This window comes from Dyella lipolytica, assembly GCF_030160075.1.
In the GTDB taxonomy this organism is placed as follows: domain Bacteria; phylum Pseudomonadota; class Gammaproteobacteria; order Xanthomonadales; family Rhodanobacteraceae; genus Dyella_B; species Dyella_B lipolytica.
Map to the genome: position 1 here is coordinate 858753 of NZ_BSNQ01000009.1, position 54665 is coordinate 913417.

The 54665-nt window shown below is 61.1% G+C and carries 64 protein-coding genes, 1 tRNA gene and 1 other RNA gene (1 of these 66 only partly in view); 31 read left to right on the plus strand and 35 right to left on the minus strand.

Annotated elements, in window-relative coordinates; genetic code table 11:
- Positions 1 to 62 precede the first annotated feature (62 nt).
- From QQL64_RS16960 to QQL64_RS16970, 3 genes are all read right to left on the minus strand, one after another.
- A non-coding RNA gene (locus tag QQL64_RS16960) (sX9 sRNA) lies at positions 63 to 139 on the minus strand.
- A 61-nt stretch (positions 140 to 200) separates the two neighbouring features.
- The gene (locus QQL64_RS16965) at positions 201 to 1715 is read right to left on the minus strand and encodes a YifB family Mg chelatase-like AAA ATPase (RefSeq protein ID WP_284401758.1); all 1515 of its coding nucleotides are present in this window, start codon (positions 1713 to 1715) and stop codon (positions 201 to 203) included.
- A 143-nt stretch (positions 1716 to 1858) separates the two neighbouring features.
- The gene (locus tag QQL64_RS16970; RefSeq protein ID WP_284401761.1) at positions 1859 to 2116 is read right to left on the minus strand and encodes an accessory factor UbiK family protein; all 258 of its coding nucleotides are present in this window, start codon (positions 2114 to 2116) and stop codon (positions 1859 to 1861) included.
- 183 nt (positions 2117 to 2299) lie between these two features.
- Here QQL64_RS16970 and glnK point away from each other — a divergent pair, with 183 nt between their 5' ends.
- Positions 2300 to 2638, plus strand: a complete 339-nt coding sequence (gene glnK, locus QQL64_RS16975; protein WP_284401762.1) for a P-II family nitrogen regulator — start codon at positions 2300 to 2302, stop codon at positions 2636 to 2638.
- Here glnK and QQL64_RS16980 read toward each other — a convergent pair whose 3' ends face one another.
- Both QQL64_RS16980 and gpmA read right to left on the minus strand, forming a co-directional pair.
- Entirely contained in the window at positions 2639 to 3175 is a 537-nt protein-coding gene (locus tag QQL64_RS16980) for a CcdC protein domain-containing protein (RefSeq protein WP_284401763.1), read from the minus strand.
- 93 nt (positions 3176 to 3268) lie between these two features.
- On the minus strand, positions 3269 to 4012 hold the full coding sequence (gene gpmA / locus QQL64_RS16985; protein ID WP_284401765.1) for a 2,3-diphosphoglycerate-dependent phosphoglycerate mutase: 744 nt from the start codon (positions 4010 to 4012) through the stop codon (positions 3269 to 3271).
- Positions 4013 to 4157: 145 nt separating this feature from the next.
- Here gpmA and QQL64_RS16990 point away from each other — a divergent pair, with 145 nt between their 5' ends.
- Positions 4158 to 4805 carry a DUF4097 family beta strand repeat-containing protein gene (locus tag QQL64_RS16990; protein ID WP_284401767.1) on the plus strand — a complete coding sequence of 216 codons (648 nt, stop codon included), beginning with the start codon at positions 4158 to 4160 and terminating at the stop codon, positions 4803 to 4805.
- A gap of 67 nt (positions 4806 to 4872) precedes the next feature.
- Here the strand turns inward: QQL64_RS16990 and hemF are convergent, their stop codons facing one another.
- Positions 4873 to 5778, minus strand: coding sequence for an oxygen-dependent coproporphyrinogen oxidase (hemF, locus tag QQL64_RS16995; protein WP_284401769.1), 906 nt, complete (start codon positions 5776 to 5778; stop codon positions 4873 to 4875).
- Positions 5779 to 5931: 153 nt separating this feature from the next.
- Here hemF and QQL64_RS17000 point away from each other — a divergent pair, with 153 nt between their 5' ends.
- From QQL64_RS17000 to QQL64_RS17010, 3 genes are read left to right on the plus strand one after another with little or no spacing between them, the layout of a single operon-like run.
- A complete protein-coding gene (locus tag QQL64_RS17000) occupies positions 5932 to 7146 on the plus strand; it encodes a beta-ketoacyl-[acyl-carrier-protein] synthase family protein (RefSeq protein WP_284401770.1) in 1215 nt (404 codons plus the stop codon).
- On the plus strand, positions 7143 to 7934 hold the full coding sequence (locus QQL64_RS17005; RefSeq protein WP_284401772.1) for a beta-ketoacyl synthase chain length factor: 792 nt from the start codon (positions 7143 to 7145) through the stop codon (positions 7932 to 7934). Before QQL64_RS17000 ends, QQL64_RS17005 begins: the two co-directional genes overlap by 4 nt.
- The gene (locus tag QQL64_RS17010) at positions 7931 to 8695 is read left to right on the plus strand and encodes a glycosyltransferase family 2 protein (RefSeq protein ID WP_284401774.1); all 765 of its coding nucleotides are present in this window, start codon (positions 7931 to 7933) and stop codon (positions 8693 to 8695) included. The genes QQL64_RS17005 and QQL64_RS17010 overlap by 4 nt, the downstream gene beginning before the upstream one ends.
- Positions 8696 to 8699: 4 nt before the next feature.
- Here QQL64_RS17010 and QQL64_RS17015 read toward each other — a convergent pair whose 3' ends face one another.
- From QQL64_RS17015 to QQL64_RS17030, 4 genes are all read right to left on the minus strand, one after another.
- A complete protein-coding gene (locus QQL64_RS17015; RefSeq protein WP_284401776.1) occupies positions 8700 to 9134 on the minus strand; it encodes a hotdog family protein in 435 nt (144 codons plus the stop codon).
- A 2-nt stretch (positions 9135 to 9136) separates the two neighbouring features.
- Positions 9137 to 10084, minus strand: coding sequence for a lysophospholipid acyltransferase family protein (locus QQL64_RS17020; protein ID WP_284401778.1), 948 nt, complete (start codon positions 10082 to 10084; stop codon positions 9137 to 9139).
- The gene (locus QQL64_RS17025) at positions 10081 to 10395 is read right to left on the minus strand and encodes an ApeI family dehydratase (RefSeq protein WP_284401780.1); all 315 of its coding nucleotides are present in this window, start codon (positions 10393 to 10395) and stop codon (positions 10081 to 10083) included. Before QQL64_RS17025 ends, QQL64_RS17020 begins: the two co-directional genes overlap by 4 nt.
- A 68-nt stretch (positions 10396 to 10463) precedes the next feature.
- On the minus strand, positions 10464 to 10733 hold the full coding sequence (locus QQL64_RS17030) for a phosphopantetheine-binding protein (RefSeq protein ID WP_284401781.1): 270 nt from the start codon (positions 10731 to 10733) through the stop codon (positions 10464 to 10466).
- Between the two features lie 91 nt (positions 10734 to 10824).
- Between QQL64_RS17030 and QQL64_RS17035 the strand changes: the two genes are divergently transcribed.
- Positions 10825 to 11814 (plus strand): chorismate transformation FkbO/Hyg5 family protein, encoded by a 990-nt coding sequence (locus QQL64_RS17035; protein ID WP_284401782.1) that lies wholly within the window; start codon positions 10825 to 10827, stop codon positions 11812 to 11814.
- Between the two features lie 11 nt (positions 11815 to 11825).
- Here the strand turns inward: QQL64_RS17035 and glmU are convergent, their stop codons facing one another.
- The 16 genes from glmU to tal all read right to left on the minus strand — a co-directional run bounded on the left by glmU (position 11826) and on the right by tal (position 27696).
- Positions 11826 to 13196, minus strand: a complete 1371-nt coding sequence (gene glmU / locus QQL64_RS17040) for a bifunctional UDP-N-acetylglucosamine diphosphorylase/glucosamine-1-phosphate N-acetyltransferase GlmU (protein ID WP_284401784.1) — start codon at positions 13194 to 13196, stop codon at positions 11826 to 11828.
- A 152-nt stretch (positions 13197 to 13348) separates the two neighbouring features.
- Positions 13349 to 13771, minus strand: a complete 423-nt coding sequence (locus tag QQL64_RS17045; RefSeq protein ID WP_284401785.1) for a F0F1 ATP synthase subunit epsilon — start codon at positions 13769 to 13771, stop codon at positions 13349 to 13351.
- A 99-nt stretch (positions 13772 to 13870) separates the two neighbouring features.
- On the minus strand, positions 13871 to 15283 hold the full coding sequence (gene atpD / locus QQL64_RS17050) for a F0F1 ATP synthase subunit beta (RefSeq protein ID WP_284401786.1): 1413 nt from the start codon (positions 15281 to 15283) through the stop codon (positions 13871 to 13873).
- Positions 15284 to 15402: 119 nt separating this feature from the next.
- Entirely contained in the window at positions 15403 to 16335 is a 933-nt protein-coding gene (atpG, locus tag QQL64_RS17055) for a F0F1 ATP synthase subunit gamma (protein ID WP_284401788.1), read from the minus strand.
- 88 nt (positions 16336 to 16423) lie between these two features.
- Entirely contained in the window at positions 16424 to 17974 is a 1551-nt protein-coding gene (atpA, locus tag QQL64_RS17060) for a F0F1 ATP synthase subunit alpha (RefSeq protein WP_284401789.1), read from the minus strand.
- Positions 17975 to 18032: 58 nt separating this feature from the next.
- Positions 18033 to 18569 (minus strand): F0F1 ATP synthase subunit delta, encoded by a 537-nt coding sequence (locus QQL64_RS17065; protein WP_284401791.1) that lies wholly within the window; start codon positions 18567 to 18569, stop codon positions 18033 to 18035.
- A gap of 3 nt (positions 18570 to 18572) precedes the next feature.
- Complete coding sequence (locus QQL64_RS17070) at positions 18573 to 19043, minus strand: F0F1 ATP synthase subunit B (protein ID WP_284401792.1); 471 nt, start codon at positions 19041 to 19043, stop codon at positions 18573 to 18575.
- Positions 19044 to 19127: 84 nt separating this feature from the next.
- Complete coding sequence (atpE, locus tag QQL64_RS17075) at positions 19128 to 19403, minus strand: F0F1 ATP synthase subunit C (protein WP_284401794.1); 276 nt, start codon at positions 19401 to 19403, stop codon at positions 19128 to 19130.
- 52 nt (positions 19404 to 19455) lie between these two features.
- Positions 19456 to 20265 (minus strand): F0F1 ATP synthase subunit A, encoded by an 810-nt coding sequence (gene atpB, locus QQL64_RS17080; RefSeq protein ID WP_284401795.1) that lies wholly within the window; start codon positions 20263 to 20265, stop codon positions 19456 to 19458.
- 3 nt (positions 20266 to 20268) lie between these two features.
- The gene (locus QQL64_RS17085; protein WP_284401797.1) at positions 20269 to 20634 is read right to left on the minus strand and encodes an ATP synthase subunit I; all 366 of its coding nucleotides are present in this window, start codon (positions 20632 to 20634) and stop codon (positions 20269 to 20271) included.
- A 223-nt stretch (positions 20635 to 20857) separates the two neighbouring features.
- Positions 20858 to 21250 (minus strand): phasin family protein, encoded by a 393-nt coding sequence (locus tag QQL64_RS17090; RefSeq protein ID WP_284401798.1) that lies wholly within the window; start codon positions 21248 to 21250, stop codon positions 20858 to 20860.
- Between the two features lie 152 nt (positions 21251 to 21402).
- Positions 21403 to 21765 (minus strand): 6-carboxytetrahydropterin synthase QueD, encoded by a 363-nt coding sequence (gene queD, locus QQL64_RS17095; RefSeq protein WP_284401801.1) that lies wholly within the window; start codon positions 21763 to 21765, stop codon positions 21403 to 21405.
- A 59-nt stretch (positions 21766 to 21824) separates the two neighbouring features.
- A complete protein-coding gene (gene zwf, locus QQL64_RS17100; RefSeq protein ID WP_284401803.1) occupies positions 21825 to 23264 on the minus strand; it encodes a glucose-6-phosphate dehydrogenase in 1440 nt (479 codons plus the stop codon).
- Between the two features lie 3 nt (positions 23265 to 23267).
- The gene (gnd, locus tag QQL64_RS17105) at positions 23268 to 24314 is read right to left on the minus strand and encodes a phosphogluconate dehydrogenase (NAD(+)-dependent, decarboxylating) (RefSeq protein WP_284401805.1); all 1047 of its coding nucleotides are present in this window, start codon (positions 24312 to 24314) and stop codon (positions 23268 to 23270) included.
- The gene (gene pgi / locus QQL64_RS17115; RefSeq protein ID WP_345782661.1) at positions 24311 to 26626 is read right to left on the minus strand and encodes a glucose-6-phosphate isomerase; all 2316 of its coding nucleotides are present in this window, start codon (positions 26624 to 26626) and stop codon (positions 24311 to 24313) included. The genes gnd and pgi overlap by 4 nt, the downstream gene beginning before the upstream one ends.
- On the minus strand, positions 26623 to 27696 hold the full coding sequence (gene tal, locus QQL64_RS17120) for a transaldolase (RefSeq protein WP_284401807.1): 1074 nt from the start codon (positions 27694 to 27696) through the stop codon (positions 26623 to 26625). Before tal ends, pgi begins: the two co-directional genes overlap by 4 nt.
- A 583-nt stretch (positions 27697 to 28279) precedes the next feature.
- Between tal and QQL64_RS17125 the strand changes: the two genes are divergently transcribed.
- A complete protein-coding gene (locus QQL64_RS17125) occupies positions 28280 to 28474 on the plus strand; it encodes a hypothetical protein (protein ID WP_284401809.1) in 195 nt (64 codons plus the stop codon).
- A gap of 111 nt (positions 28475 to 28585) precedes the next feature.
- Here the strand turns inward: QQL64_RS17125 and QQL64_RS17130 are convergent.
- Positions 28586 to 28662: transfer RNA gene (locus QQL64_RS17130), tRNA-Met, on the minus strand.
- Positions 28663 to 28848: 186 nt separating this feature from the next.
- Here QQL64_RS17130 and QQL64_RS17135 point away from each other — a divergent pair.
- From QQL64_RS17135 to QQL64_RS17170, 8 genes are all read left to right on the plus strand, one after another.
- Positions 28849 to 29394, plus strand: a complete 546-nt coding sequence (locus tag QQL64_RS17135) for an RNA pyrophosphohydrolase (protein ID WP_284401810.1) — start codon at positions 28849 to 28851, stop codon at positions 29392 to 29394.
- Between the two features lie 57 nt (positions 29395 to 29451).
- Entirely contained in the window at positions 29452 to 29661 is a 210-nt protein-coding gene (locus QQL64_RS17140) for a (2Fe-2S)-binding protein (RefSeq protein WP_404601053.1), read from the plus strand.
- A gap of 129 nt (positions 29662 to 29790) precedes the next feature.
- Positions 29791 to 30261, plus strand: a complete 471-nt coding sequence (gene bfr, locus QQL64_RS17145; RefSeq protein ID WP_284401814.1) for a bacterioferritin — start codon at positions 29791 to 29793, stop codon at positions 30259 to 30261.
- Between the two features lie 108 nt (positions 30262 to 30369).
- Positions 30370 to 31131: a DUF6776 family protein gene (locus QQL64_RS17150; protein WP_284401816.1), complete on the plus strand. Its 762-nt coding sequence runs from the start codon at positions 30370 to 30372 to the stop codon at positions 31129 to 31131.
- Entirely contained in the window at positions 31118 to 31540 is a 423-nt protein-coding gene (locus QQL64_RS17155) for a bactofilin family protein (protein WP_284401818.1), read from the plus strand. The genes QQL64_RS17150 and QQL64_RS17155 overlap by 14 nt, the downstream gene beginning before the upstream one ends.
- A 91-nt stretch (positions 31541 to 31631) precedes the next feature.
- Positions 31632 to 32000 carry an iron-sulfur cluster insertion protein ErpA gene (erpA, locus tag QQL64_RS17160; protein WP_284401820.1) on the plus strand — a complete coding sequence of 123 codons (369 nt, stop codon included), beginning with the start codon at positions 31632 to 31634 and terminating at the stop codon, positions 31998 to 32000.
- A 16-nt stretch (positions 32001 to 32016) separates the two neighbouring features.
- Positions 32017 to 32979 carry an NAD(+) diphosphatase gene (gene nudC, locus QQL64_RS17165; RefSeq protein WP_284401822.1) on the plus strand — a complete coding sequence of 321 codons (963 nt, stop codon included), beginning with the start codon at positions 32017 to 32019 and terminating at the stop codon, positions 32977 to 32979.
- A gap of 76 nt (positions 32980 to 33055) precedes the next feature.
- The gene (locus QQL64_RS17170) at positions 33056 to 33925 is read left to right on the plus strand and encodes a beta-lactamase induction protein (RefSeq protein WP_284401823.1); all 870 of its coding nucleotides are present in this window, start codon (positions 33056 to 33058) and stop codon (positions 33923 to 33925) included.
- Between the two features lie 14 nt (positions 33926 to 33939).
- Here QQL64_RS17170 and QQL64_RS17175 read toward each other — a convergent pair whose 3' ends face one another.
- Positions 33940 to 35814 (minus strand): MFS transporter, encoded by a 1875-nt coding sequence (locus QQL64_RS17175; protein ID WP_284401824.1) that lies wholly within the window; start codon positions 35812 to 35814, stop codon positions 33940 to 33942.
- A 150-nt stretch (positions 35815 to 35964) separates the two neighbouring features.
- On the opposite strand from QQL64_RS17175, the gene QQL64_RS17180 reads away from it, so the two are divergent.
- The 9 genes from QQL64_RS17180 to QQL64_RS17220 all read left to right on the plus strand — a co-directional run bounded on the left by QQL64_RS17180 (position 35965) and on the right by QQL64_RS17220 (position 40637).
- On the plus strand, positions 35965 to 36441 hold the full coding sequence (locus QQL64_RS17180; RefSeq protein WP_284401826.1) for a pyrimidine dimer DNA glycosylase/endonuclease V: 477 nt from the start codon (positions 35965 to 35967) through the stop codon (positions 36439 to 36441).
- A 296-nt stretch (positions 36442 to 36737) separates the two neighbouring features.
- Complete coding sequence (locus QQL64_RS17185) at positions 36738 to 37214, plus strand: hypothetical protein (RefSeq protein ID WP_284401828.1); 477 nt, start codon at positions 36738 to 36740, stop codon at positions 37212 to 37214.
- A 25-nt stretch (positions 37215 to 37239) separates the two neighbouring features.
- Positions 37240 to 37635 (plus strand): hypothetical protein, encoded by a 396-nt coding sequence (locus QQL64_RS17190; protein ID WP_284401830.1) that lies wholly within the window; start codon positions 37240 to 37242, stop codon positions 37633 to 37635.
- A gap of 358 nt (positions 37636 to 37993) precedes the next feature.
- A complete protein-coding gene (locus QQL64_RS17195; protein WP_284401832.1) occupies positions 37994 to 38422 on the plus strand; it encodes a hypothetical protein in 429 nt (142 codons plus the stop codon).
- 58 nt (positions 38423 to 38480) lie between these two features.
- Positions 38481 to 38771: a hypothetical protein gene (locus QQL64_RS17200; RefSeq protein WP_284401834.1), complete on the plus strand. Its 291-nt coding sequence runs from the start codon at positions 38481 to 38483 to the stop codon at positions 38769 to 38771.
- Positions 38772 to 39190: 419 nt separating this feature from the next.
- Positions 39191 to 39475 carry a hypothetical protein gene (locus QQL64_RS17205; protein WP_284401836.1) on the plus strand — a complete coding sequence of 95 codons (285 nt, stop codon included), beginning with the start codon at positions 39191 to 39193 and terminating at the stop codon, positions 39473 to 39475.
- A gap of 64 nt (positions 39476 to 39539) precedes the next feature.
- Positions 39540 to 39887, plus strand: coding sequence for an antibiotic biosynthesis monooxygenase family protein (locus QQL64_RS17210; RefSeq protein ID WP_284401838.1), 348 nt, complete (start codon positions 39540 to 39542; stop codon positions 39885 to 39887).
- A gap of 81 nt (positions 39888 to 39968) precedes the next feature.
- A complete protein-coding gene (locus QQL64_RS17215; RefSeq protein WP_284401840.1) occupies positions 39969 to 40337 on the plus strand; it encodes a VOC family protein in 369 nt (122 codons plus the stop codon).
- Positions 40338 to 40409: 72 nt separating this feature from the next.
- Positions 40410 to 40637, plus strand: a complete 228-nt coding sequence (locus QQL64_RS17220) for a hypothetical protein (RefSeq protein WP_284401842.1) — start codon at positions 40410 to 40412, stop codon at positions 40635 to 40637.
- Between the two features lie 149 nt (positions 40638 to 40786).
- Here the strand turns inward: QQL64_RS17220 and QQL64_RS17225 are convergent, their stop codons facing one another.
- The gene (locus QQL64_RS17225; RefSeq protein WP_284401844.1) at positions 40787 to 41686 is read right to left on the minus strand and encodes a LysR family transcriptional regulator; all 900 of its coding nucleotides are present in this window, start codon (positions 41684 to 41686) and stop codon (positions 40787 to 40789) included.
- Between QQL64_RS17225 and QQL64_RS17230 the strand changes: the two genes are divergently transcribed.
- The 5 genes from QQL64_RS17230 to QQL64_RS17250 all read left to right on the plus strand — a co-directional run bounded on the left by QQL64_RS17230 (position 41652) and on the right by QQL64_RS17250 (position 45275).
- On the plus strand, positions 41652 to 42707 hold the full coding sequence (locus tag QQL64_RS17230) for an NmrA family NAD(P)-binding protein (RefSeq protein ID WP_284401846.1): 1056 nt from the start codon (positions 41652 to 41654) through the stop codon (positions 42705 to 42707). The genes QQL64_RS17225 and QQL64_RS17230 overlap by 35 nt on opposite strands.
- Before the next feature lie 195 nt (positions 42708 to 42902).
- Positions 42903 to 43289, plus strand: coding sequence for a VOC family protein (locus tag QQL64_RS17235; RefSeq protein WP_284401847.1), 387 nt, complete (start codon positions 42903 to 42905; stop codon positions 43287 to 43289).
- 43 nt (positions 43290 to 43332) lie between these two features.
- Positions 43333 to 43716 (plus strand): cupin domain-containing protein, encoded by a 384-nt coding sequence (locus tag QQL64_RS17240; RefSeq protein WP_284401849.1) that lies wholly within the window; start codon positions 43333 to 43335, stop codon positions 43714 to 43716.
- A gap of 690 nt (positions 43717 to 44406) precedes the next feature.
- Entirely contained in the window at positions 44407 to 44775 is a 369-nt protein-coding gene (locus QQL64_RS17245; protein WP_284401851.1) for a DUF2784 domain-containing protein, read from the plus strand.
- 65 nt (positions 44776 to 44840) lie between these two features.
- Positions 44841 to 45275: a GFA family protein gene (locus tag QQL64_RS17250; protein WP_284401852.1), complete on the plus strand. Its 435-nt coding sequence runs from the start codon at positions 44841 to 44843 to the stop codon at positions 45273 to 45275.
- Between the two features lie 4 nt (positions 45276 to 45279).
- On the opposite strand, the gene purD is transcribed toward QQL64_RS17250, so the two are convergent.
- The 6 genes from purD to QQL64_RS17280 form a co-directional block, all read right to left on the minus strand.
- Positions 45280 to 46563, minus strand: a complete 1284-nt coding sequence (gene purD / locus QQL64_RS17255) for a phosphoribosylamine--glycine ligase (protein ID WP_284401854.1) — start codon at positions 46561 to 46563, stop codon at positions 45280 to 45282.
- Between the two features lie 71 nt (positions 46564 to 46634).
- Entirely contained in the window at positions 46635 to 48017 is a 1383-nt protein-coding gene (locus QQL64_RS17260) for an AMP-binding protein (RefSeq protein WP_284401855.1), read from the minus strand.
- A gap of 155 nt (positions 48018 to 48172) precedes the next feature.
- Positions 48173 to 48745, minus strand: a complete 573-nt coding sequence (gene tsaC, locus QQL64_RS17265) for an L-threonylcarbamoyladenylate synthase type 1 TsaC (RefSeq protein WP_284401856.1) — start codon at positions 48743 to 48745, stop codon at positions 48173 to 48175.
- On the minus strand, positions 48746 to 51241 hold the full coding sequence (locus QQL64_RS17270) for a DNA topoisomerase I (RefSeq protein ID WP_284401858.1): 2496 nt from the start codon (positions 51239 to 51241) through the stop codon (positions 48746 to 48748). It lies immediately after the preceding gene.
- A 258-nt stretch (positions 51242 to 51499) separates the two neighbouring features.
- Positions 51500 to 52645, minus strand: coding sequence for a DNA-processing protein DprA (gene dprA, locus QQL64_RS17275; protein WP_284401859.1), 1146 nt, complete (start codon positions 52643 to 52645; stop codon positions 51500 to 51502).
- Positions 52646 to 52731: 86 nt separating this feature from the next.
- Positions 52732 to 53880, minus strand: a complete 1149-nt coding sequence (locus QQL64_RS17280; protein ID WP_284401861.1) for a LysM peptidoglycan-binding domain-containing protein — start codon at positions 53878 to 53880, stop codon at positions 52732 to 52734.
- A gap of 191 nt (positions 53881 to 54071) precedes the next feature.
- Between QQL64_RS17280 and def the strand changes: the two genes are divergently transcribed.
- Complete coding sequence (def, locus tag QQL64_RS17285) at positions 54072 to 54581, plus strand: peptide deformylase (protein WP_284401862.1); 510 nt, start codon at positions 54072 to 54074, stop codon at positions 54579 to 54581.
- Positions 54578 to 54665, plus strand: the 5' end (the start) of a protein-coding gene (gene fmt / locus QQL64_RS17290; RefSeq protein WP_284401864.1) for a methionyl-tRNA formyltransferase. It continues 845 nt past the right edge of the window; the window shows 88 of its 933 coding nt (coding positions 1–88); its start codon is at positions 54578 to 54580; the stop codon falls past the right edge of the window. Before def ends, fmt begins: the two co-directional genes overlap by 4 nt.

Below are 54665 nucleotides of genomic sequence, written 5' to 3' on the forward strand. Positions count from 1 at the left end.
GACTGACCCACGCCTCCCTCTACTTGCAGAGGGAGGCGTTACGTTGATGCGCAACTTAGAGCCGCTAACAAAACGTAGCGAGCGGCCGCGGGGTGGGTGCGGGCGGCGCGCAGGAACCGGAGTGTACTGGGTCGTACATGAGGATTCCGAGCACCGACCGCGCCCACCCCGCGGCCGCGCAGTAGTTTTGTTAGCGGCTCTTAGTCGGACAAGAGGGACAGGCGTCGGTATTGCAGGGCTTCGGCCAGATGGGTGCGATCGAGTGCTGCGGCACCGTTGTCTATATCGGCAATCGTGCGCGCGACGCGCAAGGTTCGATGGTAAGCGCGTGCGGATAACCCCAGTCGCTCCAGCGCGCCATCGAACCAGCGCCGTTCGGCAGAACCGAGAGCGCAATCGCGTTCCAGTTCGCGAGTACTGATCTCGGCGTTCGGCCGGCCGGCACGCGCAAGCGCATGCTGGCGTGCGCGAATCACCCGCGCGCGAACCGTGGCAGAGTCTTCGTCCTGCGAGGTGCGTGGCGCGCCCAGTTCGGTCAACGGCAGACCCGGCACTTCGACGCATAGATCGATGCGGTCGAGCATCGGACCGGAAATGCGCGAGCGGTAGCGCTGCACCTGATCTGGCGTGCAGCGGCAACGCGGGCGCGCGTCGCCGGCATAACCGCAAGGACAGGGATTCATGGCCGCCACTAGTTGAAACTGAGCGGGGAAGCTCAACTGACGCGCTGCACGCGAAATAAGAATGGTGCCGGACTCCATCGGCTCGCGCAGCACTTCCAACACATGCCGGCTGAACTCCGGAAATTCGTCCAGAAACAGCACGCCGTTATGGGCCAGCGAAATCTCACCGGGCCTAGGTTGCGACCCACCGCCCACCAAGGCAACGGCCGACGCAGTGTGGTGGGGCGCGCGAAAGGTGCGGCGACGCCAGTGCGCGGGATCGACGGTTAGGCCGGCCACCGACATCACGGCGCAGGTTTCCAGCGCCTCCGATTCGGTCATCGGCGGCAGGATGCCCGGCAGGCGTTCGGCCAGCATGGTTTTGCCGGTGCCGGGCGGCCCCATCAGCAGCAAGTGGTGGCCGCCGACTGCCGCAATCTCCAGCGCTCGGCGCGCTTGCAGCTGACCGCGTACATCGATGAGATCCGGACCCGCATCGTCGTTGCTCAGCACGAGCGACGATGTCGGCGGCATCAACTCCTGCGCACCGCGTAGCCAGCTGCAGACATCGGTGAGCGTATCGGCCACGCGCACATCGACTTCGGAAATCAGCGCCGCTTCCTCAGCGTTGGCGCGCGGCACCACCACGCGACGTCCGCGCGCCCGTGCGCGAAGCAGCGCGGGCAATACGCCAGATACCGGCCGCAGCTGGCCGGAAAGCGCCAGTTCGCCCAGGAATTCGCAATCGTCGAGCTTTTCACGCGGAACCTGATGTCCCGCGGCCAGAATGCCCAGTGCGATAGCCAGATCGAAGCGGCCGCCGTCCTTGGGCAACTCGGCCGGCGCCAGATTCACGGTAACTTTGCGGTTGGGGTATTCGAAGGCGGCGTTTTGGATGGCCACACGTACACGGTCGCGTGCCTCGCGCACGGCCGCTTCGGGTAAACCGACAATATTGGTGCTAGGCAGACCACCAGAGAGATGCACTTCCACCATCACCTGCGGTGCGGAGACCCCCTCCTGGGCACGGCTTAGCGTGACGGCCAGGCTCATGGGGCACGGTGACGGCTAACGGCAGCGGAGTCGCTGATTGATCGGTCCATCGAGCGACTCCATCCATCGAGGTGCGGAGAAAAATGGCCGCCCCCGACTCCTTGGGGTGATGGTGACGAATCGGGGGCGGCTACCGGAACTGGCTATGCACCGCGAGGTGACACGCCGGCTTCCAGCTCCGCCACGCGCCGCTCGAGTTCCTCGACCCGAGCGCGCGTACGCGCCAATACCTGGGTCTGAACGTCGAATTCCTCTCGGGTAACCAGCTCGAGATGGCGCAATCCCTGCGCCAGGATATCGCGAAAATTGGCGCGCAGATCCTTGTGCGCGTCTGCCAGCCCTGGCGGTACCAACGACACAAGTCGTGTGGCAATTTGATCGATATCCTGCCTGCCCGTCATGGTAGGCACCTCGAACTCGTCGGAGATGAGTCTAGGGAGAAGTTCAAACACGGCGCCATCGGCTTGCTCCATCAAAGTTTGTAGGCATTTTCCTACATTGCGGGACAGCCTGCCTTCGGAAAGGCAGAATGTATGCTTCGCAACGCGTGATCCGGCCAACCCCTGGCCCGATGAGGAAATTCCATGAAATTGGTAGTGGCAGTCATCAAGCCGTTCAAGCTGGACGATGTCCGTGAGGCGTTGGCCGAGGTCGGCGTGCAGGGCATCACCGTTACCGAGGTCAAGGGCTTCGGTCGCCAGAAAGGCCATACCGAGCTATATCGCGGCGCCGAATACGTGGTCGATTTTCTGCCCAAGATCAAGCTCGAAGTGGCGGTGCCGGATGACCAGCTGGAACGCGTAGTCGAAGCCATCACGCAGTCGGCGCGAACCGGAAAGATCGGCGACGGCAAGATCTTCGTCAGCAGCCTGGAACAGGTGGTCCGCATCCGCACCGGCGAACTGGATCACGACGCGCTCTAATCATTCCAATCCGGGGCGTTCGCGCACGATGCGCTGGTGATGAATCAGCAGCCCCGTGAAGTAGCAGATGTAGTAGCCCACGAACACGCCGAACAGGGCCAGCGTCAGCGGGCTCTGACCAAACTCGGGACCGTGCACGGGCGGCGTGGCGCCGGTCGGATCCTGCAGCTGCGGGGAAAGCATCGCGAAGCGCCAGAACAAGCGCCCCAGAAACAATACCGTGACCAACCCGCCGATATACGCATTGGGTACGTAGCAGTCGCCCTTCACCGGATCGAGCTGAAAGCGACTGAGGCGCAAGCCCAGCAGCCCTAATCCTGCTCCAGCAATCAGACCGCCGCCCAGCCCTGTCAAAAGGCGCATATCGTGCATGCTGGCAAAGGCGATGACGCCACCCAGCACGGCAAAAATGGCGATACGGGCGATCATTTTGTTTCGCCGGATCGGCTGCGGCCCGAACTGGCTGCGCACGCGCCGCCATACGGCGAAAGCCAATACCGGAATCAGGACCAGCGGCATGGTGAAATGGGGGGCCATCGCTTTATCCCTGTGCGTTGAGGAAGTGCGGGCAGCCTAGCAAGCGGACGCATGGCAGGCGACTGACGTCTGTCATGCCTTGCACCGCACGGTTTATTTGGCCTTGCCCTGGTTTGCCACAGCGGCCATCTTCGCAGCGATGGCATCCGCATCGCCCAGGTAATAGTGCCGCAGCGGCTTGAGCTTATCGTCGAATTCGTACACGAGCGGCACGCCATTGGGGATGTTCAAGTCGACGATCGCTTCGTCGGATATGCCGTCGAGATACTTCACCAGCGCACGAATCGAATTTCCGTGGGCCACCAGCAGTACGCGTTGGCCGGCACGAATCGCCGGCGCGAGGACATCGTCCCAGTACGGAATCACGCGCTCGACGGTGTCTTTCAGACACTCGGTGTCGGGGATCAAACGTGGATCGAGCGTCGCATAGCGCGGATCGCGCAGCGCCGGGTTCGCACTGCGCTCCAGCGGCGGCGGCGGAATGTCATAACTGCGGCGCCAGACCTTCACTTGGTCCTCGCCGTATTTCGCGGCGGTCTCGGCCTTGTTAAGACCGGTCAGGCCGCCGTAGTGACGCTCGTTGAGGCGCCACTCGGTCAGCACCGGGATCCACATCAGGTCCATCGCGTCCTGCACGTGCCACAGCGTGCGCACGGCGCGCTTGAGCACCGAGGTGTGCGCCACGTCGAAGTGGTAGCCGGCCTGAACCAGCAAGTGGCCCGACTCGCGTGCTTCGGCAGCACCTTGTTCGGTAATGTCGACGTCGGCCCAGCCGCTGAAACGGTTTTCGAGGTTCCACTGGGATTGGCCGTGGCGGATCAGGACGAGTTTGTGCATGACGTGAGGTTCGCGATCGAAGCAAAGCAAGAATGGTGAGGCCCGCTCGCGCACCCGTCAAATCCCGCCCTGCCGAAGGTCACGCTAAACCGATAACGCCGCTGGCGCATCCAACCCCTAAATTCACACCCGAATGGAGTCCGCCATGCGCCGCACCCTGCTTGTTCTCGCTCTGCTTGCCCCCGTTGCCGTATCCGCCCAGGACCTCGACAAGGTCAACGGCTCCATTGACGTCGCCCCCGGCCAGCACGCCGGCAACGTGAGCACGGTCAACGGCTCGGTGCATATCGGCGACAGCGCTGTCGTGGACAAAGCCGGCACCGTGAACGGTGCGCTGCAACTGGACGACAAAGCGCAGGCCACCAGCGTGGAAACCGTCAACGGCGGCATCAAGTTGGGTGAAAACACCGTGGTTAGCAGCACGGTGGATGCCGTCAATGGCGCCATTCGGCTCGACCAGGGCGCGACTGTGCGCGGTCGCGTTTCCAACGTCAACGGCGCGATCGTGCTGGATCAGGCGCACATCGGTGGCGGCATCGGCACGGTTTCCGGCGATATCACCGTCGGCGCCGGTTCCCATGTCGAAGGTGGCATTTTGGTCGACCAGCCAAACGGCGGGCACAGTTGGAACGGACAGCGCCCGCCGCGCATCGTTATCGGGCCGCACGCTGTCGTGCAAGGCACGCTGGAATTCCGCCGCGACGTGGTGCTGCAAGTCAGCGACAGCGCGCAGATCGGACCGGTGAAGGGTGCGACGCCGGTGAAATTCAGCGGCGACACACCGAACGGCTAAGCGCAACCAAGAACGAGTAGCGGTGTACTGCCAGGCACACTGGCACATCCGCTACTCGTTTATCGCTTTAGACCCAGTCGCGCGGCTTGAGGTAGTCGCTCAGTCGCGCCTCCGCCGAGTCGGGCTCCGGCTGGTAGGCGTATTCGAAACGCACACGCGGCGGAAGGCTCATCAGGATCGACTCTGTACGGCCACCCGACTGCAATCCGAACAGCGTGCCGCGGTCATAGACGAGATTGAATTCCACATAGCGGCCGCGCCGGTACAGCTGGAATTCGCGCTCGCGTTCGCCGTGTGGCACGGCCTTGCGGCGCTCGACGATTGGCAAGTACGCGTCGAGAAATCCCTGCCCCACCGCCTGCGTAAAGGCGAAGCAGCGCTCGAAGCCGCCCTCGTTGAGATCGTCGTAGAACAGGCCTCCCACGCCGCGCGTTTCGCTGCGATGCTTGAGATAGAAATACTCATCGCACCACTGCTTATAACGTGAATAGACGTCCGCGCCGTAAGGCGCGCAGAGATCGCGCGCGACAGAATGCCAATGCCGTACGTCTTCGTCGAAGGGATAAAACGGCGTGAGATCGAAGCCGCCGCCGAACCACCACACGGGTTCCACACCGGGCTTGCTGGCCTCGAAATAGCGGACGTTGGCATGCGTGGTGGGCACGTAAGGGTTGCGTGGGTGCAGCACCAACGACACGCCGGTCGCGACGAAACTGCCGCCCGCCAATTCCGGCCGATGCGCCGTGGCGCTGGGAGGCAGTTTGTCGCCATGCACGCGCGAGAAATTCACGCCCGCCTGTTCGAATACCGCACCCTCGCGCAGTACACGCGTACGCCCACCACCGCCCGCGGCGCGCGTCCAGGCATCTTCGACAAACGTCGCTTCGCCATCGACCTGTTCGACGGCATGGCAGATGCGATCCTGCAACGCGCGTAGAAAGTGTTCGGCTCGTTCAACTTGCTCGCTACTCATCGTCCTGTCCGTCAGCCGAATGCATGTCGGAAGCTTAGCAAGGCGGCGGCCGTACGAAGATGCGGTAGAGCGTCACGCGCCAGCGTGAACGGTAGCTACCGAGGCCTTGCGCACCATCTAGGCAAGCTCCAGAGCGGTCGCTAGGCTCATCGCATGCGCGCTTCGATCCTCCCTCTCGCGGTTACGGCATACACCGCCACCTCCGCACTGGGCCTCGGCCTAGACGCTCATCTTGACGCACTCAAACAGCAGCGAAGCGGGCTCCGCAGCAACGATTTCGGCGACAACCCGCTAGCATGCTGGATCGGCCGCGTATCCGGTCTCGAAACTACGACGCTGCCCGCCGAATACGCGCAGTGGGATTGCCGCAATAACCGCCTCGCCTGGCTGGGTCTTAACCAGGACGACTTTCTGGCACGGGTTCATACAGCGCGGCAACGTTACGGGGCGACCCGCATCGCGCTGCTGCTCGGCACGTCCACCGCCAGCATCAGGGCCACCGAGGAGGGTTACCGGCGTCTTGAGAACGATAGTCAGCTGCCCGCCGACCTCCGTCGCCAGGCGATCCATACCCCGCACTCGCTGACAGCTTTCGTGGCGGCCGCGCTGGATATTGGCGGCCCTTGCCTGACTATCTCCACCGCCTGCTCATCCAGCGCCAAGGTATTTGCAGGTGCGGAGCGACTTATCCGCCTTGGCATCGTCGATGCCGCTGTCGTGGGGGGCGTCGATTCGCTGTGCGACAGCGTGCTGTACGGCTTCAACGCGCTGGAGTTGGTATCGCCCGAACCGTGTCGTCCCTTCGATGCGGGCCGCCGCGGCATATCCATTGGCGAAGCCGCGGGTTTCGCCTTGCTTGAACGCGTCGATGCAGACACCGAAACGCACTTGCGACTGCTCGGCTGCGGCGAATCCAGCGATGCACATCACATGTCTACGCCCGACCCCGAAGGTATCGGCGCCGAACTGGCACTGCGCGATGTACTCGACCGCGCGGGCATCGATGTCTCGCAGGTCGACTACATCAATTTGCACGGCACGGCCAGCCAGAAAAACGATGCGATGGAAGCCACTCTGGTCGCACGCCTGTTTCCAGCCAGTACACGAGTGAGCTCCACAAAAGGACTCACCGGCCACACCTTGGGTGCAGCAGGCATTGTCGAAGCGGCGATCACCTTGCTGGCTTTGCATGAAGGTTTCGTACCAGGCAATGCGGGTGCGGTGACACCCGACCCTGCTTGTACCGCGCATTTCGCCTGGCAGAACGAATTCCGCCCCATGCAGATCGCGCTCAGCCATTCGTTCGGTTTCGGCGGTAGCAATGCCTGCCTGGCTTTCGCACGCGCATCCACGGGTAGCGACGTATGAGCGCGTTGCGTGTCCAGGTGGAAGGCGTTGGCGTGTGGTCGCCGTCGTTGACCGACTTCGAGGCACTTCGCCGTCTGCTGGCCGGCGAAGCTCTTTCCGAGCCTGCTACGCGCCCCAACGCTGCGGCCTTGTCGCTCAACGAACGTCGTCGCGCGCCGGAAAGCGTCCTCGTCGCCATCGAGGTTGCTTCACAGGCCTTGGCCATGAGCGGGCGCGTCGCCGACAACCTGGCCTGCGTGTTTGCGTCTGCCTATGGCGATCAGGCCACCACCGACTACATGTGCCGCGTACTGGCGCGCGCACCCACCGAACTTTCACCCACCCGCTTTCACAACTCAGTGCACAACGCATCGGCCGGCTACTGGACGATCGCCACCGATTGTCGCGCACCGTCTAGCGCCGTCTGCGCAGGGCACGCCAGCTTCGGAGCCGGCTTACTGGAAGCGGCCGCCCAAGCATGTGCGGACCATCGCGCCGTTCTCCTCGTGTGCAGCGACACCGTCGGCGTGGGTCCGCTAGGCGAACTCATCCAATGTCGGCTTGCCTTCGGTTGTGCGCTGATATTGTCTCCGTATACGAATGCAGGTATGCCAGGAATAGCTCTTACGCCGGTCGTGGACGCTCCCAGACACGCGTCGCTGCCTGCTGTCTGCACGACGTGGATGCGCGACAATCCTTCTGCAGCATGCCTACCGCTGCTGGCCATGCTGGTGCGTGGCGACGATGAATGCGTATTGGCCGCATCCGAGCGACTGGGGCTGCGCGTACACATGGAGACCACTGCGTGAACGATGCACCGCGCTGGTGTGTATTGATTCCCTGCCTTAACGAAGAGGCGGCGATCGCCTCGGTCGTAAGGTCGGTATTGCAGCTTGGCGCCCCGGTCATCGTGATCGATGATGGTTCGCATGACCGCACGCCGGATATCGTCAGCGCGCTGCCGGTTACGCTGCTTCGCCATTCGGAACGGCAAGGCAAGGGCGAAGCGCTGCGCACGGGTTTCCGCGAGGCCCTTCGGCAGGGCTTCGATGCTGTCGTCACCATGGACGGTGACGGACAACACTTGGCTGCGGATGTACCGCGTCTGGTCGACGCCGCCAAACGCTTTCCCGACCACATCGTCATCGGCGCACGGCTATTGCAGCGCGAACAGCAGCCGAAAGCCCGACGTCGTGCCAATGCTTTTGCCGACTGGGGGATTTCCTGGGCCTGCGCGCAACCGGTGGCCGACACGCAGAGTGGCCAGCGCTGGTATCCGCGCAGTGCGCTGGATCTGGTCGAGCTAAACGCTGAGAATTTTGTGTTCGAATCGGCAGTGTTGATTGTCGCTTCCCGCGAAAAAGGGCTGGGCATTGTTTCGGTGCCGATCGCATCGCGTTATCAGGACACGTTCCGACTCAGTCATTTCAGCCCCGTGCGTGACGTGGTGCGAATCGCGATGTACACCCTGGGACGCTTGATCCATTACGGCGGCATTCGCGCCAGTTATCGCCGCTCACGTGCCGAGCCGCAAGTGATCGACGATACGTATTCGCGACACGCGGCGTAACTCATCAGGCATCCGCGTGCATAACGGCTGCGCGGCCCGATATCAGTAGACGCCCACGCTGCTCGACCTTGAACGTGTACTGCGCACCACGTCCATCGTCAAAAAGACATTCCGCATGGACGTCCAAACGTCCATCCGAAAGATCGACATATTCGATCATCAGCTGCACATCGCGCAGACTGACCAGCCTGCCCGGCCGCACCCTGGCTTCGCCCCGCGAAGCGGCCAGCAAGGCGCCATGCACCGCCGCGGCCTGCGCACCGTATTCGGCCAGATGCACAGCATGCAGCCCGGCATCGTTGCGCAAGGGGTGCTGGGGCGATGTGTATCGTTCACCCGTTGCGTGGATCGTCGTTGCGTTCCAATCAAGCACGGTATCGAGCAAACGCATCGCGCCAGCGTGCGGTATCCATTCGGCCCAGACAGGCTGCGTGAGCATGTTCACGCCTCGCGCATGGAGTTAACTCGTGCTGGCGCAGCGGCCCGGTGATCGTCTTGTTGCCAGAAATCGTAGAAGTTGAACCAGTTGTAAGGTTCGAGACGTGCGTAATGTTCCAGCCGCTGCGCGTAATGGGACAGAACACCATCGAGCGCCTGGTTGCGCGCCTCGCGCGGAATGTCCACGCGCTCGGCAAAGCTCTCAAAGCTGAGTGCGTAGCGACGTCCACCGCGATAAACGCCGAAGCAGAGCATCACCGGCACTTGCAGCGTATGGGCGAGCAGCCATGGCCCTGTCGGGAATGGGGCCGGTTGACCTAGAAAATCGACGCGACGCAATACTTCGTGCGCACGGCCGCGATCGGCCAACAGCGCCACCATGCCGCCTGCCCGGCAGGCTTCGGCCACCGCCAGCGTGATGGCCGCGCCGCCTTGCGAGACGTCAATCACAGCCTCGCCCACGTCAGGCGCCAAGGCTTCCAGTAACTCGGTGATCGCGGGTGTTTTCTGCTTATCGAGCAACACACGCAGTGGTATTTGTGGACAGCGCGCACTGAGCGCACGCAGCACTTCGAAGCTGCCCTGATGGGAGCCGATCAGCAACACGCCTCGTCCTTGGGCGAGGTAGTGCTGAAGTGGCTCCATCCCATTTACTTCGATGTCGAAATCGCGTTCGCCGTGCGCAAGCAGATAAATGCGATCCGCCATGGTCACGGCAAAACAGTGCAGATGCTTGAGTACCTGCCAGGTAGTTGCCCGGCGGCCGAACACGCGGCTCAAGTATTCGCGCGACGCACGACGTTCAGGACCTCGGCGCAAGAAGTAGTACAGAGTGATCGGATATAGGCAAAGAAGTATGAACCCTCGACCGCAACTTAGCGCCGCACCGATCAGCAACCGTAACGAAAAACGGCCGCCACCTTCCGGTTGATCCTGCCAATGCGCCGTCATGCCGCGCCCTCGATCAGGCCGCGTGCCAGCAAGTGATTTTCGCGACGGATTTCAAAACGAATTCTGCCGGCCGCCTCATCCAACTCGAGTTCCGCCTGCTCGCCCGGAAGCAGCGGTGCCAGGAACTTTACCTCCAGCACACGCGCAAGACGCTGGTCGCGCCAGTCGCGCAGCGCCTTGGCGACGTGGTCCAGCAATACGACACCGGGTACGAGCGGATGGCCTGGAAAATGCCCAGGCAAGCAGGGGTGTTCCGGCGATACGAACAGTGCCGTGCGATAGTGGTTGTCGCTGGATTTGCACTGAATCACGTCGGCGCGCCGCTAGGACTATTGAAGCGATGATGCGGGTCTGACCTGTCACAGACCTTAACGCGCCGTCAGGCAGTTCGTTCCCGTTCGATATGCTCGGAGAGCGCGTGCAAGCTGCTGAAAATGTGCTGGTTGTCCGGATGGTCCGAACGCAGCTGCATGCCATAGCGCTTCGATACGGCCAGAGCGATTTCCAGGGCGTCAATCGAGTCCAACCCCAGATCGCCGCCGAATAGCGGCGCTTGTGGATCGATCTGCGTGGGATCGACCGTCTCGAGGTTCAGGGCGTCCACGATCAGGATGGCCAGTTCGTGTTCGGCGGTGGTCTGCGTGGCCATGCGTGTTTCGGGGCTCCGGATGCGCTGCCGGCGCGGGGCTGGAGCGGTCGGCCAGTGTAACATAGGGGTCCTGTCGTTCCTGGTTGCAAGCATGGTTCAGGCAAGCGAAAACCCGCAGGTCCGGCCGGTCCTGCCGCGCACTCCGCACGTCACCTATCGCATGGCAGACCCAAAGACTGCCTTGGCCGAGCCGGGCACGTTGGCGGTGTTCGGTTTTGGCGCCGGAGCACCCGACAGCGACGATCCGCGTTGGCTGCGTGTCGCACTGGAATGTTTCGATGCGCCCGCTCCCCTTGAGCTGTGGCAGGTCGATGGCGATGTTTCCTGCGGCCGTCACGACGCCGTGCGTTGGTCCACCGGTGGCGGCTGGCTGTTTGCCGCCATCGAACTGAACGAGCGCGACTTTGGCGGAACCGAAGCGACGGCCCGGCATGCGTATGCGGAACTGCGCCGATTCATGGGCACGCGCGAACAAAGCGTGCTGCGCATCTGGAATTACATCAGCGACATTAACCGCGGCGATGGCGATGCCGAATGCTATAAGCAGTTTTGCGATGGCCGCGCAGCGGGCCTCGGCGACTTTTTTGCAGAAGGCTTTCCTGCGGCCACGGCGATCGGGCACCACAACGGTGAACATCTTCTGCAGGTTTATCTGCTCGCCAATGGCGATCCGGGCACCGCGATCGAAAATCCACGCCAAGTCAGCGCGTGGCGCTATCCGCGCCAATACGGTCGCACCTCGCCCGGCTTTGCGCGCGCGATGCTGATGCCGGCACGGGATGCGCTGGCGATCTCCGGTACCGCGGCGGTCGTCGGCCATGCGTCCGCGCACGAGGGAGATCTCGAAGCGCAACTCAACGAGACTCTGACCAACCTCGAAGCCTTGCTTGCCACGGCGGATATGCCGGCCGGCTTCGATACGCATTCGCCGCTCAAGGCTTACGTGCGCCGTCCCGTCGATGCACCCCGTGTGCGCGAGATCCTGCAGCAACGTCTACCGGGTGTGCCGGTACTGTTGATCCATGGCGACGTATGTCGCAGTGAGCTGTTGGTGGAAATCGATGGCTGGCGTTTTGCGTAGTGCGGAAACGTTTATGGCTTTTTTTCGGGTCGCTTCCAGCCCGGCAAAAGGGCCTGCCGCGCGCGCGCTACGGTGAGCTCGCCCGCCGGTGCATCCTTCGTAATCACTGAGCCCGCGCCAATGGTCGCTCCAGCGCCGATGGTGACAGGCGCCACCAGTGCACTGTTGGAACCGATGAAGGCGCCATCCTCAATGGTGGTAACGAATTTGTTGATGCCGTCGTAATTGCAGGTGATGGTGCCCGCACCTACGTTGACGTTGCGTCCGATCACGGTATCGCCGAGGTAGCTCAAGTGATTGGCCTTGCTTCCCTCGCCGATCCGCACCTTCTTGGTTTCGACAAAATTGCCGACGTGCACACCGGCGGCCAATTCCGTACCGGGGCGCAGTCGTGCGAAGGGCCCAATGATGCACGGACCGTGCGTGACCACGCCGTCCAGATCGCAATGCGCATGCACAACAGTGCCGGCGGCGAGCTGCACGTTTTTCAAACGTGAAAAAGGGCCTATGCGTACATCTTCTCCAAGCCGCACGTCGCCTTCGAGGATCACGTCGATGTCGATCTCTACATCATGTTCCGCACTGACCGTGCCACGCACATCGACCCGGCGCGGATCGGCCACTCGCACACCATCCAGCGTCAATGCCTGGACGGCGCGCTGGCGATAGGCATCCTCGAGTTCGCTCAACTGCCATGGCGTGTTAGCACCCGCGGCTTCCATCGGGTCCTCGCATTCGATGCTTTGCGCAGCGCGATTTTCGCTCGCGGCCATCTTGAAGATATCGGTGAGGTAATACTCGCCTTGCGCATTGTTGCGATCCAGGCTGCCCGTCCAGCGCTTTAGTGTGGCGGCTTCCGCGGCCACGATGCCTGTGTTGATCAGATTGATGGCGCGTTGATTGTCGTCGGCGTCCTTCTCCTCGATCACCGCGCGCACCAGTCCGTTACCGTCGCGCATGACGCGGCCATAGCCTTGCGGATTGGCGACCCGAGTTGCCAGCATGGTCAAGCCGCCTTCGGTCTGCACCAGCCGCTGCAACGTGTCCGCACGGGTCAAGGGCACGTCGCCATAGAGCACCAATACCTGCGCGTCATCAGGCACGTTGCGTAATGCCTGGCCGACGGCATGACCGGTACCCAACTGCTCGGTCTGCAATGTCCAGCGCAGATCCGGTTGATCCTCGAACGCCGCCAGCACCTGCTCGCCGTGATATCCGTACACGACGTGGATCGCTTCCGGATGCAACGCACGCGCCGTAGCGAGCACGTGTGCCAGCAGCGGCCGACCGGCCAGGGGCATTAGCACCTTGGCTTTTTTCGATTTCATGCGCTTGCCTTCGCCAGCAGCGAGGACAATGACGTGCAGGGGTGTTTGGCTCATAACGGATCACCACATGTCGTGTCAGGAGTTAAGCATACCCGTTCATTGAGGGCGTACCGCTGGCACGGCGCGGTTACGGTTAAGGCACGCTGCCGTCAAACGAAAACGCCGGCACAAGGCCGGCGCTTCGGATTCGACAAGATCTATGTCGCTCAGTGCTTGAGGTTCTTGCGCAGTCGCTCCAGCGCCTGCAGCTGGGCCAGCGCCTGAGCCAGCTTGGCCTGCGCCTCGGCAACTTCGACCACGTCGGTGCGATTGGCCAGCGCGTCTTCGGCTTCCTGCTTGGCGCGCTTGGCGGCGTTTTCATCGAGGTCGGCGGCGCGTGCTGCGGTGTCGGCCAGCACGGTCACGACCTGCGGCTGCACCTCGAGGATGCCGCCGGAGACGTAGAACTGCTGGCGCTCGCCGCCTTCCAGTACCACGTCGATGTGGCCCGGCTTAAGGCGGGTGATTAGCGGCGCGTGGCGGGGCGTGATGCCCAGCTCGCCGAGCTCGCCGGTGACGACGACCATCACCGCTTCGCCGTGAAAGATCTCGGCTTCGGCACTGACGATGTCGCAACGAATGGTGCTCATAACTTTCTCACTTCGCCCGACGTATCGAACGGAAAGGATTTATCGGCTTAGCGTGGAGCCAGCTTGCTTACGCGAAGCCGGCTCCGGGAGCGACCGTGATCAGGCTGCCTTCTTGGCGCCCATCTCTTCGGCCTTCTTGATGGCCTCGTCGATGCCACCGACCATGTAGAACGCCTGCTCCGGCACGTGGTCGACGTCACCATCGACGATCATCTTGAAGCCGCGGATGGTTTCCTTCAGCGGCACGTACTTGCCCGGCGAACCGGTGAACACTTCGGCCACGTGGAACGGCTGCGAGAAGAAGCGCTCGATCTTACGCGCGCGGGCCACGGCCAGCTTGTCTTCTTCGGACAGTTCGTCCATGCCGAGAATCGCGATGATGTCCTTCAGCTCCTTGTAGCGCTGCAGGGTGCCCTGCACGCGACGGGCAACGTCGTAGTGCTCGGCGCCGATCACGTTGGGATCGAGCTGGCGGCTGGTGGAGTCCAGCGGATCCACGGCCGGGTAGATACCCAGCGAAGCGATGTTACGGCTCAGCACCACGGTCGCGTCCAAGTGGGCGAAGGTGGTGGCCGGCGACGGATCGGTCAGGTCGTCCGCGGGCACGTACACGGCCTGGATCGAGGTGATCGAACCGGTCTTGGTCGAGGTGATGCGCTCCTGCAGCACGCCCATTTCCTCGGCCAGCGTCGGCTGGTAGCCCACGGCGGACGGCATACGGCCGAGCAGCGCGGACACTTCGGTACCGGCCAGCGTGTAGCGGTAGATGTTGTCGACGAACAGCAGCACGTCCTTACCCTTGCCGCTGGCGTCTTTCTCGTCGCGGAAGTATTCGGCCATGGTCAGGCCGGTCAGCGCTACGCGCAGACGGTTGCCCGGCGGCTCATTCATCTGGCCGTACACCATCGCGACCTTATCGAGCACGTTGGAGTCCTTCATCTCGTGATAGAAGTCGTTACCTTCACGAGTACGCTCACCCACGCCGGCGAACACGGACAGACCCGAGTGCGCCTTGGCGATGTTGTTGATCAGCTCCATCATGTTCACGGTCTTGCCCACGCCGGCGCCGCCGAACAGGCCGACCTTGCCGCCCTTGGCGAACGGGCAGATCAGATCGATGACTTTGATGCCGGTTTCCAGCAGATCGTTCGCAGCAGCCTGATCGTCGTAGCTCGGCGCTTCGCGGTGGATCACCCAACGATCCTGCTCGCCGATCGGGCCGGCTTCGTCGATGGGATTGCCGAGCACGTCCATGATGCGGCCGAGAGTGGCCTTGCCGACCGGCACCTTGATGCCTTCGCCGGTGTTGCGGGCGACGAGGCCGCGCTTCAGGCCGTCGGTGGAACCGAGGGCGATCGTACGCACGATACCGTCGCCCAGCACCTGCTGGACTTCCAGCGTGATCTGGGTGCCGTCGATCTTCAGTGCGTCATAGACCTGCGGCACCTGGTCGCGTGCGAACTCGACGTCGATAACCGCGCCGATGATCTGTACAACTTTGCCCTGACTCATGGATGTGCTCCGGATGGATCTTTAAGTGTTTGTCTAAGCGCCGTTTGAGCGTCGCTCTTAGTGAGGAGTGCGGCCATGGATGGCCGCTTTTTGATCTTCGCGATCACGGACGATCGCACTCATACAGCCGCTGCACCGCCGACAATCTCGGAAATTTCCTGCGTGATCGCAGCCTGACGCGCCTTGTTATAAACGAGTGTCAGTTCGCCGATTACTTTCGTTGCGTTATCCGACGCGCTCTTCATCGCTACCATCCGCGCTGCATGTTCGCTGGCGAGATTTTCCAGCACGGCCTGGTACACCACCGACTCGATGTAGCGACCGAGTACATGTTCCAGCACGGTCCCGGCATCGGGTTCGTAGAGGTAATCCCAGTCATGGGTCTGCTCGAGCTTCAAGCCTGCAACCGGCCAGCTTGGCATCCCCGCGCCCTTGCCACCTTCGGCAGCCTCGATCTCCGCCGCCACCACCGGCAGCGGAAGCAACGCTTCGATCGACGGCTTCTGCGTCATGGTATTGACGAAATCGTTGTAGGCCAGGAACACACGATCGAGACCGTTGGCCATATACGCATCCAGCGCCACCTTGATCACGCCGATCAGCTGCTCGACCTTGGGACGCTCGCCCAGATGGGTGACGCTGCCCACAAGGTTGACGCCCTTGATGCGGCGGAAGAACTGCACCGCTTTCTGGCCGATGGCCACGACATCCACCTGCACACCCTTCGCCTGCCATTCCTGGATGGCTGGCAACAAGCGACGGAACAGGTTGGAATTGAGACCGCCGCAAAGGCCGCGATCGGTGGTCACCACGATATAGCCGACACGCGCAACGTTCTCGCGCTCGACGAGGAACGGGTGCTTGAAGTCGGTGCTGGCATGCGCGACGTGCGCAATCACCTTGCGCATGGTGCGCGCATAGGGGCGCGAGGCCTTCATCAGATCCTGCGCTTTGCGGATCTTGGAGGCCGAGACCATTTCGAGCGCGCGCGTCACCTTGCGCATGTTCTGCGTGCTCTTGATCTTGGTTTTGATTTCGCGTCCGCTTGCCACGTTTGCCTCAACCTGTTGGGTCTATGCCGTTTCGGTGCGTCGACCGAAGTGCTGCGCAGCGATTCGTATCGCTGCGCACCCTAAGTACTTACCAGCTACCGGTCTTCTTGAACTCGTCGAGCGAGCTCTTGAACACGCCTTCGATCTCGCCGTTCCAGTCACCGGTGGCGACGATCTTCTTCATCAGCTCGCCGTGGTTCTGGTGCATGAAGGCATGCAGGCCCTTCTCGAACGGCAACACCTTGTTCACCGGCAGATCGTCGAGGTAGCCCTTTTCAGCGGCATACACCGACAACGCCAGTTCGGCGATCGACAGCGGTGCGTACTGCTTCTGCTTCATCAGCTCGGTGACTCGCTGACCGCGGTCGAGCTGCGCACGGGTGGCCGGATCCAGGTCCGAAGCGAACTGCGCGAACGCAGCCAGCTCGCGGTACTGCGCCAGCGCCAGCTTCACGCCGCCGGAGAGCTTCTTCACGATCTTGGTCTGGGCGGCACCGCCCACGCGCGACACGGAGATACCCGCGTTCACGGCCGGACGGATACCGGCGTTGAACAGGTCGGTTTCGAGGAAGATCTGACCGTCGGTGATCGAGATCACGTTGGTCGGCACGAACGCGGACACGTCGCCGGCCTGCGTTTCGATGATCGGCAGCGCGGTAAGCGAACCGGTCTTGCCCTTCACTTCGCCGTTGGTGAACTTCTCGACATACTCCTCGGACACGCGAGCAGCACGCTCGAGCAGACGCGAGTGGAGATAGAACACGTCGCCCGGATACGCTTCGCGGCCCGGCGGGCGCTTCAGCAGCAGCGAGATCTGGCGGTAGGCCACGGCCTGCTTGGACAGATCGTCATAGATGATCAGCGCATCTTGGCCGCGGTCGCGGAAGTATTCGCCCATCGCACAACCGGAGTACGGCGCGATGTACTGCAACGCGGCGGACTCGGAAGCGGAAGCGACGACCACGATGGTGTTGGCCAGCGCGCCGTTCTCATCGAGCTTGCGCACCACGTTGGCGATCGACGAACGCTTCTGGCCGATCGCGACGTAGATGCACTTAATGCCGGAATCTTTCTGATTGATGATCGCGTCGATGGCCAGCGCGGTCTTGCCGGTCTGACGGTCGCCGATGATCAGCTCGCGCTGACCGCGGCCGATCGGGATCATCGAGTCGACCGACTTGTAGCCGGTCTGCACCGGCTGGTCGACCGACTTACGCCAGATCACGCCCGGCGCCACTTTCTCGATGGCGGAGCTGTGCGGCGTCTCGATCGGACCCTTGCCGTCGATCGGATTGCCGAGCGCGTCGACCACGCGGCCGAGCAACGCTTCGCCGACCGGCACTTCGAGAATGCGGCCGGTGGTCTTGGCGGTATCGCCTTCGCGCAGGTGCTGGTATTCACCGAGCACCACGGCGCCGACGGAGTCGCGCTCGAGGTTCAAGGCCAGCGCAAACGAGTTGCCCGGCAGCTCGATCATTTCGCCCTGCATCACATCGGCCAGGCCGTGGATGCGCACGATACCGTCGGACACGCTGATGATCGTGCCCTCGTTACGGGCTTCCGCGCCGAGCTTGAACTGCTCGATGCGGTTCTTGATCAGTTCGCTGATCTCGGACGGGTTCAGGGTGGTGCTGGACATGGTCGTTATCCTTGGGTTTGCGCCGCGCTAACGGCACCCGGTGATTTTGAATTCTTTGTCAGTGCGCGAGAGCGGTAGCCAAACGTTCCAGGCGACCGCGCGCGGAGCCGTCGATCACTTCGCTGCCGGTGTCGATCACCACGCCGCCGAGCAGCGACGGATCGACCTGGGTTTCCAGTTCGATCTCGCGCTTGAAGCGGCGCTTGAGCGAGGCTTTCAGCTGCTCGGTCTGCGCAGCATCCAGGGCCATTGCACTGGTGACCTTCACCAGCAGCTGCGACTCGGATTCACGCTTATAGGTCTCGTAGAGAGCGCCCACTTCCGGCAACAGCACCATGCGACGCTTTTCTGCCAGCGCCATGAGGAACTTGCCGAACGTGCTATCGGCCTTGCCGCCCTCGGGCAGATGCAGCGCCACCAATTGTTCCGGCTTTACGCGCGGATCGGTGCTGAGCGCGGCCACGCGCGGATCCTTTGCCACTTCCGCGGCAAAAGCCAGCGCCTGTGACCAGGCGGCGAGTGCACCTTCCGCCTGCGCCAGCTCGAAAGCGGCGCGGGCGTAGGGGCGGGCGAGCGTGATTGCCTGGGCTGCCATCGATTAGATCTCTGCCGCGAGCTGGTCGAGCAACACCTTATGTGCCGCCGGATCGATCTCGCGCTGCACGATCTTCGACGCGCCCTGCACGGCCAACGCGCCGACGCGTTCACGCAGCTCTTCACGAGCGCGCTGCGCCATCGAGGCGATATCGTCCTGAGCCGCCGCCTTCTGGCGGTTGATCTCGACGACGGCATCAGTGCGGGCCTTCTCCAGAATCTGGTTGGCCTGCTGCTGTGCGCGATCGATGATCTCGGCAGCCTGCTGACGCGCCTGCTTGATCTCGGCCGCCACTTTATTGTCGGCGTCCTTCAGCTCGGCATGCGCGCGCTCGGCGGCGTTGAGGCCTTCGGCGATCTTGATCTGTCGCTCTTCGATGGCCTTGGAGATGTGTGGCCAAATGAAGTGGACGCAGAACCAGATCAAGATGGCGAATGCGATCATCTCGCCGATCAAGGTCGCGTTGAATTCCATCGCTGCGTTACCTGTACATGTCGATTGCGAAGAGATGCGACCGCGTCATCACGACCGCATCCGGAAGAAAAACACCCAGACGTCTTAGCCGTGGACAGCGCTAAGCAGCGGGTTCGCGAAGGCAAAGAACATCGCCAAAGCCACGCCGATCAGGAACGCTGCGTCGATCAGGCCGGCCAGCAGGAACATACGACCCTGCAGCAGCGGGACCAGCTCAGGCTGACGGGCAGCGGCTTCGAGGAACTTCGAGCCCATGATGCCGATGCCGAGACAGGCACCCAGCGCACCGAAACCGATGATCAGGCCGAGCGCGATGGCGGTGAAGCCCTGGACTTGGGCAATGTGAGCAACTAGTTCCACGGTGTTCTCCTCAAGATAAAGATAAGCAGTTGTTCTTACGTAAGTGAATGAATCAGTGGTGATCGTGCGCCATCGAGATGTAAACGATGGTGAGCACCATGAAGATGAAAGCCTGAATACCGATGATCAGGATGTGGAAGATGCCCCACACCGTATAACCAATCACACCCATGCCAAACAGCAACCAGCTGCCTGCGCTGAACAAACCCGCGATCAGCATGAATACCAACTCGCCGGCATACATGTTGCCGAACAGTCGCATCGACAGGCTTACGGGCTTGGAAAGCAGCTCGACCAGGTTCAGCAGAAAATTGGGGATCCACAGTAAAGGATGCGAACCGAATGGCGCGGTGAAGAGTTCGTGCATGTAGCCGCCGAAACCCTTCGCTTTGAAGCTATAGAAGATCACCAGCAGAAAAACGGTGAGCGACATTGCGAAAGTGAGGTTCAAGTCGGCGGTGGGCACCGAGCGGAAATGACCGATGCCAACCTTGTGCGTAATCAGCGGCAGAAGGTCGACTGGCAGCAAGTCCATCGCGTTCATCAGGAAAACCCAGACGAACACGGTGAGCGCCAACGGGGCCAGGAAGCTGCGATCGCCGTGAAAGACGTCCTTCACCTGACCGTCGACGAATTCGAGCACGATTTCAACGAAGGCCTGACCCTTGCTAGGAACACCCGACGTTGCCTTACGTGCCTTGGACCAGAACCAAAGGCAAAACACCACGCCTAATGCCAACGACACGGTCAACGAGTCGATGTGCACCGACCAGAAGTCTTTTTCACTGATCTGCACCGGCTTGAAGTGGTGCAGGTGGTGCGTGATGTATTCGGTAAGACCGCCCTGCGGCTCGCTTGCCATCTCTCAACCCTTGAATCTAAATGCCAGCAGATTAACCGCGTAAGCAGCCACCAGCCCCGTGATGGCGGCCAGCGGCGGCAATTTGTATTGAAACATGATCATGATCAGCCCCCCGACGATCACGATCCATTTCAGGATCATCCCCGTCAGCAGGCGCGCCAGCGCAAAACCGGCATTGTTCACCTGACTGAACAACCTCACCGAAAGCAGCCAGTTACCCAGCGCTACGATCACCGCCCCCGCCACCGCCGCTATCGCCCATCGATACCCTCGTACCGAAAAAGCGAGGCCCACAATCATCGCCGCGACTAGTTGCCATAGCAGCAATCGCAGGGCGAGACGTCGACCGGAGGCAAGACTATTGAGCACGTGAGGTTCCCGCGGTATTCGCACCAGGCATTCACCACGCCACGGGTCACGATCCAATCCGGAAAAGTATATCAGCGTGACTTTTGGGCCAGCAAGCCGCGAGAGCTGCGGCACGTCGCCTCATTCACGAAATTCGCGCAAAGAAAAAGGCCGGACACAGGGGTCCGGCCTAAGGGCATACCGCAAGGGGAGTCGCGGTATGCGGAAGATCGTGTGGAGGGTATTACTTGACCGAAGCGGCTTTCTTGATGGCGGCGACGGGCGCTGCCACGGCTTCGTTAGCGGCCTTCTGCTGTTCCTGCAGAAGCGCATTCAGCGACTCGGCGGTCTTCTGCGCCACGGCAACCACTTCCTTGGTCACGGACACAGCGTGCTCGGCCTGCTCGCGGCTAAGGCTGGTGCCCTTTTCCCACAGACCACGCAGCGCATCAGCGTCACGCACTTCGACAGCCTGCGCAATGAAGTCAGCGGTGGACTGGGCCTGCTTCTCCAGCGCGGCCAGCTGCAGTTCGGCGACCTGCTCCAGACCCTTGATGGTCAGGGCGTGGGCCTTGAAGGCATTGTCCGAAAGCTGCTTGGCGTAGGCGAAAAGCTGGGAGTTCAGTTGCTGTGTCATGGCTTTGTCCCTCGAAGGGAATGGGAGAGTGAGACAAATCCTAGCAAAGCTTTTTGTGCAGTGCAATATCTTTTTTGTTAAAAATCCGATATGTCACAAAATCTTCAATAAGCACATGCATTTAGTGACAAATCGAATAATATTGCGTCGCGTCAAAAGCTGTTGCGGGTGCAGCTGGCACCCGAGGTGCACGTCTCGTGTACCACCACTTTGTCCAATCCCGGCAACGCCGGCTCCAGCCGTCGCCAGATCCAGCGGGCGAGCATCTCGCTGGTAGGGTTCTCAAGACCCTCGATGTCGTTGAGATAGTGATGGTCGAGTTGCTCGTACAGCGGCGCGAAGGCCGCTTTCACATCGGCAAAATCCATCACCCATCCCAGCTGTGGGTCGGGCTCGCCAGCGAGATGGATCTCGATGCGAAACGAGTGACCGTGCAGTCGCGCGCATTTGTGCCCGGCCGGCACGTTGGGCAGGCGGTGTGCCGCTTCGATCTGGAAAACCTTGAAGATATGCATGTCGTTATTCTACTCGCCCAGGCGAGAACGCCGACTTGGCGAATAGCCCGACACCAGAATCATGCGTCGCCGTTGCGCGCAATCGAACGCCATAGGTGCCCCAGGTCGAGCAATCGCTTCTGGGTCGATGGTCCTTCCGAACCGGCGGCGTAGAAATCCGGCGTTCCGCTTTGCCACGCATCGAGTACCGGCGTCAGTAGTCGCCAAGCCCATTCCACTTCGTCGAAGCGCAGGAAGTGAGTGCGATCGCCTTCAATGGCATCCATCAACAACTGCTCGTAGGCAGAAAATTCCAGGTGATCCGGGCTGGCATACGGTGCCGTCAGCACCACCGGCCGACCGGCGAGATCAAGGCCGGGACGTTTTGCAGTGACGAGCAGATCCATTTGCTCGGTCGGTCGGATGCGGAAAATCATCCAATTGTTGCCCGCGTGCACGGCCTTGGGCAGCGCGCCTGGCACTTCGCGAAATTGCACGGCGATCTCGGAATAATCGCTGGCCAGCCGTTTACCGCTACGCAGGTAGAACGGCACGCCATGCCAGCGCCAGTTATCGATTTCCAACCGCAGCGCGGCGAAGGTTTCGGTGCATGAACCACGCCCAATACCGGGCTCGCTGCGATAACCGACTAGCGTCTTGCGACCCAGCTTGCCGGCCCGGTATTGGCCGCGCACGGCGTGGGCATCCACCGTCGCCGCAGTGATCGGCACCACCGAGCGCAGCACTTCCACTTTGTGGTTGCGCAGCACCTCTGCATCCCATTCGGCCAACGGTGCCATTGCGGTGAGGCTGAAGAGCTGCATCAGATGATTTTGCAGCATGTCGCGTAGAGCACCGGCCTTGTCGTAATACGCCGCGCGCTTTTCGACGCCCAGCGTTTCGGCGTAGGTGATCTGCACCTGCGCGATGTGCTGCGCATTCCAGATCGGCTCGATAAAACGATTGGCGAAGCGGAACACCATCAGGTTCTGCGTCGTTTCCTTGCCGAGGAAATGATCGATGCGCAGGATCTGTTCTTCTTCCCAGTGCGCATGCATCTGCTCGCGCAGCACTTGGGCCGACGCCAGATCAGTGCCGAACGGCTTTTCCACCACCAACCGACGCCAGCCATTGCGCGGGCCTTTGGCAAATCCCGCTTCGCCCAGTGCGGTCGCCGCGACACCGAACAGCGCCGGTGGCAACGCAAGATAGAACAGCGCGTCCGGGTTCAACTTGTCCTTGAGCGCGAACAACTGATCGGCCTGCAGTTCGCCGCCGACATAATCGAGCTGTCGGCGAAAGCGATTCCACTGTGCCTCTTTGAAATCCGGCGCAAACGCTTGCAAGGCCTTGTGGATATGCCGCTCGAAATGCTCGCGACTCCACGGCTCCTTGGCGTAGCCGACGATGCGCAGATCTCGCGTAAGACCCAACGCATGCAGGCGATACAGCGCCGGCATCAGCAAGCGTTGAGTGAGATCCCCGCTTGCACCGAGTATCACCAGCGTGGTGGCGGCCATGGCTCAGTCCTTGTTGCCCGTCTTGATTTCGTTGTGACCGCCGAATGCATGGCGCATCGCGGACATCACCTTGTTCGCGTAAAGCTCGTTGCCTTGCGATGTGAAGCGCCCGAACAGCGCGGCGGTGAGCACGGGCACCGGCACACCTTCATCGATCGCCGCTTGTGCGGTCCAGCGGCCTTCGCCGGAATCGGACACGCGTCCGGTGTAATCCTTCAAGCTGGGATCGCGCCCCATTTCGATCGCGGTTAGATCGAGCAACCAGGAACCGACCACGCTGCCGCGCCGCCACAGTTCCACTACATCGCCGACAGGAAAGTCGTATTGGTAGCGCTCGGGATGTTCCAGCGGCGACGTCTCCGCATCAGCACTGCGCTGCTGTTTGCCGGCATTGGCATTTTTCAGCACGTTGAGGCCTTCGGCATAGGCCGCCATCAGGCCGTACTCGATACCGTTGTGCACCATCTTCACGAAATGGCCTGCACCATTGGGACCGCAGTACAAATACCCCTTTTCCGCCGGCGACGGATCGCCGGTGCGGCTTTCGCTGCGTGGTGCCGCTTCAAAGCCTGGTGCCAAAGCTGCGAAGGCCGGCTCCAGTCGCTTATAGGCTTGTTCGGGACCGCCGATCATCTGGCAATAACCGCGCTCGCGACCCCACACGCCACCGCTGACGCCTACATCGACATACATCAACTGATGTTTGCCCAATGCTTCGGCACGGCGCAGGTCTTCTACGTAGTGCGAATTGCCACCGTCGATCACGGTGTCGCCGGCCTTTAACAGCGGCGTCAATTGATCGAGCACGGCATCGACCACGGCAGTGGGCAGCATCAGCCAGACGGCGCGCGGCGCGTCGAGTTTGGCGACCAGATCCTGTATCGAATCGGTGGCGATTGCTCCGTGGCTAGCGGCTTCCTTGCGCGCTTCGATATGCGTGTCGAACACCACGCAATCGATGCCGGCTTCCTGCATGCGCCGCACCATGTTCAGACCCATGCGTCCCAGTCCGACAAAGCCCAGTTGCAGCTTGCCTTTTCGAGCGGTCATGCCTTGTTCTCCCATAAGCGGAATCCGCCGGCGAAAGCGTTGTGGTTGTCACCGCGACGCACTCCCTCAGGCAGCTCGGCGAGGTGCCTCACATTGCCGCCGCCAAGCACGACGTAATCAGGTTCGAGTGCCGCTTTCAGTTGCTCGACCACGTCAATGACATGCGCGTGCCATTTCTTCTTGCCCAGCCGCTTGAGACCGCGCTCGCCCACGTAGTCTTCGAACGTCGATTTCTTGTACGGAAGATGCGCCAGCTCCATCGGCTCGATGATGCCGTCCACAATAAACGCCGTGCCCAATCCCGTACCTAGCCCGAGGAACAGCATGCGGCCGCCCTCGTAACTGCCCAGCGCCTGCATGGCCGCGTCGTTGATCACTTTCACGGGACGACCGAAGGCCTTGGCGAAATCGAACCCGATCCAGCCTTTGCCCAGATTGCGCGGGTCCTGCGCGATGTGATCGTGCAACAGCGGGCCGGGGTAACCGATGCTCACCGCATCGTACTTCCAGCCGCGGATGGCTGGGCGCAGTTGCTTGAGCATGGTTTCCGGCGTTAGCGTGCGTCCGGATTTCATGACCACTTCACGCGGATTGCCGCTGAGCATGGCTTTGACATGACTACCGCCGATGTCGATGGCCAGCACGCGATGTGGGGACGTTGCCGTGGGAGCCGGTGCACTTCCGGTCGCCTTGCGGCGCGCCTTGCGATACCAGGTGATGGCAGCGTTGGTGGCGCTGTCGTGATGGAGCGGCTTGCGCGGCGATTCGATTTCTTCGACGACGCGCAGCGCCAGCTGCTTGCCAAGTTCCACGCCCCACTGGTCGAACGGATTGATATTCCAGATCGTCGCCTGAGTGAACACGCTGTGCTCGTAAAGCGCCACCAGGCTGCCCAGTGTCGATGGCGTAAGACGCTCGGCAAGCAGCAGGGTGGATGGTCGATTGCCCTCGAACACGCGATGCGGTGCCAGTGCGTCGTCGATGCCTTCGTCTTTCACTTGCTGCAAGGTCTTGCCGAAGGCCAGCGCTTCGGCCTGCGCAATGACGTTGGCGATCAACAGATCGTGATGCCGTCCGGACGGATTGAGCGACCGCGCAAAGCCGACGAAATCACAAGGGATCAGCCGCGTGCCCTGATGAATCAACTGATAGAACGAATGCTGGCCGTTGGTGCCCGGCTCGCCCCAATAGATCGGCCCGGTGGGGTAATCGACCGTATCGCCTTCTAGAGTGACGTGTTTGCCGTTCGACTCCATCGTCAACTGCTGCAGGTACGCCGGGAAGCGCTTGAGGTATTGCTCGTACGGCAACACCGCCACCGTTTCGGCGCCAAAGAAATCGGTGTACCAGATGCCCAGTAGGCCCATGATCACCGGCAGGTTGCGTTCCAGCGGCGCGGTGCGGAAATGCTCGTCCATCGCATGGAAGCCGGCGAGCATCTCGTCGAAGGCCTTCGGACCGATGGCGATCATGGTGGACAGGCCGATGGCCGAATCCATCGAGTAACGACCGCCTACCCAATCCCAGAAGCCGTACATATGGTCGGTAGAAATGCCGAACTCCTCCACCGCCTTTTCGTTGGTGGAGAGCGCCACGAAATGCTTGGCGACTGCTTTCTTGTCGCCGCCTGCCGCCGCCATCAGCCAATCGCGCGCGCTGTGCGCGTTGGTCATGGTTTCCAGCGTGGTGAACGTTTTAGAGGCGATGATGAAAAGGGTTTCATCAGGCCGCAGGTCATGCACGGCTTCGGCGAAGTCGGTGTAGTCGACGTTGGAGACGAAGCGCATCTGCAACTTGCGGTCGCTGAAGTGACGCAAGGCTTCGAATGCCATCACCGGACCGAGATCGGAACCGCCGATGCCGACGTTGACGATGTTGCGTATCGGCCGGCCACTGAAGCCGAGCCAGCGCCCTGCGCGGATGTCGTTGGCAAACGCCGTCATGCGCTTGAGCACCGCGTGCACTTCGGGCACCACATTGGTGCCATCGACCTTGATCACTTTGCGCGCGGGGGCACGCAAGGCGATGTGCAGCGCTGCGCGCTGTTCGGTGGTGTTGATTTTCTCACCGGCAAACATCGCATCGCGCCGCGCTTCCAAACCACATTCGCGCGCCAACGCGAACAGGTGGTCCAACGTCTGGTCATTGATGCGATGCCTGGCATAGTCGAGCTGCCAGCCGACCGCATCGGCGCGATAACGCTCGGCACGGCCGGGGTCGGCGGCGAACAGATCACGCAAGTGGTGTGTTGCCAGTTCCTGTTGATGCTTTTCCAGAGCGCGCCAAGCTACCTTCTCGCGCAACGCACTCATGCGGCCGCTCCCATGCGCTCGCTGATCGTGTCCAGCAGTTCGCGCCACGACTTCACGAACGAATCGGCGCCTTCCTGTTGCAGCGTCTTCGCCAGTGGTTCCACCAGGATGCCCGCGGCCTCGAAACGGGCCAGCGTGCTTGCCACGTTTGGATCGCCGAGCGGCATAAGGTGTTCCGCCTTGCCATGATCGGCGAAGGCGAGCAGCGTCTTTTCCGGCATGGTGTTGACGGTGAGCGGCGCAATCAGGTTCTCGATGTAAAGCACATCGCTAGCTTTCGGATCCTTGGTGCCGGTACTGGCCCACAGCAGGCGCTGCACGCGTGCGCCGGCGTTTTGCAGACGTTGCAAACGCGGGGAATCGAGCAGCTTTCGGTACTTCTCGTAGATCTGCGCGCATACGGCGAAGCCGAGTTTGTTCTGCAGCTCCGCGGGCACTTTGTCCGCCACCTTCACGTCCCAGCGGCTGATGAAAACGGAGGCGACCGAGGCCACATCCAGATCGAGCCCTGCCACGTGCCGGCGCTCGAGACCGCGCAACCATGCTTCGGCAGCAGCCTGATATTGCTCGGGGGAGAACAGCAAGGTCACATTGATCGGTACGCCGCGGAAGATCAGTTCCTCGATCGCGCCGATGCCAGCGGGTGTGCCCGGTACTTTCACGAACAGGTTGTGTACGGCCGCCTGCTTGTGCAGTGCCACCGCCTGCTCGATGGTACGTACGGTGTCGTCGGCCAGCAGCGGCGAGACTTCCAATGAAACCCAACCGTCCACGCCGTGCGTGCGCTGATAGACCGGTTCGAAAATCGCCGCCGCGCGGCGCAAATCGTCGATGGCCAAGCCAAAGAACACGCTCTCCGGCTCAACCTGTCCGGCCGCGCGAATCGATGCGTCGTAGTCCTTACCGGACTTGATGGCCTGGGCGAAGATCGTGGGGTTGGAGGTCAGCCCGGTGACGGTCTTTTGTTCGCGATAACCGAGCAAGGTGCCGTCGCCCAGCATGCCCCGCGTGATGTTATCCAGCCAGAGGCTCTGGCCGAGCCCATTCAGCATGCGGGTTGGGTGTTCCATTGCAGTGCTCCTTACGTGTAGTGAAGCGAGACGATGATTGATCGCGCGGTCTTGGAACCACGCTCGCGGCAGCATTGAAATCTTGAGGGCATCGTCTGTGTCGGTGCTCGGAATCTAATCTCATGCCATGCGATGATCCGGTGGGTATAAGCGCCATCTTCGCGCTGCGCGCGAACAGCTTACGCTGCAGCTCAAAGAGCATAGCCCGTTTATCCCAGGACTCCACCAGACAGCGTATCAAGCTCGGCGTCATCGTCTGATGACTGTTGAGACTATGCGCCCGAAGCGCCGACGCTCGACAAGAAACCACGCGATCGATGGCATCGCGTCGCTATCTCCTGACAACAGCGACCAAGTGGATGCTTTCGCGTCGTATACCACCTCAACGATAGAACCAATTACACAAAACTTACGGACGTACGCTTAGGGTGGTAATGTGTATAGGCCACAGTGCTTACGAACCGCCCGACAAGCGTTTCCGCCTAGCTTTGGCTTTTGACTGAGTGAGCGCCCCGGTTCGTCGGGGAATCGGAACGATGATTTACCGATCTGCGTATCTCAGATCCTCGCCGAGGGCGATGCTATGACCACCAATACTCCCAAGCCGCTTTCCGCCGCCGAGATCCACAGCGTCTACGCGGTAGGCGTATCGAGCGGCGTCACGGAGAAGTCGCAGGCGCAGCAATACAAGCGCTCGTCGCATAACAGCCGGGAACCTGGGCATCCGGGTTCGCCGCCGCCGCGTCTGCCGATCGAACCGGGCAAAAGGCGCCGCTAGGTTGAACGTGCGTGGCGCGTCATAACGCGCCATCGGTTCTCTTCCCCACTGCAAAGCAGCGCGTCTCGCAGGTATCTACGAGACGTTCGAGAACGCGTTCGACTTTAAGAATGGTGGCTATGGGTGGACTCGAACCACCGACCCCAGCATTATGAGTGCTGTGCTCTAACCGGCTGAGCTACATAGCCAAGGGGTGCGCCGTCCGGTGGATCGGATCGGGCTGGATTCAGGCGGGGCGCGGCAGTTTAATCGTGTCGCCCTTGTGGTTCAAGTGGTTGGCTTGCTCCCGCTTTGTAGGCTGTGGTTGAATCGATCCTAAGGTCCTACGCGCTCACGCCACGGCAGGCTGCGCTGATGGGGCTCGAGGAGGTTGGATGATTGACGTTGATGGCTACCGTCCGAATGTTGGCATTGTGCTGCTGAATGCAGACGGCCGGCTGTTCTGGGCGCGCCGCGTCCATCGCGACGGTTGGCAGTTTCCCCAAGGCGGCATGCGCAGCGACGAAACACCGCTGGAAGCCATGTACCGGGAACTGCAGGAAGAAACCGGCCTTTCCGCGGAACACGTCGAGGTGCTGGCCAGCACCCGCGGCTGGCTGCGCTACAAGCTGCCCAGCCGCTATATCCGCCACCACCAGCACCCCACCTGCATCGGCCAGAAGCAGGTCTGGTTTCTGTTGAAGCTGGTGGGCGGGGAGGAAGCCCTGTGCCTGGACGCCTGCGAAAAGCCCGAGTTCGATCTCTGGCGCTGGGTGGATTTCTGGTACCCGGCCGCGCATGTGGTTAATTTCAAACGGGATGTGTATCACCGCGCGCTGCGCCACTTTGCTCCGCTGGTAGAAAACATGCTGAGCATTCAACTCGGCCCGCAGCCGCAGCCCCGCGGCAGCGCGAACCGCGGCAGGCAAGCGGCGGCCTGAACGGCCAGCCCGCGTCAACCGAATACTTGTTGACAATCATTCGTATTCGCGTTGACAATGCGCGGCATGTACATATGCCTGTGCAACGCCGTTACCGACCACGATATCCGTCGCGCCGCAGCCGATGGCGTGCGGAGCTTCGCCGAGTTGCAGGCACGCACCGGCTGCTCCGATTGCTGCGGCTGCTGCGAAGCCGAGGCCCGCGCCACGCTGAATGAAGCGATGACGCAGGTGGCGCTCGACCTGCCTATCCTGGTCGCCGCCTGACCTAAGCGTTTCTCGCCTTCACGCCACCGCCGACCCGCGGTGGCGTTTTTGCGTGCGCGGACACCTACCGCAGCTTCCATCGCGCAGAATCCGTATAGTTCGGCATCAGCCCACGTACGGAGAGCAGCCATGAAAGGCGACGCGAAGGTCATCGAGTTCCTCAACAAGGTGCTCTACAACGAGCTGACAGCGATCAACCAGTATTTCCTGCATTACCGCCTGTACAAGAACTGGGGCTATCAGGAGCTCGCCGAGCACGAGTACAAGGAATCGATCGACGAGATGAAGCACGCCGATCACCTGATCGAACGCATCCTGTTCCTGGAAGGTCTGCCCAACCTGCAACACTTGGGCAAGTTGCGCATCGGCGAGAACGCGCTCGAGTGCCTCCAGGGCGATCTCCAGCTCGAAGTGGCCGCCACCAAGGATCTGCGCGAAGCCATCGCGCACTGTGAAAGCGTTGCCGATTACATAAGCCGCGATCTGTTCAAGAACATCCTGCACGACGAGGAAGAGCACATCGACTGGCTGGAAACCCAGCAGAGTCTGGTGAAGGACATAGGCGCCGAGCGTTATCTCCAATCAAAAATGGAAAGTTAACGCGCCTCGCAGCGCACCAAAGCGACCACCGGCACAAAGCCAACGACGATTCCTTGACGGTTTCGTCACGCACCGGCTATACCCTCTCTTTTACCGGAAGGGCCGCGCATGGCTTCCCGCCCACCACCGCGCTACGTCGTACGCCCGCACGACGCTGCTAGCCAGCGTCGGCGGATGCTATGGCTGGGGTTGGCGTGGCTGGGCAGCGTGCTCTTGTTCGGCGTGATCGTCGCGCTGGCAGTCGGTGCATGGAAAGGCGTGGTGCCGCGTATTTCGGATCGACGCGCCTTGAATGCCTTGACCGCGCAGAACGAAGATCTCAAGCAGCAGGTCGCCAACTTGCAGCGCTCGCAGCAAGTCAACGACATCGCGACTCAGGCGCTACGCAAAACACTCTCGCAACGCGATGAGGAAATCAGTGGCCTGCGCGCCGACCTCGGCTTCTATTCCCGGCTGGTCGGCGGCGACGCGCAGCGCGAAGGGTTGAAGGTGCAGGAAGTGTCGCTGCAGCCCGTGCCGCACTCGCAAGCCTGGACCCTCACTCTCAGCCTCACCCAGAACATCAAGCGCGACGACGACACCAGCGGCATCACTTCGGTCAGCGTGGAAGGACTGCGCGACAACAAGGTGGTGCAACTGGATTGGGCGACGTTGGGCGATGCCTCCGAAAAGGGCGGCATTCCTTTCCGCTTCCGTTATTTCCAGCAACTCCACACCACGATTGCGCTTCCGTCCGATTTTCGTCCCACCCGTCTGCATGTCACAGTCCAGCCGGAAAATGGCGACGCGGTCAGCCGCGCTGTGGCCTGGAGCGATGCCCTAGCCAGCCCAGTCACCACCAATCAGGGGGACACCGATGCTCAGCCGTAAACGCAACGACAATGCGACCCGCAACCCCGAAACCAGCCTGATTTCGCACGGCACGATCATCCGTGGCGACGTCCGCTTCAACGGCACGCTGCACCTGGACGGCCGCATTGAAGGCTCGGTGCTCGGCGAAGGTGCCAACGCCGTCTTTACCCTGAGCGAACACGGCCAGGTGCAAGGCGAAGTGCGCGTGCCGCACGCCATGATCAACGGCCAGGTCACCGGCGATATCTACGCCAGCGAGCGGCTGGAACTGGCCACGCAGGCGCGCGTGATCGGCGACGTCCGCTACAACTCGCTGGAAATGGCTGCCGGCGCACAGGTGAACGGCCGCATCGCGCACCAGGGCGAGGACCATGCCCAGCGCGAACTGCCGGCACCGGAAGTGCGCTCGGAACCCGTGACAGCCTGAACCCTAGGCACTTCACTGCGGCCGGCGCCGCCTTCAGGCCGATGCTTCGGCTATGCTTGAGTCCGCGCCGTCGCAGCCTCATATCCGTGTCATGGAAACCATCGTAGCCATCCCCGATTACCGCCAAGCCGGCGCCCCGCTGATCTTTACCGAGGCCGCCGCGCGCAAGGTGCATGAACTGATCCTGGAAGAAGGCAACCCGGAACTGAAGCTGCGCGTGTACATCAGCGGCGGTGGCTGCTCGGGCTTCCAGTACGGTTTCACCTTCGACGAGGCGCGGGCGGAGGATGATTTCGCGCTGGATCGCGAAGGCGTCACCCTGCTGGTCGATCCTCTCTCGCTGCAGTACCTCACCGGCGCGGAGATCGACTACGCCGAGAACCTGAGCGGCTCGCAGTTCGTTATCCGCAACCCCAACGCCAAGACCACCTGCGGCTGCGGCTCCTCGTTCTCCACCTGAGCGATCGTCGACACGGATGGCTTCGACGAACTCAAACACTTTCGCCGGACTCAGCCTGATACTCGATCGCGTTTCCGAACAACGCGATGACGGCGACCGGGTCGCCGAACAGGCACGTTCGCTTGGCGCGCGCTATCTGCTGCTCGACGTCGCGGGCGACGCCTTCCTTCAACACGGAAACGATGCCCTGCGTTGGCTCGATGCCACCGAGCGCGAGCGCCTGCTGCCCCATGCGTCGTACAGCTTGCTCGGCATCGCCGACGAGCAACCGCATTTCATGTTGCTGCTCGACGAAAGCGACGACATCGCCGCACTGGAATCGGCCCTAGTCGCCCGTCGCTTGGGTTTGCGTGAAGCCGGATTGCTGCTCGCCGCGGATGAAGCCGGCTTGTTCGCTTATGCCAAGGGTCTCGCGCACTGGCAACGCGAGACCCGCTTCTGCGCACGCTGCGGCTCACCCTTGCAGCTGGTTTCGTCCGGCCATCGCGCGCAATGCACGAATCCGGCCTGCGGGCGCCTGCACTTTCCGCGTACCGATGCGGCCATCATCGTGATCGTCGAATACGAAGGCGCTTGCCTGCTCGGTCGCCAGGCTAGCTGGCCGCCAGGTCGCTATTCCACGCTGGCCGGATTCATCGAGCCGGGCGAGGCTCTGGAAGATGCCGTACGGCGCGAAGTGGCGGAAGAATCCGGAGTGATCGTCGGCGACGTGCACTATCACTCCTCCCAACCCTGGCCGATGCCTGCGTCGCTGATGGTGGGTTTTACCGCCACGGCGATCTCGCCGGCGATCCGGTTACGCGACGGCGAACTGGAAGACGCGCGATGGTTTACGCCGCAGCAGATCGTCGACGAGCTGGCCGACGGAAGCCTGGCTACGCCGACGCGACTTTCGGTGTCCTATCAACTGCTTTCGCATTGGCTGCGCGAGCGGGCGGGGCTGGATCTGGATGCATTGGTGGCGCGCGCAAGGCGCTGACGGCGAGCGATTGGCCGGCGCGTGATCAGGCTCCCATCACTCGCATACAATGCGCCATCCACCGGAGTTCGTTTTCATGGCCATTCGCCTGCTAGCCGCGCTCATCGCTCTCGGACTGCTGCACGTGCAGCCACAGTTGGCGTGCTGGCGTGGCGACGGCGGCTTCCGTCGCTGGGTGAATCAGCTGGCCGATACCACCGGCGTCGGACGTGTGCTGCTCGCCGTGCTGGTGCCGGTGGCGTTGTGTTCACTGGTGATCTGGTTGCTGCACAAGTTGCCGCTGGCGGATTTGCTGCAACTCGCTTTTGCGCTGCTGGTGCTGCTGTTTTCCCTCGGTCCGCATGCGTTTGAAGCCGACCTGGAAGCCATTCTCAAGGCACCCGACCAAAGCAGTCGTGAAGCTGCGGCCCAAGTCTTGAGCGACGACGGCGAAACGGTGGCGTGGCAAACCGCGGATCTGGGCGAAGCCACGGCTTATGCCGCACTACGTCGTCGCTTCGCCGTATTGCTGTGGTTTTTCCTGCTCGGACCGATCGGCGCATTGCTTTACCGGTTGGCGCGGCAGCTGGGTCATGACACCTCGTTGGCGCTCGATCCCGGTGCGCGTACTTTCGGGCGCTATCTAGCCAATGGGCTGGACTGGCTGCCAGCGCAACTGATGGTCTTTACCCTGGCCCTGGTCGGCCATTGGGATGCGGTCATCGGTGCGTGGCGCCGCTGGCATCAACAGGCGGCGCCGAACAGTTGGTACCTTTCCAACCCCAGTTTTCTCGGTGCCGCTGCACGCGCCGACGTGCTGACCGATATCGAAGGCGGCGACGGCTACACGGAAGAACGGACCGATCCGCTGCACGAATTGCGCCGCCTGCGAAATGCGCTGCTGCGCGCTTTGCTGGCGTGGTTGAGCGTGGTCGCGCTGGTCGTGATGGGCGGCTGGCTGCACTGATCGCTAAAGCGTAGTTACGCCAGATCGCCGCGCAACACCTGCACGCGTTCTTCAAGCACGGCGGCGTTGACCTCGGCGGCGGGCCTCGGCGCATCCAACACCAGCTCGACACGCGCACGAAAGCGTCGCGGCAAACGTGCACGGCCCATCATGGAATCGTGCCGACTCCACACGCTGCCCCACAGCCCACGCAACGCCATCGGCACGACCGGCACCGGCCGTCGCGCGAGAATTTTTTCCACGCCGGCGCGGAACGGCGCGATGCTGCCGTCCTTGGTCAATCCACCCTCGGGGAAAATGCATACCAGCTCGCCATCGGCCAAGGCGGCATCGACGGCTTCGAACGCCTGATGCAATACCGTCGGATCTTCCTTCTGTCCTGCGATGGGAATCGCCTTCGCCGTCTTGAACACGAAGTGGAGCAGCGGAATCTGGAAGATCTTGTAATACATCACGAAGCGCGCGGGCCGACGCAGGTTCGCCATCAAGATCAGCGGGTCCATAAAGCTCACGTGGTTGCACACCAATAACGCAGGCCCCTCTTCCGGCAAGTTCTGCATGCCGTCCACGCGAATGCGATAAAGCGTATTCACCAGTATCCACGTGATGAACCGCATCAGGAATTCGGGCACCAGCGTGAAGATGTACGCTGCCACGATCACATTGAGTACGGCCGCCACTAGAAAGATTTGCGGCGCACCGAAGCCGAGCATGTCCAGCGCCAACCCGAAACATGAGGCGATCACGATCAGCAAGGCGTTGAGAATGTTGTTGCCTGCGATCACACGCGACAAGCGATCGCGTGGCGTGCGCGCCTGCACGAAAGCAAACAGCGGCACTACATAGAAACCGGCGAACACACCGATCAAGGTGAGATCCAGCACGATACGCCAGCTGCCAGTCGCATGCAGGAACGCCATCCAATCCAACCCACGCACCGCTGCTGCACCGGGTCGCGCCAGAAACAGATCGATACCGAACGCGGTGAGTCCAAACGCACCCAGCGGCACCAGCCCGATCTCTACTCGCTTGCCCGACATCTTTTCGCACATCAGCGCGCCGATACCGGTGCCGATCGAGAACAAGGTGAGCACCAGCGTGTTCACCGAGCCGCCGCCGCCGAGGTTGATGCGCGTATACAGCGGCAACTGCGCCACCAGCACCGTGCCGAAGAACCAGAACCAGGAGATGCCCAACACCGCATTGAACACCGCGCGATCCTCGCGCGTAATGCGCAGCACCCGCACCGTTTCCGTCACCGGGTTCCAGTTGAACTTGAGATCCGGTGCAGTGGCTGGCGCCGGCGGAATCGAACGGCTGGCCACATAACCCATCACTGCGATACCAATCGTCACCGCTGCGGAATAATGCGGCCCTACCCCGGCAATCAGCATCAGTGCATTGCCGGCCACCATGCCGATCAGGATCGCCATCTGCGTGCCCATCTCCACTAGGCCGTTGCCGCCTACCAGCTCGGTGGATTTCAACGCTTGCGGAAGAATCGCGTACTTGATCGGACCGAACACCGTCGAATGCACACCCATCATGAAAAGCACTAGCAACAGCAGCGGTAGGTGATGCCCGATAAAGCCATACGCCGCCAACGCCATCGCCGTGATCTCGAACAGCTTCACGAAACGGATGATGCGCGTTTTCTCGAACTTCTCCGCCAACTGCCCCGCCGTGGCGGAAAACAGAAAGAACGGCAAAATGAAAAGCGCAGGCGCAAGGTTGGTGTACAAACCCACGTCGTGATCGGAAAGCCCCATCTGAAACGCCGCCAGCATCACCATCGCATTGCGGAACGCACTGTCGTTGAACGCGCCCAGCGCCTGGGTCCAGAAAAACGGCGCGAAGCGACGACTGCCTAGCAGGGCGAACTGGCTCATGCGGGTCCTTGGCGGAGAGGTTGGTGAATAGCCTAGCGCGAAAGTCTATACGTCTTCGCCTAGGCCAACGCACCTGCGCTAGCATGCCTAACTACTCGTCCAAGCGGACGCCTCCGGCGCCGCTTAACTCAGGCGTTAGGTGCCGCACGCATGCGTCTTTGGTCGTTGCACCCCAAATACCTAGACGCTCAAGGCCTCGTCGCACTATGGCGGGAGGGCTTGCTGGCTCGTGCAGTCCTTCGCGGGAACACGCGCGGGTACAAGCATCACCCGCAACTCGACCGCTTCACAACGCATGCGCAGCCGCGTCTAGCGATCAATGCCTATCTTGCTGGGGTCCACGCGGAGGCAGAAGCTCGTGGGTACTCGTTTGATCGCACGAAGATAGGACCGGTCAAAGTCGTTGAGCCTATCGTTGTTACTACGGGCCAAATCGATCACGAGTGGCAGCACTTGCTTGCCAAGCTGGCTGTGCGCAGCCCCGCGCTGTTTGAACAATGGAGACTGCTTGAGCGGCCAATGTGCCACCCACTACTTCGCCAAATCACAGGTCCGGTAGCATCATGGGAGCGGGTGCAAATGGCACCTAACAATTTATTCAAGGCGGACGCCTCCGGCGTCGCTTAACTCAGGCGTTAGGCCAACAAGGGGAGTTATGCGCAAGAACCAAGTGGCGTGGTGGCTTTGGGCAGGAGGCACAGTTCTGATTGTGCTCAGCTGGTTTGATGTCGTGAGCCCAAAGGTTGGCTGGATTGGCTTCGCGGTTGGAATGTGTGGAAGTGTTCTTGGTTGGGGCATTCGTCCCCCTAGGTCAGCAACACCATCGAGGACCACGGATGACAATCAGGCGCCCTAAACCTAACTATTCATTCAAGGCGGACAGCTACGCCTCCACTTAACTCAGACGTTAGGGATTACAGACAATGACAACCATAGAATCTTCGCGTCCAAAAAGACTTTGGGTTGCGGCGATCATGAATATTCTCGTTGCAACTATCAGTATTGCCGCTGTTGCGTTTCTTTTGCTCAGCTCAAACCCCAATATTCCTGAAAGCATCAGGCCCGGGCTTCTAACAACGCTGCTTGCCCTTGGTACCGCCGGCCTACTCATCGTCGCCTCTGTACTTGCATTGCTCCGCATACCGTTTGCACGCTGGCTTATGTTAGCCGCTGCCGTGATATTTTTTGGCATCCTTGGGTTCCAAAGCCTGGCCTTTCTCATTTCACCTACGGCGCTACTACCTGCCGAGGCAGCTCCAAAGCTCTGGACCAATGTCATCCGTAATGCTTTGGAAATTGCTATCAATGTGTGGGCGCTTCTTAGTGCAAAAACTACTGCTTTCTTTTCAGGTGCGAGCCCTAACCAAACATTCAAGGTGGACGCCTCCGGCGCCGCTTAACTCCAGCGTTAGACAGGGGAATGTCATGCGCTTTACTTATGCATTGCTAGTTTGCTCAGCAGTCTATGGCCTAGCTAGCGCACAGGCCTTACCCGAACAGCCGGCAGATATTGGCTATCCAACACCAGCCGCTGCACTCAGTGCGCTTCGTGCAAAGCCTGGAGTGGTGGTCACAGAGCGCCCTGGCTGGACAGTGGCCGAAGACAAGAGCGAAAAAGCTATATGGACTATCGCAGAGCCCGGAAATCCCGCTTACCCAGCCGCCATTAAGAGATATCTTTCCAACGAAGGTGACGGCGTACACCTTGAAATGAAAGTGCTTTGTGGTGCCTCGAAAGAAGCTTGCGACAATATGGTTAGACAGTTCCAACAGCTTAATTCGAACGTGGTAAATGCAGTTCAACAGCAGCGGTCTAACTAATCATCCAAGCGGACGCCCGCGGCGTCACTTAACTCGGGCGTTAGGTATCAAGCCATGAATCCTAGAGAAGCTTTCGGGGTTGTAGTTCGAGCAATTGGGCTCATAGTTTCGTGTGCTGCACTACTTTATTTCCTGAGTGCAATCCTTATATTTTTTGTTCCAAACTATCGTCCAGGTGTCTCACCTGCATGGCACTACTTGCTAAGTGGCTCAGTCAGCTTCGCGTTTGGGTTGTATCTACTTCGCGGCGCGCCTCATGTTGTTCGTTTCGCATATCCGGGCAACACCTCAGATACCTAACATTTCGTTCAAGGCGGACGCCTCAGGCGTCGCTTAACTCCAACGTTAGGTGCCAAAGATGAGTCACTGGAAAACTATTCGACTGGGAATCGTTGGCCTTTCTTTTGTTCTGGCGCTTTTTGGGCCGGCTACTCCGGCGGCTGCGCCTCCGATGACGTGGTTTGCTGTTGGTGTAATTTTTGCCATTTTCCCCATCGCGATGCTTGTCGGCTTCGGCATACTTTTCATTTTAAGAGGCCCACGATTCGACTGGCAGCGGCCTTCTTGGGAGAAGAATCCATTTAATTTCGCTCATGGCGAACAGTTCTTCCATCTAGGCGCTTTCGTTATGCTCTCAACGGGCGCAGCAACGGTCCTCCGCGCATTGGCCACAACTAGCAAGATTACCCCGGACACGCTGGTCCCTATTTCTATGGGTGCCGGCGTGTGGATAGGCCTGCGGATTTTGACAGCCGCCTATCGGAGGCAGGTACGCAATGGCACCTAACAGTTCGTTCAATCGGACGCACATACCGCGCACCACTTAACTCAGGTGTTAGAACTCAATGGCTGCTTCGCGCAAAATTGTTCTTCATTCATTGCACGGCTATCGCCCTGAACTCGATGCCGTCGTTACGCAATGGATTCAAGAGCGCGTCGGTTATGTTGGGGTTGTTGGCGTTGATGCATCAAGGATTGAGGACATCATTGACGATCTATGTGTTGGGGACGGCTCAAACTCGTACTTCATGCTCACGGCGTCCCACGGCCCAGACGAGACAATTCAAGACGCCATCTTTCTAGCAGAGCAGCTTTCAGGTGAGCTCGCCGGCGATGTACACGTCGTTGAGTTCTAACATTTCGTCCAAGGCGGACGCCTGCGGCGCCGCTTAACTCAGGCGTTGGTCCGATGCGGGAAATATCATCCTACACATCCAATTGGGCAAACTATCGACGCCGCCAATGGCTGGCAGTGCTCATTCCTTTAGCCTTGGCTCCCGTTGCTGCACTCATCGGCTCAAAAGCTACAGATCAAACGTCGTCGCTTATTCCTGCAATTGCATGGGTCGTTTGTAGTTACTTGGCAATGTCATGGTTTGTATGGTTCCGTTGTCCTCGCTGCAACCACTGGTTCCACATAAGCCAGCGCCTTAGCCTTACGCGGGGTAGAAAGTGTCCACATTGTGGGTTGGGTCGCTATGAGGGCGCCTAACTACTCGTCCAAGCGGACGCGCTATCCGCGCACCGCCTAACTCAAGCGTTAGGGCTCAAAGCAATGAATCATCGCAAGAATGGATTCTTAGAAGCATGCTTTGTGCAGCTGGGTCTTTTCTTGGTTGCGTTTATGCTTTGGTTTTATTTTCGCACTAAGGCGCTTTTAGCCGGCCCACCACTTGCTGACTCATATGCTCAATCGTGGTCCTTTCAATTTGCAGTCGGTGCTTTTTATCTCGTCATTTGTTTAGCTGCTCTAGCTGCTGTCTTTCTAGCTGAGGCAATCTTGCTTAAGATTTATCGGCACTTTGCTGGTACGGAGCGCGGGCATAGCGGCACGCCCTAACTCATCATCCAAGCGGATGCATTAGCCGCACGCCGCTTAATTCAGGCGTTAGGTGTCAACACCCATGTCTTCAGAATTGAGCACAAATAGTCCCGGATTCGTGGTTTTGTATAGGTGGCGTCTTCACCCCGGCATGGAGTCGTCTTTCATCGAGGCTTGGTCACGCTTATCGGACTTGCTGCGATCGGAACGTGGTTCGTTAGGCTCTCGCTTGCACCACGGTAGTGACGGGCTTTGGTACAGCTATGCGCAGTGGCCAAGCGCGCAGGCTCGAAAAGACGCCTTTTCCGCGGGCTCTGTTGACCTCCATGCCAGCGCGCAGATAGAGCGTGCTATTGCCGAGGGATATCCGGAGGTTACTCTGGAGCCTGTGGCTGACTTCTTGGTAGTACCTGCGCACAATGTCACCTAGCTCATCATCCAAGCGGACGCGTACGGCGCCACTTAACTCAGGCATTAGACTTCACGCAGACCATACGCATCGGGAGAACTCATGTTTGACCACGTCGTATTCGGAGTTAGCGACTATGCAGCGAGCAAGGCATTCTTCCTCAAGGCACTCGAACCGATTGGCATAGCCGTAGTCTCGGAGGGGCCGCTCGGTATCGAACTTAGCGCGGACGGCAAGTCTTCATTGTGCCTCTTCCAAACCGAGGAGAAGCCTGCGCATCTGCACTTGGCGTTCGTTGCCGAGAATCGCCAGCAAGTCGAAGCGTTCTATCGCGCGGCGCAGGAGGCGGGTGCCAAAGACAATGGTGCACCTGGTCTGCGCCCGAACTACAGCGGGAAATACTATGCAGCTTTCGTCATTGGTCCGGACGGGCACAACATCGAAGTGGTTTGCCACGAATCCGAGGCTTAAAAACTCATTCCAGCGGACGCGCTGCGCGCGCCGCTACATTCAGGCGTTAGGCTTCTTTAGAAGGATCCTTGTGTGAAAGGTCCCGAGATCATCGTTTTATCCATCATCGCTTTGTGGCTGACCGTTGCAGCCGTTGTGATCGGCTACCCGATAGTTACCGGTCGCATGAGGGTCGGGTTAGATCCTGTCAGTCGGGAGAATGATCCTCAAGCCTTCTGGAAAGCGTACGCTTTCTCAACCACTTTGTTCCTTGCGGCATCCGTCTCAGCTGGGTTCTTCGTCTATTCGATTCTTCACTAGAAGCCCTAGAACTTCCGCCTAGCCCAAGCATTCCAGACGTTCGACAGGAACTGCTATGTCAAAAAACTCGTCTAAGCGGATGCACATATCGCGCGCCGCTTAACTTGAGCGTTGGGCGAAGGAACTGAGGCACGTTGCTCAGTAGCGGACTAGTTGCTACGTGGTTCAAGCAACGTCGTAACTACGAAATCGATGAACGCCCGGACTTTGGCCGCAGGAAGATGGCGCGACGGATATAACGCGTAGAGCGGAAAGCCTTCGCATTGCCAATCAGGCAATAGTTCGACCAGTTTGCCGGTAGCGAGCTGATCGCGAACGCCGATGGCTTTTATGCGCGCGACGCCAGCACCGGCCACACATGCACCCAATAGCATGCCGGCTTCGTTGACCACCAGCCTCCCATGCACGCTTACTGCGACTGTTTTTCGGTTTCGTCGATATTGCCAGTCCCGCATCAGGTGTCCGGTGAGCGAGTTGCGCACCAGTATGCATTCGTGTTGCGCCAGATCGTCGGGGTGGGCCGGGTGGCCGTGCTTTTTCAGGTAAGCCTTTGCGGCAACGGTAATCGTGCGCGTCTCGGCAAGCTTGCGGGCAACGAGCGAGGACTCGGGCGGCTCACCAAAGCGCACGGCGATGTCGAATCCCTCGCCGACAAGATCGCCCAGCTGATCCTTGGTGACGAGTTCCAACGAGATATCCGGGTGCATGTCCATGAAGCGCGTGATGTGAGGGGCCAGCATCATGCGGGCGAAGAACGCGTCGACATTCACGCGGAGGCGGCCCTTGACGGTTTCGGTTGCGCCGGCCGTGAGCACCACCGCGTTTTCGATACCACTCAATAGCGGCGCTACGTTTTCAAAGAAACGCCGCCCTTCGTCGGTCAGCGATACCGACCGCGTGTTGCGGTCCAGCAGCCGTACGCCGATGTGCGCCTCCAGTCGCGCTAACGCGCGGCTTACGCCCGAGGGCGACAGGCCAAGCGTTTCGGCTGCGCGGGAAAAGTTGCCGCTTTCGATGATCGCGGCCAGCACCCCGACATTTGAGATCACCCGCCCATCAAACGTCATCCGAAAATGTCCTTTGATTATTTGTCATCAATCATTTGATCTTATTTCACTTCAGTCAACGATGGCCAGTCATTACCTTACGCAGCACTGGGACTCGCTTCGTCCCCCAACACAGCTTTTGACTGAGGAGAAATCCATGTACGCAATTACCGGAATCACGGGAAAAGTCGGGGGCGCCATGGCGCAAGCCCTCTTGAGCGCCCACCAGCCTGTACGAGCCATCGTCCGCGATGCGGAGAAAGGCAAGGCATTGGCCGAAAAGGGATGTGAGGTGGCTATCGCCGACATGGACGATGTGGCATCGCTGACCGCCGCATTTCGAGGTGCCGAGGGCGTGTTCATCTTGCCGCCGTCGAATTTCGATCCGGCACCGGGTTTCCCGGAAGCTCGCAAAGGCGCGGCGACCATCCGGCAGGCGCTCGATGCCGCCGCTCCGGGAAGGGTGGTTTGCCTGTCGACGGTCGGAGCCCAGGCGAAGCAATCCAACCTGCTGACCCAGCGCACGATCCTCGAAGAGGCGCTGGCTGGCTTGACGATGCCGCTGACGTTCCTGCGTCCCGGCTGGTTTCTCGACAATCTGCAATGGGATGTCGAATCGGCACAACGGGATGGCATCGTCCATAGCTTCCTGCAGCCCGCCGACGCGACGTTTCCTATGGTCTCGACGGAGGATGTAGGACGCGTCGCAGCGGAGCTCATCCAGGAGCCATGGACCGGTACCCGGATCGTCGAACTGGAAGGACCGCGCCGCGTATCTCCCAACGACATCGCCGCGGCGTTCGGCAGAGTCCTTGGCCGCATCGTACGTACCCAGATCGTGCCGCGGGAAGACTGGGCCGCACTTTTCCGTGCGCAAGGCATGAATGACCCCGTGCCGCGGATCCAGATGCTGGATGGCTTCAACGAAGGCTGGATCACTTTCGAAGGCGAAGACGCTAGCGTTCTCAAGGGCCGGGTCGAGCTGGATCAGGTCATCCGCGCACTGGTCCGCGGTGCGCGCTAATCGGAGGCGTTGTAGCCGTCGTTGCGACAGATTGTTAGCCAGACGTCGAGTCGATAGAGTTGCGCGAAATCGGTTGTTTATCAGCCGCGTTCAGAAAGGCAGCAGGGATGTAACCAGACGTTCACGTCCGTCTATTACGTAGTTAGGCGTCGCAAACGCAGTGCACTCCAACTTGGCCGCACTTAGGAGGCTGAAATGAAGAGAGTCACAGGCATCGGTGGAATTTTCTTCAACGCGAACGACCCTGTCGCGCTGCGCGCCTGGTACAAGCAGCACCTGGGCATTGACGTCCAGGCATGGGGAGGCACCGCGTTCACCTGGACCGATGCAGCGGGCCATCCGACAGAGGGAACGACCGTGTGGTCCATCGGCGCCGCCAATGGTGAGCACTTCGCACCGAGCAAGTCGACCTTCATGGTCAACTATCGCGTCGAAGATTTGACCGTCTTACTTCAGGCACTTCGGAACGAAGGATGTAACGTCCTGGAGAAAACAGACGATTCCGAGTACGGAAAGTTTGGTTGGGTCATGGACCCCGAGGGCAACAAGGTTGAACTTTGGCAACCACCCCCGGGGCAGTGAACGCCACGCCTGAAAGCCATGAAAAAAGGATCACTCATTACCTATGAAAAAATCGCTTACCCAAGCCTTATCCGGTTTGAAACATTTGCCGAATCGATCTCCGGAAATGGCGTTCGGGGATGAGGCTAGTGAGGCATTTGCCGAGATTGCGCCTTACCGCGACGGCGCGGTGTATGTAAGTTATTACTCCGGAAGCAGTGAATGGGAACGCCACCCTAGCGGTGATGAGGTCGTCCTGGTGCTTGATGGAACAACAACGATTGTCTTGCTGAAGAATGCTATTGAGGAGCGAGCATTTCTCACCGAGAAAGAACTCGTCGTTATACCTGCGGGAGTCTGGCATCGCTTTGAGGACTCAGAGCGACTCAAAGTAATGACGATTACGCCCCAACCCACCGATCATCGCCTGGAAACACCCGACGCCTGACGATTCTTCTTGGTTCGTTACTGGCAGTCACCGCCATTGCCTACTTGCCACAGGCAAAGCTGCCGCTTAACTCATGCATTGGATGCCATTAGTCGCACACCTAAACGGGAGGTGTCGTCATGCAAAGCAAATACGCCGTAGTTTCAGGCACTGTTTTCGGTGTGGTCGCGGCCGTACAGGCTATCCGGGCCGTCAACCAATGGCCTGTGCAAATAGGTTCTTTTGCCGTGCCTGTCTGGTTTTCATGGGTGGCACTCGTTGTGGCTGGCGGTCTTTGTGTTTGGGCTTTCAAGTCGGAGCGTCGCTAGTCTTGTCGGCGCACCGTGCACCGCTTAACCCAGATGTTAGGTGCTAAGCAAAGCCTTCAATGGAGTCGCCATGAATTCGCAAAAGAAATACTGGTTTCCTGCAAAGCGGTACGGATGGGGATGGAGTTTTCCAACGTGCTGGCAGGGCTGGGTCGTTTTCTCCGCGTATGCTGCGTGCGTGGCGCTCAGCATGTATTTCCTGCCGCCGGCACGAGATCTCATTCTCTTCCTGATTAGCATTGCTGCTTCAACTGCTGTTCTTCTAGCAGTGTGTTGGCTCAAGGGAGAGCCGCCCAGTTGGCGCTGGGATCGATGATCTCGCCGAACAAGTCGATCAAGCAGATGCGCGCAATGGATTGCTCCACGACTAAGGCGTACGGCAATGGTTTCGCTATTCGCCGCCGATGCGGTACTCGTATTCCACCTGGCCTTCATCCTGTTTAGTGGGCTTGGCGCATTGTTGGCGCTTAGGTGGCGCTGGATTCCCGTGCTCCAGCTTCCCGCCGCGGCCTGGGGTTTCTTTGTAGAAATCACTGGACGAAGCTGTCCGCTGACTCGTCTCGAAAACTATTTTCTCGCCCGTGCGGGACACGCCGGCTATGAAGGTGACTTTTTGCAGCACTATCTTCTGGGAACGATTTATCCGGCCGGCCTGACCCGGGATATACAATTCATGCTGGCGGCCGTGGTTGTTGCCACGAACCTGTGCGTCTATGCCTGGCTGCTCTATCGTCGTGCACGGCGCAGGTAGTGAATCTGCATCTGGGTGGCACTTATCCTCCAACACGTGGTGTATCGGGAATGTAGGGGCGCCTTATGCTGATCTTCGGACGTTGCCATTGCGGAAATATCTCTTTCACGCTGAATTGGAAACCGGAGCCCTCGGAAATTCCTGCTCGCGCATGTACGTGCACGTTCTGCACCAAACATGGCGCTGTCTGGACGTCTTGTCCAACCGGCTCGCTTAAGTGGGCGGTGAAGGATGCTCGACACGTTTCGGCATATGCCTTTGGCACGGAGACCGCCGAGTTTCATATCTGCACACAATGCGGCGTGGTGCCGCTGGTTACCAGTCGGATCGATGATGGTCTCTACGCCGTCGTCAACGTGAACACGTTCGAAGGGGTGGATACATCACTGCTTCGGCGATCGCCATCGACGCTCGATGGCGAGACGGAAGAGAGTCGCCTGGCTCGGCGCAAGCGCAACTGGATTGCGGATGTCGAGTACGTTGAATCCTTGCCTGAATAGTCGCTTATAGTCGCCGCAGCGCGCGATAGGCAATATCGCGCCGGCAGTATGCACCATCGAAATGGATCTTGCTGACCGCGTGATAGGCGTGTTCGCGCGCCGCGGCGATGTCTTTGCCTAGGGCGCAGACGGTGAGCACGCGACCACCCGCGGTGATCGCACGCCCATGCACATCGAGTTTGGTGCCGGCGTGGAACACTTTCACGTCGTGGCCGACATCGGCATCCAGGCCCTCGATCACATCGCCGCTTTTTACTTTGGCCGGATAGCCGCTGGCCGCCATCACCACGCCGATGGACGGACGCGCATCCCATTGCGCGTGGGTATGGTGCAGTTCGCCGTCGAGCGCGGCTTCGATCAATTCGACGAGATCCGATTTGAGACGCAGCATGATGGGCTGAGTTTCCGGATCGCCGAAGCGCACGTTGAATTCGATCACCTTGGGCGCGCCGTTTTTGTCGATCATCAGGCCGGCATAGAGAAAGCCCATGAAGGGCGCGCCTTCGGAGGCCATACCGCGCAGGGTGGGCTCGATCACTTCCTTGAGAATGCGCTTTTCTACGTCGGGCGTGACGACCGGTGCGGGGGAATAGGCGCCCATGCCGCCGGTGTTGGGGCCGAGGTCGTTGTCGTCGCGGCGTTTGTGGTCCTGGCTGCTTGCCATCGGCAAGGCGTGGCTGCCGTCGCTCATCACGATATAGCTGGCTTCTTCGCCGTCGAGGAATTCTTCGATGACGACGCGCGCGGAGGCATCGCCGAAGGCGTGCGCGCCGAGCATGTCGTGCAAAGCCAGTTCGGCATCGGGCAACGTGAGCGCGACTACAACGCCTTTGCCGGCGGCCAGGCCGTCGGCCTTGATGACGATCGGTGCGCCGTGTTCGCGCACGTAAGCCAGCGCCTTGGTGAGTTCGGTAAACACCGCGTAGCGCGCGGTGGGAATGTTGTGGCGGAGCAGGAAGTCTTTGGCGAAAGCTTTGGAGCCTTCCAGCTGGGCGGCGATAGCGCGCGGCCCGAAGATGCGCAGACCGGCGGCGCGGAATTTGTCGACCACACCCGCGACCAGCGGCACTTCGGGGCCGACCACGGTGAGGCCGATCTTCTCGGCCTTGGCCAGTTTCAGCAGGCCATCGATATCGCTGGCGGGCACATCGGCATTGCGTACACCGCGTTCGTGCGCGGTGCCGGCATTGCCGGGCGCCACGATCACTTCGCTGACGCGCGGCGATTGCTTGAGCTTCCACGCCAGCGCGTGCTCGCGACCGCCGTTGCCGATGACCAGGACTTTCATGCCGTTGACTCCATGACTGCGAGCGCCGGGGCGCAAGCGCGCCATTGTAGCGGGAGTGCAGCGGCTGGGCTTTATGCGGGGACGTGCCGGTCGAGCAAATCGAGCAGGGCTGCGCGCGGGAGTTTGCCCGTCTCGTTACGCGGCAAGGCGTCGACCAGGCGCAGCGGACGCGGCAGAAAGACGGGATCGATCGAGGCGCGCAAGGCGTCGAGGATCAGGTGCTCGTCGAGCGTCGGCGCCACCACCAGCGCAGCAATGCGCCGCACGCCGATGGCGTCGGCATCGTCGAGCTGGAACACCACGCCATCCTGCACGCCGGGTATGGCGAGTAGGCGATGGGTGAGGTCACCCAGTGAGGCGCGCTTGCCGGCAATTTCCAACATATCGGCGTGGCGGCCGCGCAGCTCGAAGCGGCGGCCTTCGTCGTGCAGGCTCACGATGTCCGCCAGGGTTGCGGGCGCATCAAGCTGCGGTGCGTCGATCTGCGTGCCGTCGGGTTGCGGATGCAGGTGCACGCCGTGGTAGAGCGACCAGCGGCTGTCCACCGTGACGCGCCGCGTGGCGAAGGCGCAGGTTTCGGTGGAACCGAAGACTTCCAGCAGCGGCGCGTCGAAACACTGTTCGGCTTGTGCGGCCAGTTCGGGCGGCATCGGTGCGGTGGCCGAGAGCATCGCGGCCAGTGGCGGCAAACGTACGCCCGATTCGACTAGTGCGCGCAGATGCACCGGCGTGGTGACCAGTACGCGCGGCGCGGGTATGTCTTCAAGTGCAGTGGCGATATCGGCGGGAAAGAAAGGCCGGCCGGCATGCACCTGCACGTCACCGAGCAGCGGCAGCAGCACCGACATTTCGACGCCGTAGATGTGCTGCGGCGGCACCGTGGCAACCACGGCGAAACGCTCGCCGACTACGTGATGCAACATACGCAGATTGCCAGCGGTGCTCGCGTGCAGGTTGCGCCAGGTCTTGACGTTGGCACGTGGCGTACCGGTGGAGCCGGAGGTGTAGCCGACGGCCACGTGTTGGCCGGCAGGAATGGACGGCCATTCGACGGCGTTCGATGCCGACGCGTCCACCAGCAACGTCGGCAGGGCGTGGTAACGGTGCGGGGCGGGATCCATCGACCGATCACCTATGGCATGGCAACCCGGATGGGCGGCCATCACTTCCTCTACCGCGTGGGGTGCGCGCGAAGGCGGCAGTAGGTTGGCCTGTCCACGCAGGGCGATAGCGCAGAAGGCGACCATGAAGGCGTAGCGGTCCTCGCACAGGTTGACGGCAGCGGATGCGTCGGGCAACTGCGCCGCGACACGCTGCACATGCGCGATGAACTGCGCTGCGGTGATCGCCTGGCCATCGTGCAGGGCGACCACACGCTGCGGATCGTCCACCTTCAACAGAGGCAGCAGGCGCTGCGCTTCATCGCGTTGGTAGGTTTCGTAGACGATCGCCACGCCGTGCGCTCCTGGTCGCTTTACCGATGCAAGCACCCCGTGCCGACACGGCGGGTCGGTTGCTGCCGGTACTTGGGGTTGTCTCCTGCACGCCCCTATCCTGATGGTTGCGGCTGAATCGGCACCTACCGCGCCGCCATCATGTTTCGCAGGATTCAGGTTCGGATGATAGCGCCTGACAGCGCATCCCGGATGGTGGTGGGCTGGGACGCACCGCCTAGGGGCGCATCGACGATGCCGTCTAGCGCATCGCCGAAATAGGTGGTCAGCGTCGCAAGATCACGCGCCGGGGGATGGCCGTGAAGGTTGGCGCTGGTGGAGACCAGGGCGCCGCCGAACGCGCGGCACAAAGCAGCGGCGGGAGCATGCGCGGTCACCCGCAGGGCGATGCCCGGATGCGCGCCGGCCACCCACTCCGGCACGTCGGCGCTGCGCGGGAAGACCCAGGTGTGCGGACCCGGCCAGCTTGCGCGGACTTGCGCCAGCACGCCCGCCGGCACCTTGGTGATATCGATGTAGCGCGCGAGCTGAGCGAAGTCGGCGGCAATCAGCAGCACGCCTTGCGTCGCGGGGCGTTGCTTGAGCGCGAAGATGCGGTCGAAGGCGCTGCGCTCGTGCGGGTCGCAGCCGAGGCCGAAGACGGCTTCGGTCGGATAGGCCAGGACGTCGCCGCTACGCAACGAGGCGGCGGCGGCATCCAGTTCGGCAAGGGAATAGCACCGAGGCACTTAGGCTCCGGTCTTTGCCGTCGCCGATTTTTTCGCGGTAGCTTTTTTAGCGGCGGTCTTCTTAGTTGCCGTCTTCTTGCCGGCGGCTTTCTTGGTGGCCGTCTTTTTGGGCGCTGCTTTCTTCTCGGCGGCTTTCTTGGCCGCCGGTGCTGCTTTCTTCGATGCAGCCTTGGTGGTCTTCTTGCCGAAGCGCCCTTTCTTGACGGGCGCAGCGGCCAGCAGTTCCACGCACTGCGCTTCGGTCAGATCTTTCGGCTCCTGATCCTTCGGAATGCGCGCGTTCTTTTCGCCGTCGGTGATGTACGGGCCGTAACGGCCGTTGAGCACCTGCACACCGTTGCCGAAATCTTTGATGATGCGGTTGGCGATCAGCTCCAGTTTTTCCTGCACGATCTGCAGGGCGCGCGGCAGTTCGATGGTGTACGGGTCGTCTTCAGGCTTGAGCGAGGCGTAGGTGCTGCCCTGCTTCACGAAGGGGCCGAAGCGACCGATACCTACGCTTACCTCGTCGCCGTTCTCGGCCTGGCCGAGTTGGCGAGGCAGCTTGAACAGTTCGATGGCCTCATGCAGCGTGATCGTGTGCATGCTCTGGCCGGGGCGCAGAGAGGCGAATTGCAGCTTTTCGTCCACGTCCTTGTCGCCGATTTGCGCGTACGGTCCATAGCGGCCCAGGCGCACGGAGAGCGGCTTGCCGGTTTTAGGATCCTGGCCCAGTTCGCGCGCGCCGGTGGCTTCGCTGCGGTCGACGGTTTCGGTTTTCTCGTCCACTTGCTGCTTGAACGGCAGCCAGAAGCGCTCCATCAGCGGCACCCAGGCTTCTTCGCCGCGGCTTACCGCATCGAGTTCGTCTTCGAGCTTGGCGGTGAAGTCGTAGTCGACGTATTGGGTGAAATGCTGGGTCAGGAAGTTGCTCACCGCGCGGCCGACGTCGGTCGGTTTGAAGCGGCGGCTTTCCAGCAGCACGTATTCGCGGTTTTGCAGCACCTGGATGATGCTGGCGTAGGTGGACGGACGGCCGATGCCGTATTCCTCCAACGCCTTGACCAAGCTGGCTTCGGAGAAGCGCGGCGGCGGTTCGGTGAAATGCTGGTCGGTGACGATGTCCTGCAGCGGCACGTGTTCGCCTTTGGCCAGGCGTGGCAGGCGACGGCCTTCGTCTTCGTCTTCAGCGGTTTTCTGATCGCGGCCTTCTTCGTACACCGCAAGAAAGCCGGGATCGATCACCGTGGTACCGGTGGCGCGGAAGGCCGCATCGCCACCAGCCACGTTTTTGAGGTCGAAATCCACCGACACGGTGTTGAGCGTGGCGTGGATCATCTGGCAGGCGACGGTACGCTTCCAGATCAGCTCGTAGAGCTTGCGCTGTTCGTCGTTGAGGAACGCCGACACCTCGCGCGGTGTGCGCAGCGCGGAGGTCGGGCGAATCGCCTCATGCGCTTCCTGTGCGTTCTTGGACTTGGTGCGATAGACCTGCGCCTGATCGGGCAGCGCCTTATTGCCAAAATCGCGGGAAATCAGCTGGCGCAGTTCGCCGACGGCATCCTCCGACAACGCGGTGGAGTCGGTACGCATGTAGGTGATCAGGCCGACGTTGCCTTCGCTGCCCAGACCCACGCCTTCGTACAGACCCTGCGCGACTTTCATGGTGCGGCTGGTCGTGAAGCCGAGCTTGCGCGCCGCTTCCTGCTGCAGCGTGGAGGTGGTGAACGGCGGCGCCGGGCGGCGCTTGCGTTCCTTGCTGCCCACTTCGCTGACGGTGAGGCGGCCGTGCGCGGCTTCCTTCAAGGCCGCGCGGGCGGCCATGGCATCGGTTTCGTTGGTGAGATCGAATTGTTCGAACTTCTTGCCGTTGAGCTTGGTGAGGCGCGCGCTGAAATCGCCGTCGGCGTGCTTGAGCTGGGCTTCTACGCTCCAGTATTCGCGGGCGATAAAGGCTTCGATCTCTTCTTCGCGTTCCACGATCATGCGCAGCGCGGGGCTTTGCACGCGGCCGGCGGACAGACCGCGCTGCACTTTGCGCCACAGCACGGGCGAGAGGTTGAAGCCGACCAGGTAATCCAGCGCGCGGCGCGCCTGCTGCGCATCGACCATGTCGTGCGACAGCTCGCGCGGCGCGGCGACGGCAGCCTTGATCGCCTTGGGCGTGATCTCGGAGAACACCACGCGATGCAGCTGCTTGCCGCTGGTGAGGCCGCGCTCCTTGAGGATCTCGCTGATGTGCCAGCTGATCGCCTCGCCTTCGCGATCCAAGTCGGTCGCCAGATAGATGTCGTCGGCCAGCTTGGCGGCCTTGGCGATGGCATCGACGTGTTTCTCGTTGCGCTCGATCACCTCGTACTTCATGGCGAACTGGTGCTCGGGGTCGACCGCGCCTTCTTTGGGCTTCAGGTCGCGGACATGACCGTAGGAGGCCAGAACCTGAAAGTCCTTGCCGAGGTATTTGTTGATCGTCTTGGCCTTGGCCGGCGATTCAACGATGAGCAGGTTTTTTGCCATGTGGCTTGGGGTTCCAGGGGTCCATCCGCGGCCTTGTGCTGCGGCCGCCTATATATAGTTGGAAGCACGCCGGCTCGACGACTGTCAAGCTGGCGCGTGTGAAAACGAGGCCTGGCGCGGTTTCTTGAATCTCGAAAACTCGCCTTCCTGGCGATTTTTCGAGTCAGCAAGCCCGGCGCATGTCCGGACTCGCTTCCGTCGTTCAAGCACTTTCGTGCTTGAACACGAGCGGCACATCCCGTGCCGCCGGGTACCCGTTCAGACGCCCGGGAGGCGCTGGTAGCGACCGCCCGGCAAACCTTCGACACAACCTTCCAGCTCCAGCATGAGCAGCATGGATGACAGCACCGCGGCACTTTGCCCTGTGCGCGTCGCCAGTTCGTCCAGCGCCGCCGGATCGTGGCCGAGCACGTCCAGCAGCCGTTGGTAATCCGGATCGTCGCGCCAGCCGCCTTTCGCCCGGCGATGGCGTTCCGTGGATACCGCCGTCGGCAGATCGAGGCGCTGGGCCAGCTCGGCACCCAGCGCCCGCGCGGCGGGAGTCAGGGATTCGACGATTTCCGAAGCGCTTTCGACCAGCCGCGCACCTTCCCTGATCAGACGGTGGCAGCCACGGGCGAGCGGATTATGGATGGAACCGGGCACGGCGAATACCTCCCTGCCCTGTTCGCCTGCCAGCCGGGCCGTAATCAGCGACCCCGATTGCAGCCCTGCCTCGATCACCACCGTGCCGAGCGACAATCCGGCGATGAGGCGATTGCGACGCGGAAAGTGGTCTGCGCGAGCGGCCGTACCCGGCGGGAATTCGCTGACCAGCGCCCCCTGCGCCGCCACTCGCGCGGATAACTCGCGATGTTTTCGCGGGTAGACCAGATCCGGCCCCGTGCCGATCACCGCGACGGTGGGCTGGCCCGCCTCGAGGGTGGCCTCGTGCGCCGCGCCGTCGATACCGTCAGCCAGACCGCTGGTCACCACGAAACCGGCCAGCGCAAGGCTGCGGGCGAAGGCGCGCGCGTTGGCCTTGCCGGCGATGCTGGCGCTGCGCGCGCCCACGATCGCGACTTGCGGATGCAGCAGAAGGCTGGCGTCGCCGCTAATAAATAGGGCGGCTGGCGGTTGGGGAATGGTTTCCAGCTGCGGCGGGAAATCGGCCTCGGTACAACGCAACAGCCGATGTCCCGGTTCGGCCAGCCAGGCGAGGTCGGCGGTGAGCCTGGTCTCGTCCGGCTGATCCAGCCAGGTCTTCGCTTCGGGATCGAGCGAGGATGCCTGACGGCGCAGCTGGGCAAGCACCTGGTCGATGCTGCCCCGTGTCGCACCGAGTCGCTCGCGCAATCCGCCTGGTCCCAGTCCCGGTGTGCGCAGCGCGATCAGCCAATCGCGCAGTTCGGCATGCTCGTTCATGCCGCGAGTCTACGCGAGCCCCGCAAACAACAACGGCGCGGGATGACCGCGCCGTGCTGTGAGGCAATGTCACCGTCCGGCCTGCTCTATTCAGGCATTTTGACCCTTGCACCGATCTTCGCTGGCTTGAGGCCATCCATCACCACGCCGTAGCTGACGCGATCGAAGGTGCGGAAGATCATCACGTGTCCGACGTATTCGTCGGGCAAGGTAACGAACTTGTGGTTGTAACGCGTCCAGCTGCTATGGGCCACATCGTCCGGCACCTGTTGGCCCGGCTGCCACAGCGAGAAGGTCGTGCCGTTGTCGACGCCGTCCTTCGAACCGACCGAAAGCACCACCACGTCGTTCGGTCCGACCTGGCTCAGGCGTTCCTGCGCATAGGCGATCACGCGGCCATCGGCCGGCAATGACTTCGGCGGATGCGGGTAGTAGTAAGGGTCGTACGGGTTGTCGTCGATCGGCATCAGGCGATCGCCGGCGCGGATTTCCATGATGGAACTCAGCAGCAGCAGGGTCGACGGATCGCCGCCGCGCAGCACTTCGGCCGTGCCGATCACGGTGACTTCCATGGCCAGCGTCTTGCCGCGGAAGGTGTGATTGGGCGTGACGTTGTCGATATCCGTCTTCCACTCCTCGGTCCACGGCGAGCGGGTGGTGGCGACGTCGCTGTCCACCAGATTGGCGGCCATCTCGTCGTTTTCCTGATCGTGCGAACCGCCGTAGGTGCGGAAGACATGGGTTGGACGCACGATGGCCCAGCGCTGGCCGGGCTGCGCATCGAGGTTGCGCACGTAGATATTGCGGCCGGAGGTGCCGGTGAGGTCGCCCTCTTCGAAGCCCATCACGTAGGGCGCGTTTTTCACCGCATCCGGATCTACGACGCGCGAATCCTTCAGGAACGGCTTCAGCTGATCGACCGGAATGGCGGGAATCGCGTCGCCTTCACGATGGATGGACGGCGTCAGCCGCAGCGACGGTCCACCATTGATGAAGGACAGGTCGAGCACATCACCCGGATAGATCAGGTGTGGATTGCGTACCTGCGGATTGGCCTGCCAGATCTCCGGCCACAGCCAGGGCTTGGACAGAAAACGAGCGGAGACACCCCAGAGCGTATCGCCACGACGCACGGTATAGCTGTCGGGGTGATCGGCGCGTAGCTGTGTACCGGCCGCATAAACGGCCACTGTGACCAGCATGCCGGCCAGCAGCCCAATGGACTTTCTGATCATAAACGGGAATCCCCCCTCCCCCGATGCTCGGGCGAGTGTAACCGAACCGTTAACCCAAGCAACACGTGCCAGTTGGCAAATTCGTCTGCCGACAACACGTTGAACCACGTACAATAACCATATTCTAGACCGCGCCCGGGTGGGCTTTTACCAAATCGCCCGCATTTCCGGCGCCTGCAGGTAACAAGTCCATGTCCGTTTTGACCATTCTCGAGTTCCCCGACCCCCGGTTGCGCACCAAGGCCGAACCGGTGACCGTGTTCGACGCGACATTGAAGCAGTTCGTCGATGACATGTTCGAGACGATGTACGCCGCCAATGGTGTGGGCCTGGCCGCCACCCAGGTTAACGTGCATAAGCGCGTGCTGGTGGCGGACATGAGCGAAGAGCGCAACGAGCCGCTGGCGCTGATCAATGCCGAGATCCTGGAGAAAGAAGGTTCGCAGGTTTATCAGGAAGGCTGCCTGTCCTTTCCCGGCATCTATGCCGATGTAACACGCGCGCTGAAAGTGAAAGTGCGCGCGCAGGATGTGCAAGGCAACACGTTCGAGCTGGAAGTGGAAGGTCCGCTGGCTGTGTGCATCCAGCATGAAATGGATCATCTCTTGGGCAAGGTCTTCGTCGATTACCTGTCACCGCTGAAGCGCTCGATCCTGCTCAAGCGCATGGAGAAGCAGCGCAAGCAGGCAGCCAGCGCTTGAGCCTGCGGATCGTTTTTGCCGGTACACCGGAATTTTCCGTCCCTTGTCTTGAAGCATGTCGCGCGAGTGGCGCCGAAGTCGTGG

Coding starts and splice junctions, on each gene's coding strand:
- QQL64_RS16965 (WP_284401758.1), bottom strand. CDS start 1,715: ATGAGCCTGGCCGTCACGCTAAGCCGTGCCCAGGAGGGGGTCTCCGCA.
- QQL64_RS16970 (WP_284401761.1), bottom strand. CDS start 2,116: ATGACGGGCAGGCAGGATATCGATCAAATTGCCACACGACTTGTGTCG.
- glnK (WP_284401762.1), top strand. CDS start 2,300: ATGAAATTGGTAGTGGCAGTCATCAAGCCGTTCAAGCTGGACGATGTC.
- QQL64_RS16980 (WP_284401763.1), bottom strand. CDS start 3,175: ATGGCCCCCCATTTCACCATGCCGCTGGTCCTGATTCCGGTATTGGCT.
- gpmA (WP_284401765.1), bottom strand. CDS start 4,012: ATGCACAAACTCGTCCTGATCCGCCACGGCCAATCCCAGTGGAACCTC.
- QQL64_RS16990 (WP_284401767.1), top strand. CDS start 4,158: ATGCGCCGCACCCTGCTTGTTCTCGCTCTGCTTGCCCCCGTTGCCGTA.
- hemF (WP_284401769.1), bottom strand. CDS start 5,778: ATGAGTAGCGAGCAAGTTGAACGAGCCGAACACTTTCTACGCGCGTTG.
- QQL64_RS17000 (WP_284401770.1), top strand. CDS start 5,932: ATGCGCGCTTCGATCCTCCCTCTCGCGGTTACGGCATACACCGCCACC.
- QQL64_RS17005 (WP_284401772.1), top strand. CDS start 7,143: ATGAGCGCGTTGCGTGTCCAGGTGGAAGGCGTTGGCGTGTGGTCGCCG.
- QQL64_RS17015 (WP_284401776.1), bottom strand. CDS start 9,134: ATGCTCACGCAGCCTGTCTGGGCCGAATGGATACCGCACGCTGGCGCG.
- QQL64_RS17020 (WP_284401778.1), bottom strand. CDS start 10,084: ATGACGGCGCATTGGCAGGATCAACCGGAAGGTGGCGGCCGTTTTTCG.
- QQL64_RS17030 (WP_284401781.1), bottom strand. CDS start 10,733: ATGGCCACGCAGACCACCGCCGAACACGAACTGGCCATCCTGATCGTG.
- QQL64_RS17035 (WP_284401782.1), top strand. CDS start 10,825: ATGGTTCAGGCAAGCGAAAACCCGCAGGTCCGGCCGGTCCTGCCGCGC.
- glmU (WP_284401784.1), bottom strand. CDS start 13,196: ATGAGCCAAACACCCCTGCACGTCATTGTCCTCGCTGCTGGCGAAGGC.
- QQL64_RS17045 (WP_284401785.1), bottom strand. CDS start 13,771: ATGAGCACCATTCGTTGCGACATCGTCAGTGCCGAAGCCGAGATCTTT.
- atpD (WP_284401786.1), bottom strand. CDS start 15,283: ATGAGTCAGGGCAAAGTTGTACAGATCATCGGCGCGGTTATCGACGTC.
- atpA (WP_284401789.1), bottom strand. CDS start 17,974: ATGTCCAGCACCACCCTGAACCCGTCCGAGATCAGCGAACTGATCAAG.
- QQL64_RS17065 (WP_284401791.1), bottom strand. CDS start 18,569: ATGGCAGCCCAGGCAATCACGCTCGCCCGCCCCTACGCCCGCGCCGCT.
- QQL64_RS17070 (WP_284401792.1), bottom strand. CDS start 19,043: ATGGAATTCAACGCGACCTTGATCGGCGAGATGATCGCATTCGCCATC.
- atpB (WP_284401795.1), bottom strand. CDS start 20,265: ATGGCAAGCGAGCCGCAGGGCGGTCTTACCGAATACATCACGCACCAC.
- QQL64_RS17090 (WP_284401798.1), bottom strand. CDS start 21,250: ATGACACAGCAACTGAACTCCCAGCTTTTCGCCTACGCCAAGCAGCTT.
- queD (WP_284401801.1), bottom strand. CDS start 21,765: ATGCATATCTTCAAGGTTTTCCAGATCGAAGCGGCACACCGCCTGCCC.
- zwf (WP_284401803.1), bottom strand. CDS start 23,264: ATGGCCGCCACCACGCTGGTGATACTCGGTGCAAGCGGGGATCTCACT.
- gnd (WP_284401805.1), bottom strand. CDS start 24,314: ATGACCGCTCGAAAAGGCAAGCTGCAACTGGGCTTTGTCGGACTGGGA.
- pgi (WP_345782661.1), bottom strand. CDS start 26,626: ATGAGTGCGTTGCGCGAGAAGGTAGCTTGGCGCGCTCTGGAAAAGCAT.
- tal (WP_284401807.1), bottom strand. CDS start 27,696: ATGGAACACCCAACCCGCATGCTGAATGGGCTCGGCCAGAGCCTCTGG.
- QQL64_RS17125 (WP_284401809.1), top strand. CDS start 28,280: ATGACCACCAATACTCCCAAGCCGCTTTCCGCCGCCGAGATCCACAGC.
- QQL64_RS17135 (WP_284401810.1), top strand. CDS start 28,849: ATGATTGACGTTGATGGCTACCGTCCGAATGTTGGCATTGTGCTGCTG.
- QQL64_RS17140 (WP_404601053.1), top strand. CDS start 29,452: ATGCGCGGCATGTACATATGCCTGTGCAACGCCGTTACCGACCACGAT.
- bfr (WP_284401814.1), top strand. CDS start 29,791: ATGAAAGGCGACGCGAAGGTCATCGAGTTCCTCAACAAGGTGCTCTAC.
- QQL64_RS17150 (WP_284401816.1), top strand. CDS start 30,370: ATGGCTTCCCGCCCACCACCGCGCTACGTCGTACGCCCGCACGACGCT.
- QQL64_RS17155 (WP_284401818.1), top strand. CDS start 31,118: ATGCTCAGCCGTAAACGCAACGACAATGCGACCCGCAACCCCGAAACC.
- erpA (WP_284401820.1), top strand. CDS start 31,632: ATGGAAACCATCGTAGCCATCCCCGATTACCGCCAAGCCGGCGCCCCG.
- nudC (WP_284401822.1), top strand. CDS start 32,017: ATGGCTTCGACGAACTCAAACACTTTCGCCGGACTCAGCCTGATACTC.
- QQL64_RS17170 (WP_284401823.1), top strand. CDS start 33,056: ATGGCCATTCGCCTGCTAGCCGCGCTCATCGCTCTCGGACTGCTGCAC.
- QQL64_RS17175 (WP_284401824.1), bottom strand. CDS start 35,814: ATGAGCCAGTTCGCCCTGCTAGGCAGTCGTCGCTTCGCGCCGTTTTTC.
- QQL64_RS17180 (WP_284401826.1), top strand. CDS start 35,965: ATGCGTCTTTGGTCGTTGCACCCCAAATACCTAGACGCTCAAGGCCTC.
- QQL64_RS17185 (WP_284401828.1), top strand. CDS start 36,738: ATGACAACCATAGAATCTTCGCGTCCAAAAAGACTTTGGGTTGCGGCG.
- QQL64_RS17190 (WP_284401830.1), top strand. CDS start 37,240: ATGCGCTTTACTTATGCATTGCTAGTTTGCTCAGCAGTCTATGGCCTA.
- QQL64_RS17195 (WP_284401832.1), top strand. CDS start 37,994: ATGAGTCACTGGAAAACTATTCGACTGGGAATCGTTGGCCTTTCTTTT.
- QQL64_RS17200 (WP_284401834.1), top strand. CDS start 38,481: ATGGCTGCTTCGCGCAAAATTGTTCTTCATTCATTGCACGGCTATCGC.
- QQL64_RS17205 (WP_284401836.1), top strand. CDS start 39,191: ATGAATCATCGCAAGAATGGATTCTTAGAAGCATGCTTTGTGCAGCTG.
- QQL64_RS17210 (WP_284401838.1), top strand. CDS start 39,540: ATGTCTTCAGAATTGAGCACAAATAGTCCCGGATTCGTGGTTTTGTAT.
- QQL64_RS17215 (WP_284401840.1), top strand. CDS start 39,969: ATGTTTGACCACGTCGTATTCGGAGTTAGCGACTATGCAGCGAGCAAG.
- QQL64_RS17230 (WP_284401846.1), top strand. CDS start 41,652: ATGATCGCGGCCAGCACCCCGACATTTGAGATCACCCGCCCATCAAAC.
- QQL64_RS17235 (WP_284401847.1), top strand. CDS start 42,903: ATGAAGAGAGTCACAGGCATCGGTGGAATTTTCTTCAACGCGAACGAC.
- QQL64_RS17240 (WP_284401849.1), top strand. CDS start 43,333: ATGAAAAAATCGCTTACCCAAGCCTTATCCGGTTTGAAACATTTGCCG.
- QQL64_RS17245 (WP_284401851.1), top strand. CDS start 44,407: ATGGTTTCGCTATTCGCCGCCGATGCGGTACTCGTATTCCACCTGGCC.
- QQL64_RS17250 (WP_284401852.1), top strand. CDS start 44,841: ATGCTGATCTTCGGACGTTGCCATTGCGGAAATATCTCTTTCACGCTG.
- purD (WP_284401854.1), bottom strand. CDS start 46,563: ATGAAAGTCCTGGTCATCGGCAACGGCGGTCGCGAGCACGCGCTGGCG.
- QQL64_RS17270 (WP_284401858.1), bottom strand. CDS start 51,241: ATGGCAAAAAACCTGCTCATCGTTGAATCGCCGGCCAAGGCCAAGACG.
- dprA (WP_284401859.1), bottom strand. CDS start 52,645: ATGAACGAGCATGCCGAACTGCGCGATTGGCTGATCGCGCTGCGCACA.
- QQL64_RS17280 (WP_284401861.1), bottom strand. CDS start 53,880: ATGATCAGAAAGTCCATTGGGCTGCTGGCCGGCATGCTGGTCACAGTG.
- def (WP_284401862.1), top strand. CDS start 54,072: ATGTCCGTTTTGACCATTCTCGAGTTCCCCGACCCCCGGTTGCGCACC.